The following is a 55,485-nucleotide window of genomic DNA, read 5'->3' as shown; positions in this document are numbered from 1 at the left end:
TTGCATTTAAAAAAACGACTTCTATATTTGCATCACCAAATCACATTATGGTCCGTTCGTCTAGGGGTTAGGACGCCAGGTTTTCATCCTGGTAACAGGGGTTCGATTCCCCTACGGACTACAAAGGGGTAAATTAGGGAAATCTAATTTACCCCTTTTTTTGTACCGCCTGGAGATTATGTTTGGCAGATGTTTTATTCACTTGTGGGAGAGGAGCTTTGTTTTAAACAATAGACTTCATCCTAAATCCCCTTCTTCAATATAAGAAATTAGCAGCTCGTAACCTTCCTGCAGGCAGAGGTGATCGTAGCCAATTGCACAATAAAACATAATGTTTTCTGCCTCCATTAAAAAGTCTGCCTTTCTTTAATCTTCAGCTGAAAGGTGTTAAAGCTGGACGGTCATCTTCTCCATATTTTTTAAATTTAAAAATTATTGACATCTTATACTTTATATCCACCCCGGTCAGAAAAAGTAAACAGGTAAACAAAACAAAACTTGAAGAAAGAAGTGATATTCGGCTATAATTTCAAGAAGTACCGAAAAAGTAAGGGTATTTCTCAGAAAGAATTTGCCGCTCTTCTCTACGAGGCGACCGGGAAAAAACTCACGCTTACAAGTGTCTCCAATTATGAGACCGGTCTGCACATGCCCCCTCCCCAGGTACTACCTGCTATAGCCGATATCCTTGAGGTTTCTATTGATGCCCTTTTTGGGGTTGAGGAAAAAGCAGTGGTCGAAGCGGAATCACTGGACCCTCAGGTAATTGACGAGTGGAAGAGGGAGTTGGAACGCCTTGAAAAAGAATTTATCCTGTGGGGGGCAGCGCAGGAGGAAGGCTTTATTGATATGACTACTCAATCTTTTGCCACCTGCTGTGAAGATTTAATTGTTTTAGCTAAGAAACAACAGCATGAATTGTTAGTGTTACAGGCAGAGCTTAGGGCAATCAGGAAGATGATTGCCGCGCTGAAAGGTGGGTTTGGTCGTTAAAGGAGGGAAATAAACAGGCTTTGTGTTCTATGGCAGCTTATATTTATTTTTCCTCACAATCCTTTTTCATGGAATGTTTTACCGGAAGACCAAGAAGAGTAGGGGCTATGTAGAAATAAAAAAGCCTGCTTCTGAATAAAATATTTTCAAAAGCAGGCAGTTCGGTTCGAATAAAGGCAGCTTTACTTTTTCTTTTGCTGGCGAGCCTGGGCTTCCTCTTCTTTTTTAATGTGCTCGATAAACTTTTCGCACAGCTTGTTCATTTCTCCGGCCATAAAGTCGTCGCCTGTTGCGGTAAGGATACTTTGGGCGAGGCCTCCGATGCAATCAACATAAAAGCGTTTTTGTTCATCAATGGGCATATCCTTTGTCCAGAGGTCGATGCGCATGGTGTTTTTATTGAAGTGGTCCCAAAGGGCCAGGCTGATAGACTTGGTTTGGTCCAGGCCATCATCTTCTTTATCAGTCGCCTGCCAGTATATATTTTCCGGAATATTCTGGTCGTCAAGTTCTACTTCAAAATGTATTCTGGATTTTTTCATGGATGGTATTTTTACGTAAGGCTGCAAAAATACAGATTCTGCCGGATAAAGAAAAGGATGTTCCGACAATGGATATGAAGCTGCAGGGGAAAGTAGGATCAGGGGAGGCTATTCTGAAATTCCTGGTAGGCTCCAGAACTGGTAGAAGTGGTGTCGCAGCCAAGCTGCTGGCTATGAGCCAGAATTTCCTTTACACGGTTCTCCGGGCTCGGGTGGGTGCTCAGGAAGGTGGGAGTACGGCCCTGTTTTTCTTCCTGCTGAAGCTTTTGAAAAAAAGAAGCCGCAGCACTACAGGGGTAGGAAGTTTGAGCAAGATATTCCACTGAGCGGGCATCCGCTTCCTGCTCGTATTCCCGGCTAAACTGCAAACCCGCCAGATGGCCGGCCAGTTGTGCGGCAATTTCGCCTAAGGCATTATTATTCTCACCCAATATAAGGCTCAGGACAAAGTTAAGTCCCTGGGCCTTCTGTATTTGTCGGCTGGCATGGCGTAGGTCGGCATGGGCAATTTCATGGCCTATAACACCAGCCAAATCGCTTTCTTTTTCCAGAAACTTAATCAGCCCTGTGTATACAAAAATATATCCTCCCGGCGTAGCAAATGCATTAAGGGTTTGGTCATCTTTTACAATATAAACCTTCCATGGAAATTCTTCTTTATACACCACTTCTCCACTTTCCAGAATTGTTTGGACGATATTCCTGAGGTAGGCGTAACTCTCCGGATATTCATCAGGATCCAATACCTGGTATTGCTCTGGCTGGCTTAAAATCTGTTCGCTTAGCTGTTTGCCAAGGGCGGCATCTTCTTCCGGAGCCATCATTACAAAATTATTATTCCGGTCGCAGGAAGAGAGTGTGATGGCCAGGGGAATAAACAGACTAAGCAAGAAATGTCGCATAGGAGGTGCTCAAAATTAAAAATTGGTAACAGTATTCTGCAGTCTTCGCTTTAGTTCGGCAGACTGTTTTGTAATTTTTGTAAAATATCTGATCCGGAAGGGGTGGTATCGCAGGCCATTTCTTCGGCTGCCTGCCGAATGTTTTCGATTCTGTTATCAGGGTTTGGGTGGGTACTTAAAAAAGTGGGTACCCCACTGCCGGAGGCTTCTTCTTCTAATTTCTCGAAAAAGCCGGCGGCCCCTGTGCATGCATAGGGGGTGCTGCTGAGGTAGGCGACAGAGAAGGCATCGGATTCTGTTTCGGCACTTCGGCTAAACTTCAGGCTCCCGAGTTGCTGGAGTACCTGCGTTACCGCCCCCTGGTTTTGCCCTAGGGCAATGTCGAGCAGCAACTGAATACCCATTTGTCTTTGAAGCATTTTGCTGGTATGCCGCTGGTCGGCATGGGCAATTTCGTGGCCTATAACGCCGGCTAAATGGTCAGGAGAATCGAGGTATTTTATTAAACCTGTATATACATAGATGTAACCTCCCGGAGTGGCAAAGGCGTTTAAAATGCTGTCATTCTGAATAATTTTGATCGAGTCGTAGGCGAAGATATCCTTGTACTGTACCTCTTCGGAAGATAACACTTCCTCTGTAATGGCCCGCAGGTATTTGTATGCTTCAGGGTATTCTTCCTCAGAAAGAACAGGATACTCGTCCGGATTATTGAGAATTTCCTGGTTGACCTGGGCACCAAGTGCCACATCTTCCTTTGGGGAGAAAATAACTATATCGCCATTCCGGTCGCAGCTGGAAATTAGCAGGGGAGCAAACAGGAGCAGATACAGGTAAAGAGCGCTATATTTCATAAAGGATTTTTAGATTTGTACCTCTTTTACGTCCCCCTCCACAATAAGTTTTCCTTCAGTTGCTTCCATAATTTCTTCCACGCTTACTCCCGGAGCACGTTCCAGTAGTTTAAATCCACCTTCAGGAACTACTTCCAGTACAGCGAGGTCGGTAACTATTTTTTTTATGCAGTTTAAGCCTGTTATGGGTAAGGAACACTCTTTCAGTAGCTTGGATTGTCCGTTGCGGCTACGGTGCTGCATGGCTACAATAATATTCTCGGCAGATGCAACAAGGTCCATTGCGCCTCCCATGCCTTTTACCATTTTGCCGGGAATTTTCCAGCTGGCAATATCGCCCGTTTCAGACACCTCCATGGCGCCAAGAATGGTAAGATGCACATGTCCGCCGCGAATCATGGCAAAGCTTTCTGCAGAGCTAAATAAGGCAGAACCGGGCCGCATGGTTACGGTTTGCTTGCCGGCATTGATTAAATCGGCGTCCACCTCTTCTTCTGTAGGAAAAGGGCCAATACCCAGCAGCCCGTTTTCCGACTGCAGTACCACTTCAATTCCATCCGGAATGTAATTGGCCACCAGCGTTGGAATACCAATGCCCAGGTTGATGTACATTCCATTTTTTATTTCCTGCGCAATGCGCTTTGCAATTCCTGTTTTATCAAGAGCCATAGTCCAGTTTGAAAGTTTAAAAATTTGAGAATTTAAAAATTGCCATTCATCTGTTCTTGCAGGATAAGCTGGTTTTGTTGTTTACAATTCCTGCATATTTTCAAATGCCTGACTTTTAGGAACGGATGGTTCGCTGCTCGATCCGCTTTTCGTATCCCTTTCCTTCAAAAATACGCTGTACATATATGCCGGGGGTATGAATTTCGTTCGGGTCGAGTTCACCGGCAGGAATCAGTTCTTCAACTTCTGCAATGGTTATTTTACCGGCAGCAGCCATCATGGGGTTGAAGTTACGGGCGGTTCCCTTGTAAATTAAATTACCAGCCGTATCGCCTTTCCATGCTTTAACCAGTGCAAAATCCGCTTTGAGCCAGCTTTCCATCAGGTACTGCTTACCTTCAAACTCCCGAACTTCTTTTCCTTCGGCTACTTCGGTTCCTACACCTGTGGGGGTGAAAAATGCAGGAATGCCTGCGCCACCAGCACGAATACGTTCGGCCAGGGTTCCCTGCGGAACCAGATCCACCTCCAGCTCTCCGCTAAGGAGCTGTCGTTCAAATTCGGCATTTTCTCCAACATAAGAAGAAATCATTTTTTTAACCTGACGTGTCTGGAGCAGGAGGCCAATGCCAAAATCATCTACCCCGGCATTATTTGAAATGCAGGTAAGTCCTTTTACTCCCTTTCGCAGGAGGGCCTGAATGCTGTTTTCCGGAATACCACAGAGGCCAAAGCCGCCAAGCATTATTACCGCATTATCCTGGATATCCTGCAGGGCTTCGTCGGCCCCCTTAACAGTTTTGTCGATCATAAAAAATAGGTTAAGGTTAATTCAAAATTGCGATGGCTGCTTCTTTGTCCTGGTGAAGCTGTGCCCTGAGGGCATCTAAGGAATCGAACTTCAGCTCTGTCCTTATTTGCCTGATTAAAAATACGCTTAGTTCTTTAGTATACAAATTTTCATCCAGATCAAAAATGTGGACCTCTACACGCCGCTGATGTCCACCTACAGTGGGCCGCTGGCCAATATTCAGCATCCCCTGGTACTGCTTTCCCTCATATTCCACCTTTACTGCATAAACGCCATCGGCCGGAATGAGTTTATAACTGGCGGCTATGGAAACGTTAGCGGTAGGGAATCCGATTTTTCGGCCTATCTTATCGCCTTCCACCACCGTGCCGTTAAAGCTGTAGGGGCGCCCCAGGTATTCCGAGGCTATTTCGACCTGCCCGGCGGCCAGTGCATTACGAATGCGGGTGGAGCTGACTCCTACATTATCGACATCCTGCCGGCTTATTTCCTTCACTTCAAAGCCATACTTTTCTTTGTTTGCGACCAGATGGTCAAAGCTGCCTTCGCGATTTTTGCCAAAGCGGTGGTCGTATCCAATTACCAGGTGAGTGGTTCCTATGGCATCGATAAGAATTTGCTGAATAAACTCTGAGGAGCTGAGTTGTGAAAATGCAGGAGTAAAAGCAATTTTAATGAGGTGATCGACCCCGAAGCGGGCGAGGAGGGTGGCCTTTTCTTCGAAGGTGGAGAGGAGCTTGAGGTCTTTGCTGTCGGGGTGGAGGACCAGGCGGGGGTGGGGCCAGAAGGTGATAACTACTGTTTCGCCGCCTTCCTTTTTTGCCAGGGCGCTAAGCTTGGCCAGTATTTGCTGATGACCGATATGTACGCCGTCGAAAGTACCACTGGTAACGATAGCCTTAGGCAGTCGCTTAAAGCTTTCTAAGCCCTCATATATTTTCATGCTCGTTCAGCTTTTTTACTTTTTCCAGAAATTCAAGAGGACCGGTAGTACCATCGACTGTAAACTGGCCGATACGGGTTCGTCTGAGGGCCGAAAGATAAGCCCCGGTTTGTAATGCTTCTCCCAAATCCCTTACCAGGCTCCTGATATAAGTACCCTTGGAACAGACAATTCTAAAATCAACTTCCGGAAGTTCTATCCGGGTAATTTCAAAAACCGGCACCTGAACATCGCGGGCTTTCAGCTCTACACTCTCGCCTGCTCTGGCATGTTCATATACCCTTTTCCCCTTTACCTTAATGGCCGAATGCATAGGCGGAATTTGCTTTATATGGCCCTGGAACTGGAGTGCTGCTTCTTTTATTTGTTCCGGTTCCAGGTGGCTAAACTCTTTTTCGCTGTCGAAAGCTGTTTCCAGGTCGATGGAGGGGGTGGTCTTTCCAAGTACCAGGGTTCCGGTATATTCTTTTTCCTGCGCCTGGTACTGTTCTATTTCTTTTGTCTTTTTGCCGGTACAGAGCACGAGTAAGCCGGTGGCTAGTGGATCTAAGGTGCCGGCATGGCCTATTTTCTTTACTTTCAGTCCCCAGCGTAATTTATTCACTACATCAAAAGAGGTCCACTGATAAGGTTTGTCAATCAGCAGCACCTCGCCTGCTGCAAAATCAAAAGAATCTTTTTCTGTCATATCAATATTATCCAGCACATTAGCAGGCGGGATTTACATTAAATGAAAGCCTGATTAGGTGCTTACATTTTCCTTATAAAAAGTAGGTACAGTAAAGCCTGCCGGTGAAATTTTTAGTTGCAGATGCCCCTACCGGGAGGCAGTCCCGAATTTGCAGGCATTATTCCTGCTGCTTACTTTTTCCCTTATAAAGGATGGCGAAGATTTCAATCAGGAAACCAATGGCAATAATAATCGGGCCGAGGGTAAGTCCCAGCACTCCAAAACCATGAGGTTCATTGTCCATTGCCATTAGGGTAAGCCCCACGATGAGGCACAGTAAGCCTGCCAGAAGGAGGAGATAATTTCCTTTATCGAAAGCTAATTTTTCTTTGCTGTTATCCATATTAATAAAGTTCGTCTAAAGACATTTTCAGGTATTTGTTGATGGCTCGCCGGGTGCTGAAATAGCTGATGATAATACCTGCCACTATCAGTGATCCAAAAAGGATGAGCATCTTTTCTTCATCGGCCAGCAGCCTTAGGTCTTCCAGCTTGGTATAGGTCCAGCTGAGTACAAGGTATAAAAAGGCCGAAGCCAGTAAGCCGGATAATAAGCCCTGCCACACCGACCGGAACAGGAAGGGCTGCCGGATAAAACGGCTGGTAGCCCCCACGAGCTGCATACTCCTTATCAGGAACCGCTGGGAAAATAACGCCAGCTTTATGGTATTATTGATTAAAATGATGACTACGAGTAAAAGAATGATGACAAAGCCTAAAAGGACGAGCCCGATTTTAGTAATATTCTCATTAATGGATTCTATCAGGCTCCTGACATAGGTTACTTCAAACACTCCGCTGATTTCTTCAATCTCTGCCTGAACCTGCTGCAGACTGTCGGTCTGGTAGTATGCAGGCTTGAGCTTTAAAATAAAAGCATCGCGCAGCGGGTTTTCTCCTAAAAAGCCGACAGCATCTTCCCCGCTTTCTTCAAAAAATTCTTTAGCCGCCTGTTCTTTACTAATAAAGTTTATTTGTGGAACCTGGTCTTTATTAGCCGTAAAAGCTTTACTGGCCAGTATTTTATTGATCTTTATACGGTTGGCTTCTGTCATGTCCTTTTCCAGATACACCTGGAGCTCCAGGTTTTCCTGTATAAGGGTGGTGAGCTGATGGGCATGCAGCACCAGTAAACCAAACAAACCTATTACTAACAAGGCCAGCGTATTACTGAATACGGCACTTGCAATAGGGTAGCTACCCAGCTTTTTCTTCTTCCTGTATTTTTTTTCTTCTTCCACGGCGCTGAATTAGGGACAAAGTAAGGGCTTTTGCCTGACAATTTAAAGTGGCTCCTACGGAAAAGCAAAAAAGGCAGCCTGTAAAAACAGAGGCTGCCTTTTTTTATGAGTAGGGGTGTTTACTTATTGAGCTTTTCTGTGCGCGTTATCTCAAGCTCTTTAATGGTTTTCTTATCTATCAGCTCCTGCAGGCGGGTAACCTTCTCCTGGTTTGGCTTCAGTTCATAATATCTCTCCTTGTGGTACAGGAAATAACTGGTAGAGAGGCCTGTATTTACTTCCAGTACTTCATAGGGTACCTTACTGAAGTCGCCAAATATTTGTAGCTGGTTATCGAAGAAGCGATAGTGGAAGTTATAACGCGTACCGGATTTAGTACTAACCGAAATGGTACTTTTGTCGAAAGAATGTACTTTGGTCAGCTGGTCTTCCGGCACCTCCACCTCGGGAGTGTGGGCCGTGATATCCTTTTCTTCGAAATCAGTCACTATATCCGGCTTAATCACTTCTGCATTGGCTGCTGCTGGTGCAGTTGCCGGGGCAGGCTCAGTTATTCCTTTTTCTACTTCCTTATTAATGGAAGTAACAGCCGTAGGCTCTGTGGTAGTAGTTGTAAAGGCAGATGGGGTATTTGCTGAAGGGGTGTTTTCTGTGTCTGCTTTTGCTGTTGTTAACTCCTCAGTCGCCATTAGCTCATCTGCTTTTTGCGGTTCTGGTTTTGCAGGAATCTCTTCTTCCGGTACAGAAGGAGTAGCAGGCTTCTCTCCTTCGGAAATGTTTATCGCCTGTTCGACCGGAGCCGCATCCTTCCATTCGGTAAAGCCAAAGTAGGCTGCGGTACCAAGCAGGGCTACGAGCGCAGTGCCAGCTACCATTTTAAAGCCTGCTGAGGAAGTAAATGAATAGCCGCTACCGACTTCTATGGCATCGAGGCGGGCTTTTAATGCCTTTCGCCTGTGTTCCTGGAGAGCTTTAACGGTGCTTTGCTGCAGTAAAAACTCTTCTTTCAGGGCAGGGTCCTGTTCAAGGCTTTGCATCAGCCGGGCAGAATCTTCCGGGCTTAACTGGCCTGTCAGGTAGGCATCAATCATTTCTATATGATGTGGGTCAATACTCATTTTAATCCAAAAAGTCGCTCTTTGTATATTTTGATTTTACCAGCTCATCGAGCTTTTTCTTGCACTTGTACTTTTTTGTTTTGGCGGTATCGGTGTTGGCAAAACCCATTTTTTCTGCAATCAATTCCATCGATAAACCGTCGAAGTAATAAAAGGTTAAAACCTTCTGGCAGGTCTCTCCCAAATTGGCAATACACTGCCTGATAATTAGCCCTCTTTCCTCGCTGTCTTCGTCGATATACTGTTCCCCATCCTTAGCTTCATGAACCAGCCTGCTTTTACGCTCCAATTCTTTTCTCCAAAGGTTTTGGCAAATGCTGTAAAGGAAAGTACTAATTTTAGAGGTTAGAACCAGCTTACCACTCACGCCTTTTTGCCAGAAAACAATGAGAGCATCCTGGAAAATATCTTTAGCCTCCTGTTCAGAGCCATTGTTGGATATTACCAGGCGGGTCATCATACGGTAGTATTTCCTGTAGAGATAATCCAAGGCTTTCTCATCTCCCCGGCTCATCCGCTCCAATACCTCATTGTCTTTCATTAAAAAGCAGCGCTTTGAACGTTAATACCTGTTTAACTGATTAAGTAACCTGGTGGAGGAGTTAATTTTTCAAAGAAAACATACATCCTGCCCTGGGTTGCTTGAGTGTTAGCCTTATAGATGGAGTACCCGGTCTTCTGCAATTGCAAATATGATATCTTCCTTCTTAGGTTTAATTTGATAAAATCCTGTAAATTTTCCAAAAGCGGGGAGCAATGCATAATGTAAGCCAAAGTAGAAGCAAGGAAGCCTCAGCTGCTGAAAAGCCCCTCCCCGAAGCTTAATGGCGGGATGGATATGCCCGCAGATGTTATACAAACCCTTTTTTGATTTTTTACTATTTAAAGGCTCATGTGTAAGAATAAAAGGCGAAAGTATTAATTCCTCCTCTGCTATTTTCAGCCGGCTTTGCTGGTAAATGGCCGGGGGCAGGATATCATGGTTGCCTTTGATAAGCACAAACTGAACTTCCTGGTGAGTATGGAGCCATTCTTCGAAGAACCACCACTCCTTGTTTAGTTCGCTATGGAACAAATCTCCTAAAAAAAGTACACGCTCCGCTCCGGTCTGATGAATTAAATTACTAATCCTTTCCAGGTCGTGCCGGTGAATAGTGCCAGGTACGGCAATGCCTGCCTTCCTAAAATGTGCTGCTTTTCCCAAATGAACGTCGGAAAGCAGCAGGCTTTTTTGTTCCTTCCAGAAAATGGCTTTGTCGGGAAAGAGCTGAAGCTGCTGCCCCATAAAGGGGAAAGTGATGGCTGCGCTGCCTGTAAGGGTATTAAGTTTCAATTATTTTCAGGATATAAATGCCTAATGAACTACCTCTTAAACAGCAGTATAAGGGAAGGAGTTCAGACCGAAATTTATGGCCCTTCATTTGCTACAGTATTGAAAAAGAAAATTCAGGACTTGCTGAATAGAATAAAAGTATTATTTTTAATTTACGTCTTTAAAATTGTCATCTATCATGAAAAAAACATTAATGAAAAGCGGCCTGCTGATGGCCTTTGTAGTGCTGTTAAGTTTTTCTGCCAGGGCCCAGAGCCCCGATGATATTACCGGCCTGTGGTGGAATGCAGAAAAAACGGCTAAAATTGAGGTGTATAAGGAGAAGGGTAAATATTTCGGCAAAATTGTTCACCTGGTGGAGCCAAATGAAAACGGTAAACCAAAGGTGGATAAGGAAAATCCGGATGCCAAGCTAAAGAACAGGAAGCTGGATGGGCTTGTAATTCTGGAAGACCTGGAATATGATGAGGACAATGAGTATGAAGATGGAAAGATTTATGACCCTAAAAGTGGTAAAACTTATTCAGCCAATGCGGAGCTAAACGGCGATAAGCTGGACCTGCGTGGGTACATTGGTATATCGCTTATTGGGCGTACCTCTACCTGGGAAAGGGTAAAATAGTATAGCATCCAAAAAGCAAGGGGAGCTGTTATTCTTAAACGAGTAACAGCTTTTTTTATGGCTCTTATTTCAGGAATCCTTCTTTACTGGCATATTCTTCAAGACTTAGCTGCATGCGGCTGATGCGGTCGAGGAGCTTTTCCGAAGTAAGCCTTTCCCTTAGCCGGTCAACCATAATAGGAAAAGCAAAAGGAGTAGGGCGGGGGGGGAGCTCCAGTCGAAGCCGTTGGCGATTAATACGATTAATCGTTTCGGTAAAGCGGTCCTGCTCCTGCAGTTGGCTCATGGCCTCCTGCCTGGCCTGGAGCATTAATAGATTATTCGGTTCATATTCCCCGAATACATCAAAAATTATTTGCGAAGAAGCGTGAAGATGCTTGCTGGTAATCGGCTTACCTGGGTACCCCTGGAAGACCAGACCTGCAATGGCAGCAATTTCCCTGAACCGCCTTTTAGCCATTTCCGTGCTGTTGACACTCTGCTGAACATCTTCCATTAAATTTTTCGTGCTGAAAAGGTCCTGCTCTAGGGCTTCCTGGTAAGGGATGGGTGTATCTGACAGTAACTCAAAGCCATAGTCGTTCATGGCCATGGAGAAGGTGATAGGAATTAACCTGCTTATCCGGTAAGCAACCAGTGCAGCCAGCAACTCATGAACAAAGCGACCTTCGAAGGGATAGAACAGCAGGTGGTAACCTTCGCGACTTAGAAAATGCTCTACCAGCAAAGTATTACTATCAGGAATGGCGGACCATCTGCTCTGGAGCTGTAAAATAGGTTCAACTCGTTTCATTTCCGGCTCATTATTTTTACCTTCAGCTGCCTCCTCCAGTGTTTGGCGGATAAGTTTGCTAAGCTGAGTGGAAAGAGGGAGACGACCTCCCGCCCATCGCGGAACCACTCCTTTATTGCTTTTGCTTTTCCGGACCAAAACCGTAAGGTCTTTTATGCGCTCTAACTGAAGACTCCTGCCGGCAAACCAGAATACATCGCCCATTTTTAGCCGCGAAACAAAGCTTTCTTCCACGGTGCCTATAAATCCTCCGCCTATATACTTTATTTTCAGCACCGGCTCACTTACAATGGTGCCCATCGATAGGCGGTGGCGCATAGCTATCCGCCTGTTTTGTACTTTATAGATCCCATCGACCAGATCCACTTTGTTAAACTCTTCATACTCCTGAAGGCTTCCTCCGCCGGTGGTAATAAAGTCCAGTGCCCATTCCCACTCTTCCCGGCTCAGGTGGCGGTAGCAGTAGGTGTTTTTAACGGCTTCGAATAAGGACTTTTCATCAAAACCTTCTCCAATGGCAAGGGTAACCATGTACTGCAGGAGCACATCGATGCATTTTTCGAGTGGGGGGCGGCTTTCATATACTTCCTCTTTAAGTGCTTTTTTAAGGGCCGCCGCTTCCACTAATTCCAGCGAATGGGTAGGAAGAAAATAGATGCGGCTTATGGCCCCAGGTTGATGGCCGCTACGGCCGGCACGCTGCATAAAGCGCGCAACTCCTTTGGGACTTCCTACTTGTATAACCGTTTCTACCGGTTTAAAATCTACCCCCAGGTCAAGGCTGGAGGTGCAGATGACCAGTTTTAGCTTTCCTTCGTGCAGGCCATTCTCTACCCAGTCGCGTACCTCCCGGTCGAGAGAACCATGGTGCATCGCTACCAGTCCGGCCAGTTCAGGTGCCTGGGCCATCAGCTGCTGATACCAGATTTCCGTTTGGCTGCGCGTATTGGTAAAAAGAAGGGTAGACTGACTGTTTTCGACAATAGGGAGAATTTTGGGAAGAAGCTTGATGCCTAAATAACCGGCCCAGGGAAACTTCTCTACCTCTTCGGGAAGGATGGAGGCAATTTCTATTTTTTTATCTATGGCTGCTTTAATAATGGCAGCCTCACGCGCTCCCTTCTGCCCGAGCAGTACTTCTATGGCCTGTTCCAGGTTCCCAATAGTGGCCGATACGGCCCATATCTTTGGCTGCTGTTTATTAATTTGCTGAAGGCGGCTGATGGCCAGCTCTACCTGAACGCCTCTTTTGGTTCCCAACAGCTCGTGCCACTCATCAATAATTAAGGCCCTGAAATTCCTGAACAGGCGTGAGCTGTCTTTCTGACTCAGCAGTAGGTGCAGACTTTCCGGAGTGGTAATAATGCATTCAGGTGTTTTTTTGAGTTGTCGCTGCCGCTCAGCCGAAGAGGTGTCACCGGTACGGAGGGCAACTGTCCAGGGGAGGCCAATATCATCGCACACCTGTTGCATGGCCTGCTGCAGGTCGCGCGCCAATGCCCGTAAAGGAGTAATCCAGAGCACCTGCAGGCTGCCGGGGCGCTTTCCTTGCCAGTCATCCGGGTTGTTTCGAATCCACTCCAGCAGGCAGGGGAACCAAAGTGCATAGGTTTTTCCGCTGCCCGTTGGAGCATTCAGCAGGCCGTTTTTCTCTTCCAGGTAAGCCCGCCATACGTCTTCTTGAAATGGAAATGGCGCCCATCCTTTATCGCTGAACCACTGCCTTGCTACGGAAAAATCCTGCTGCAACTCATTTACTTTTCTTTTAGCCATAGATGTGGAGCATTTCCTGCAGTTCTTCTAAAGTGTTGGCATCTGCTGCTTTTTTATCGTGACGCCAGCGTAGCATACGGGGGAAGCGTAGGGCGACACCCGATTTGTGCCGCTTGCTTTCCTGAATTCCTTCAAACGCTATTTCAAAAACCAGCTCCGGCTTTACCGTTCGCACCGGCCCAAAGCGCTCTCTGGTATTTTGCTTAACGAACTGGTCGACCTGCCGAATCTCCTGGTCGGTAAGACCAGAATAAGCCTTAGTGAAAGGCACCAGTTGTCCTTCCTTATCCCACACCGCAAAGGTGTAATCGGTATAAAGATCGGCACGGCGCCCTTTTCCTTTCTGAGCATAAATAAGAACTCCATCGATGGTAAGCGGATCAATTTTCCATTTCCACCAGTCGCCTCTTTTTCGCCCCACCTGGTAGCTGGAAGAGAGCCGTTTTAGCATTAAACCTTCTGCCAGTATATCCCGCGACTGTTCCCGTGCTTCAGTCAGCTGCTGCCATTCGGTAAAATCCACGACAGGCGATAGCCGGAGTAAAGTGGGTTGCTTAGCTTCTTCAATAATTGTTTCCAGCAGTTTTCTTCGCTCCTTTAGCGGCTGGTTACGGATGTCTTTGCCTTTAAATTCAAGCAGATCATAAGCAAAAATGATGACAGGAGCCTCCTCCATCACCTTTTTTGTAACATTCTTTCTGCCAATTCTGGTTTGGAGGGCATTGAATGATAAAACGTTTCCCTCTTTAAAGGGGAGTAGTTCTCCGTCAATGACTGTTCCATCCGGGAGCGCCTTTGCCAGCTCCTGTAGCTCCGGAAATTTATCGGTCATCAGGTCTTCTCCTCTAGACCAGATGAAGCATACTCCTTCGCGAAGAATGAACTGGGAGCGGATGCCATCCCATTTCCACTCTGCCTGCCATTCTTCGGGAGCACCCAGTTTTTCGGGGAGACCATCGAGGGCATGGGCCAGGAAGAAAGGATAGGGTCGTGAAAGATCGGCCGATTCGTCTTCTTTATCGAAAAGCTCGTGAAATGTGGTGCTATCGGGGTGCCAGTTTCCCATCAGCTGATGGGCGATGGTGGTCGCCTCTATGTCCAACAGTTCAGAGACTGCCCGTACCATCAGGCTCTGGGAAATTCCTACCCTAAACGCTCCCGACATCAGCTTATTAAAAACGAAGCGCTCCTGTGGCTCCATTTGTCTCCAGGCCTTCAGGATCAGGGCTTTCTTTTCCGGTTCAGGCAACTGGTCCATCTCTCGTATATAGTCTACCCACCAGGCTAATGGCTGGTCCTGTTCTTCCTGTGGGGGAGGTAAAAGCAGGGCGATGGTTTCGGAAAGGTCGCCTACCACCTGGTACGATTCTTCGAACAACCAGTCGGTGAGGCGGGCATCTTCCGCAGCCCAGGTGCGGAGTTGGGTGCTGTTAACAGGTTTTTTAGGTCGTTTATGGGTGAAAAGTGCCAGTGCCCATAACTTATCTTTATCCGGCGCTTCCTCCAGATATTCTTTCAGGATTTGTACCTTATCATTGGTTTTATTGGTCGTGTCGAGCCGGGAAAAAAGAGAGGCAAACTGTTTCAAAGGGTTTTTCTAAGGAAAACGGTAGGGGAAGTTGAATGTTTTGGCAGGGAGGGTACCCTCATTATTTATCACTAGGTTCTTTTTCTGGCTTTATTTAAAGTTTTAACCATTCATTATGTAAAACCCAGGACGTTCTATAACTTCAGATGCTTAATTGTGAGGTGCTAATAACTTATGAGTAATTCAAAAAATGATCTTGCCTGGGAGCAGCTGTTCCGCGGCCATAATATAGAGGAGGAGGTTGAAAAGAATGGGTTCTATAGAATAGAGTCGACAGAAATAAACCGGTACAGGGAGACTCGCCTGATGACGAAATTCGACTATAGGTCGCAGTTGCCTAAAGTTTTTAAAGAAACTGGCTTTTCAATTTTACCAGTTTCCAGGGGAGGGTATATCATTTCCAGTATCGAGACATTTAAAGATTTTGAAAATAATGAAGTTGAAGTGGTGAAGGCAGGTTTTCCGATACACCTGGAAAGCATTGACTTCAATAACATCACCAGCGAATCAACCGCCTTACATTGTGCATATTTGTCAGGGATAATTGAGCATTTTACCGGGGAAGAAAAGCTTCAGCCAACAGTGAGCGGCCGTATGGGTTCATCTGCTTTTGAATTTAATATTGATTCCGGGAAAGGTTTGCTACAAGTGGAGGTTGAAAATTCCCAGATTGAAATAGATGGTGGCTATGAAGGGCTTCATTCTTTAAGCTTAATTGAAGCTAAAAGTTCCATTTCAAAGGATTTTTTAATCAGGCAGCTTTTTTACCCTTACCGGCTTTGGGAAGCAAAGGTTACTAAAAAAGTGCGCCCCTTATTTCTTACCTACACGAATGGAGTGTTTCATTTCAGAGAGTATACTTTCGAAGATCCTTTTTACTACAACTCTCTGCGGCTTTTGCGGGAAAAGAAATATGTTCTTAGGGACGGAGCCATCAGCTTTGAGCTGATTGAAAAAGCCTTGAACAGCACCCAAATTATAGCAGAACCGCCTATTCCCTTTCCGCAGGCGGATTCCTTTGAGAGGATAATTAATTTGCTGGAGATTTTGAAAGCGGAAATCCAGCTGAGCAAGGAAGATCTTCTGCAAAACTATGATTTTACACTTAGAGATTCATTTGACCCCAGGCAGGTGGATTATTATATGAATGCAGGAAGGTACCTTGGCTTAATTGAGAAGGAAAAGGATAATGGAGAAACAGTTTATTCTTTAACAGGGGAGGGTGAAAGTTTATTCCGCCTATCCATTACCAACAGGCAGGTAAAGTTTATCGAATTAATTCTTTCTCATTTGGTATTTAAGCGGGTTTTAGAACACTGTTTTAGAAATGGAAGGAAACCGGAGAGGCAGGAGGTGGTAGCGATAATGAAGGAATCGAATGTGTATAAGGTGGAGTCAGAATCTACCTTCTTTAGAAGAGCATCTACGGTTATAAAGTGGGTGGACTGGATTCTAAATCAGGTTGAGGGTTAGCATATATACCTGGAGGTTACCCTCTGCTGTTTTAGAGGACTTTCTGAATATGTTGCTTATGGAAAGTCATTTTCCCGCATCCATAAACAAAAAGTCCCCATCTGCCTGAGTACAAATGGGGACTTTTTGAAACAAGTAAATTTTTATAAAGCTTCTGCTTTTTCCTTTTTTAGTTCTGCTAGTTCAGGAGTTAACTCAGCTGCTTTTTCTTCTACTTTTATCTCCTTTATTTCTGTTTGCTCAGGGATAGGCTGGTGAGGTTCGATGACAGAAATATGAGGGGCAATTACCAGGGCTACAATAGACATTAACTTAATTAGAATGTTCATGGAAGGGCCGGAAGTATCTTTAAAAGGGTCGCCCACCGTATCGCCGGTAACTGAAGCTTTGTGGGGTTCGGAACCTTTGTATTCCATTACGCCATTGATCATTACCCCTTGCTCGAACGATTTTTTTGCGTTATCCCATGCACCGCCTGCATTACTCTGGAAGATTCCCATCAGTACACCACTTACCGTAACACCGGCCAGTAAGCCACCTAAAATTTCTGCTGAGCTTGTTTCAGGGAAAACATCTTTAAATCCGAAGCCAACAATAATAGGAACTAGTAGTGCAATGGCTCCTGGCAAAATCATTTCGCGGATAGAGGCTTTGGTAGAAATTTCCACACACTTCTCATATTCCGGCTTTGCCTTGTACTCCATAATGCCTGGAATTTCGCGGAACTGGCGGCGAACTTCGTTCACCATATCCATGGCGGCACGGCCCACCGCGGCGATACAGAGAGAGGAAAATATAAACGGAATCATTGCACCAACGAAAAGAGCTGCCAGCACAGGGGCTTTGTAGAGGTCGATGGTATTAATACCTGCGATACCTACAAAAGCCGCAAAAAGAGCCAGGGCGGTAAGGGCTGCAGAAGCAATGGCAAAACCTTTACCTGTGGCTGCGGTGGTATTACCAACAGCATCGAGTATATCGGTACGGCCACGGACATCTTCGGGTAAGCCGCTCATCTCTGCGATACCGCCTGCATTATCTGCAATAGGACCGAAGGCATCAATCGCCAGCTGCATGGCTGTAGTCGCCATCATTCCGGCTGCAGCGATAGCAACACCATATAAGCCTGCAAAGAAGTAGGAGAGGATGATACCTGCTGCCAAAACAAGAATAGGAAGCACAGTAGACTCCATGCCCACGGAAAGGCCGCCGATAATGTTGGTGGCATGGCCTGTAGAGGATTGCTGCACAATGGAGTTAACCGGGCGCTTGCCCATTGCCGTATAATATTCAGTAATAATGCTCATGAGCGCCCCAACGACCAAACCAACAATTATGGCCCAGAAGACATCTATGGCATCGAACACAAAGCCACGAATTTCCATGGTATCCGGCATCATCCAGCCTACCAGGAAGTAAGAGGCAATAGCTGTTAAAATGATAGATGACCAGTTGCCAAGATTTAATGCCTGCTGTACATTTCCTTTTTCTGTAGAAATCCGAACAAAGGAAGCTCCGATAATTGAGAATACAAGTCCAAGACCGGCAATAACCATTGGGAGTAAAATGGGCGCAATTCCACCAAACTCATCGATGGAAACTATTTCGCGACCCAGTACCATAGTGGCCAGGATAGTGGCTACATAGGAGCCAAAAAGGTCAGCACCCATACCGGCAACGTCGCCTACGTTATCGCCCACGTTGTCGGCAATAGTTGCAGGGTTACGCACATCATCTTCAGGAATACCTGCTTCCACTTTTCCAACAAGGTCTGCGCCCACATCGGCTGCCTTTGTATAGATACCACCACCTACACGGGCAAAAAGGGCAATACTTTCAGCACCGAGCGAAAAGCCAGCCAATACTTCCAGGGCCCTTTCCATTTCAATGCCATTGACACTGGCACCTGTGCTTACAACATATGTATAATAAAAGACAATGAAGAGAGAGCCAAGACCTAAAACGGCTAAGCCTGCTACACCTAGTCCCATAACAGTGCCGCCTGTAAAAGACACTTTTAGTGCTTTGGAAAGGCTGGTTCGGGCAGCCTGTGTGGTGCGGACATTCGATTTTGTGGCGATATTCATGCCAATGTATCCGGCAAAGGCCGAGAGAAATGCGCCGATAAGAAATGAAACGGCAATCCAGGGGCTGGAGGTTTCGACAAGGGTTCCAGACCATGCCAGCAGTATGGCTGCTATGATGGCGAAATAAGTTAAAATTTTCCACTCCGCCTTTAAAAAGGCCATTGCACCGTCGGCTATATAGCGGGCAAGTTCCTGCATTTTAGCATCCCCGGCATCTTGCTTCGATACCCAGGCCGATTTCACACCCATCACAATGAGCCCAATAATTCCGAGAGCCGGAACTACATAAAGAATACTACTCATAATATCAGCTTAAAAGGTTTTGGTTGAACTGAACAAATTTATAATTCTGCCCTAATATTAAAAATTAAATCCTGTATTCCTTCTGTTCAGGCATAGTTTATTGTAAAGTAGCTTTGGTATATAAACTATTGTGGTGTATTTGACTGTAAGGCCTTGAAAAAATTCGGTGGAAATTACAGGTGTTCAGACTGTGCATATGAGGCTGAAGTGGTTGAGTTTTAAGGAAGAGGAGCGAATGTGAGGCCGAAGAGAAAAAGGCTTATGCTTCTTTTTCTTCCAGCTCTTCATTGTAGAGTGTATGGACTTCCTCGGCCTGGTAGCCCTGCTCCCGCAGCCATTTGCTGAAAACCGCCGTGTAGCCATGGGTTACCAGCACCCTTTCGCAATGGGTGGCTTTTATGGCTTGGTTTAACCCTTCCCAGTCGGCATGGTCGGAGAGGGTAAAACCTCGGTCGACGGCACGGCGGCGGCGGTTGCCACGGATGTTCATCCAGCCCGAAGCCAGGGCAGTGCTCAACGGTCGTAGCTTTCGCATCCAGGGGGTGTTGAGTGCAGAGGGAGGGGCAATTACTAGGCTTCCCGCGAAATCAGTTTTAGGGGTATCGGGGGTGATGCGTTTGCATGGTGGAAGTTGCAAACCATTTTGCTGAACGGCCTGGTTTACATTGTCGACAGCTCCATGAAGCAGGATTTTACCAATCGTTGAGTCTACATTGGCAAGGAGCCTTTGGGCTTTCCCAAGCGCATAGCCACATAAGAGGCTGTTTTTGCCTTCAGAAGCATTTTGCTTCCACCAGCTATTTATTTCCTCAAACACCTCTTCCTGGGGTTGCCAGTTAAAAACAGGTAAGCCAAAGGTAGATTCAGTGATAAAAGTATGACATCGAATTGGTTCAAAAGGAGCACAGGTTGAATCGGCTTCTGTTTTATAGTCGCCTGAGACTACCCAAACTTCTCCTTTAAACTCAAGCCGAATCTGGGCAGATCCTGTTATGTGGCCCGCGGGATGAAAGCTTATCCGTACACCATTGATTTCATGCACCTCTCCGTAGGAGGTGGTTTCAAGGCTAATGTCGGCTCCTAACCGGAGTTTAAGAATACCTTCCGAGGCTTTATGAGCCAGGTAATGTTTATTTCCCCACCGGGCGTGGTCGCTGTGGGCATGGGTAATAAGGGCTTTATTTACCGGCTTCCAGGGATCAATATATACATCTGCCTGCGGACAGTAAATGCCATATTCGTTAATTTCGAGGAGATTCTGACGAGCCATATGCCTCTCTAACCCCTGAAAGGCAAAAAGGTTGAGAAGAGGAGCAGGTCTGGAAAAAAGCAACAAATAAAATGGCAGCTCCTAAAAGGGGCTGCCACTGAAATCGCTTTCAATTGAAAGCAGGAAATTTGCTGCTAAAATTCTTTACTTGTCCAGCTCCAGGTACCTGAAAAATTCCTGGCGGACTGCATCTTCTTTAAATTTTCCGAAAAACTGGGAGGTAACTGTTTTGCTGTTTACATCCTGTATACCACGGGAAGAAACACAAAGGTGGCTCGCATCCATTACCACAGCTACATCTTCGGTTTCTAACAATTCTCTAAGTTCATTGGCTATTTGTACGGTAAGCCTTTCCTGCACCTGAGGGCGCTTGGCATAGTACTGTACAATGCGGTTAATTTTTGAAAGGCCAATTACTTTGCCACTAGAAATATAGGCAACATGAGCCTTGCCGATAATCGGCACAAAATGATGTTCGCAATTGGAGTAAAAGGTAATATTTTTTTCGACCAGCATCTGGTCGTAGTTATAGGTGTTATTAAACAGCTTAACAACAGGCTTATTAGCCGGGTTAAGGCCGCTAAAGATTTCCTTTACATACATTTTAGCCACCCGCTGAGGAGTGCCGGCCAGGCTGTCGTCGTTCAGGTCCAGCCCCATAATGGTCATTATTTCGCGGAAATGCTTTTCAATCAGTTCCACCTTCAGGTCATCGTCCAGCTCAAAAGCATCGGGGCGTAGGGGAGTGTCGTGAGAGGTTCCTATATGCTCATCGCCCACTTCCTCAATGGAAAGGCCGTTAATCTGCGGGGTATTCAACAATGTTTCTTTCTGTTTCATAAAGTGTAATCTTTAGATCGTATTGAGGATCGATTTTTTCCCTTAAAATATTCCAAACAACCACTGCAATGTTTTCTGCGGTGGGGTTGAGGTTTTTAAATTCATGGGTGTCGAGGTTTAAATTCTTATGATCAAATCTATCTAAAATAAACTCTTTTATCAGGTCGCTGAGCTTTTTCATGTCATACACATAGCCAGTTGAAGGATCAACTTCTCCTGTTAACCCCACTTTAAGGTTGTAATTATGGCCATGGAAGTGGGGATTATTGCACTTGCCGAAAACAGCGGAGTTTTTTTCGTCGGACCAATCCGGATTATGCAGGCGATGGGCAGCATTAAAATGTTCCTGTCTGATTACGGCTACTCTCATAGAAAAATGCGGAGTTTGGTTTGCTCTGTTTAAAGTTTAAATTAAGTAATTAAACAAAAATAGCTTCAATATTAATTATTAAGCAACGAAAATCAAAATTTAGTTCAAAGTTTTAAGGCCATAGCTGCATTGTTTTACCGGAAAAAGCGGTTTTATGTAGTGGCAGGGAATAGAGCAGTAAATTATTTTCTCCTTCCCTCATTACAACCGCTCCCTCAACTTTATTACCGTATATCAAAATATCAGGAAATTCTGGCTTTATGGCTGTATCAATTCGCTGTTTTGGGCGTCCTATACTTACAACAGGATATTTACTTTAGCTTCTTAATAGAAGAAGTTTAAAAATGAAAATCCAGGTTGTGCGAGCCCGGACACCAATGTTCGAAAACGGACACTTTTAGAAAAGGTAAAATGGATTTAAATGCACTCAGGGCCTATTTTTATTTTGGCACACAATTAGAACACACTATAATCAAACATCATCATTTAATTACAAAGATTATGAAAACCCTTCGCAACACCCTCGGACTTGGTCTTATTTTTTCAGCCCTCCTTCTTTTTGGAGGTGTGCCTTCCGCCCAGGCTGGCGCTTTAGACCACATTGATGCTGACACCAGCTCTCATAAAGCCAAAGTAACAGAGCCGGTGAACGATGGCGAATTTGATTTTGATTTTTCTTCGCCATTTATGTTTAACGACCGTATTGTCATCAACATCTACAATCATTCAGATGAACTGCTCTTTAGTGGCAGTTATACTAAAGAAGAAATGCAGCAGAGCGAAGAACTTAAGGCCTGGTTAAAGAAAAGCGAATTTTTACTGAGTATCGATAATCAGCATTACTACTATTCAAAAAAATAAAGCCCATAAAGGCTAAAAATCCTCTTTATAAATTACAGATAATTGAAGCTGCCCCGGAGAAATCCTGGGGCAGCCTCTTTTTTTGTAAGGGGTCCTGTATGAGAACCTTAACATCCACTTGGTAGCCTGTTAATGCTTTTCTTGTCTCAGTTGTGAAGCTATTAGAGGAGTTTTTGGCGCCAGAAAAAAGCCACTTAAACTAGCGAACATGATTGGAATGGTACCGTGGAATCCAGTCATGGTGGTGAGCAGAATAATGGTGCTGATGGGGGTTCTGGTAACACAGGCATTTACGGCTGCCATGCAGCTAATCATTATAAGGCCGGCATTTAGTTCAGGGAAAATATTTACCACCAGCTGGCCCAGGGTGGCGCCAATAAAGAAGAGCGGAATAATAAATCCTCCTCGCCATCCTGCTGTGGCCGAAACCGCTGTTACCACAATTTTAAGGAGGAAAATGAGCACCAGCATTCCAATGGTAAATTCGGTATTGATGAGCTCATTTATACTATAATGGCCAAAAAAACGGGTAATAGGTAAAAAAGTAAATACCACTCCCATAATAAGCCCCCCAAGAGTAGTTTTAATATAGATTTTTTTAACCCTTGAAAACTGGCTTTTAGAGAAGCGGAAAAAGATGATAAACAGCCAACCTGCCGCCGCGCCAATCACGCCGGCACCGGCTGCCCAAAGAAAGTCTGAAGGGCCTGTATAAATATATTCCTGGAACAGCCAGGTGGGTTCATAGCCGATTTGCGTTAGTAACACAAATATCAGGTAAGCCGCACAGCTTGAAACAAAGGCCGGAATTAGAGCCTGGTAAAACTCTACCATATGGCGATGATGCAGAATTTCAAGCGCAAAAAAGCCCGAGCCTAGTGGGGCGCCAAACAGAGCGGTAAAGCCGGACGCCATGCCGGCAATGGTGAGGGAGCGTAGGTCTTCTCCTTTTAACCGCAGTTTACGGGCTAGCCAGGTGCCGGTAGAGCCTGTCACCTGTACCAGGGGTGCCTCCGGGCCAATACTACTCCCGGCTGCAATCCCAACAAAGGAAGAGAGCAGCATGGATGGGTTATTCTTTGGATCTAACCGCCCGCCTTTGAACCGGATGTTGTTTACAATCAGGTCCATCTCGCCCGGGTCGCCAATCCAGTGGATAATTAGCCCTACCAGGAGGCCGGCTCCTGTCATCAGGGGGATTAAAACCCAGCCAGACAGAAGCATACTAAAATGCAGAACATATTCAAGAGCTATCCAGTAAACAGCCGCAATTGCACCGCCAATAAGTCCGATGATTACCCAGAACAGAAACTGCCGGCTTAAAACAAACGGATTGAGCTCCAGTTTTTCGTACACCCTGTTTCTAATCTCGAGGTACTGTCTTTTTTGCTTATATTCCTTCATGAAATTTTTTTTCGAAGCCGCAAAGATAAGGGGAATTATAGGAGAGGCAAAGAGAAAGAGGTTTTGATGCCTAAAGGAAGTCACGGATTAATCTTTACAAACAAAAAGGAGAGGCTGCTGCTTTTATAAAATGAAAGAAACAGGGATAAGAAAAATAAAAAATGATTAGCAATCAGGATACTGAACAATTGCACAGGGAGCATTTAGTGGAACTGTTAAGAGGTGGTTTTGCGCCGGTAGTAATTTTACTGAGGGAATTTCATTTCGATAAAACTGGTATTGTGCTCGATGGGCTGCCTTTTTCTGCCTGGAGCCTGCTGGAGCATATGCGCCATCGGCAAAGGGTGCTTCTTCGGTTTATGGAAGATCCGGAAAATGAGCAGGAGGTATGGCCCGGTGCTTACTGGCCCGATAATCCTGTGCCCGAAAGTGAGCAGCAATGGAAAGAGGGCATTGCCCGTTTCGAGAAAGATGTGTCAAGAATGATTGCGATAGTGGAAGATCGGGAAACTGATTTGCACAAAGTGTATGGGAATGGTAAAACCCTCTCATGGGCAGCTATGACGACTTTTCACCATAATGCCTACACCATAGGCCAGGTAAAAGCCATCGGTCGTCAATTGGGAGTGTGGTAAACTTCTACTCCTGGTACAGCAACTGCTGAGATTGGATAATCTCCTGCCTGAGCTTTTCAAAATCCTCCTTTTGCGATGGGTATGAAAAACCCATTGGCTGGTTTCGATCTTCAGGATAATGAAGGTAACGGAGCAGAGGGCCGGCGATAATATTGGCTTTTTCCAGTTGCTCGTCGCTTAATTGTTCCATCCAATAACCTGAGCTGCCCTTTCTAAGGTGTTTCGGGTTCTTTTTCTGGAGGGTTTTAAAGCTTACAGCTTCTTCCAGTTCTTTCTTTTGTGCTTCACTTAATTCTATGCAAAGGTAGTTTAGCAGCCTTTCCAGCTCCTGGGGGAAATCCATTTTAAAGCCTTCGAAAAAGGTAATGTGTATATTGTGCCCCTTTGCCAGGCGAAGATGGTCCCACACGTGCCATACCCATTCCTGCATGAGCTTATCGAAGTTCTTTTCTAAAAAACGCTGTGGCTCAGTTTCTTCCTGCGGAAAGTACTTCAGCATATAAGGAGAGCAGTAGTATTTAGCTGCTGAAAGAGCCCTGTCCCGCGGGTCACGGATTATATAAACCTTCTTATCGAATAAACTAAAAACCTCACCACTCCTTTTGCATACCGGTGAATGTGTCCAAACGTGCCTTGTTTTTGCCACATAGTCTTCAATGCTATCAATAGGCATATTAAAGACGCTGCTGATACGATATCGATCCTGCAAGTCTGTAATTTCAAGGACATCTATCCGTGCCTGTTCAGGAAAATTTAAATCCCACTCTTTTGCTAAAGAAAAGATTGGCTGCTTTTCTATAAAGCTTGGAGCATCGCGACCACTCCTTTTTAAAACCTGCTGAATAATCTGGTAAAGCCAAAAGTTTCCGCACTTAGGAACACCGCCCTGCAGAATTTTCATGTCTATAATTTTATTGGTGAAAAAAGAGGAAATCCTCTTGCGCTACTCTTTAAAGACTAAATAAGCAGGAAAAGTTATGGCAGGAGGGGAATTTGTGAAGAACAGGTTCTGTGTGGCTCCTTTTGACTTTTCTACTCAAAGCTTGATGGCTGCTGCTTTTTTTATCCGCAGGGGGTGCCGGAAATTTGTCTGTGTAACTTGTATTCCCTACGTGAGAGAAAAAAAATGTTAAAAAAATCAGAGGGGAAAATTTTTGGCAGGATGTTCTTTAAGCTTTGAAAAAGACCTGTTTTTAGATGATTTCAGCGCTTTTACAAGTCATTTTTATTCTTTTCGGTAAAGAAAGAAGGAAACATTAGCTTCTGTTATTACATGTCCTGACCGTTGAAAGATTTCTGAAAGGAATTTTATGGAACAGCTTCCTGTTACTGAAGAAACGGGGCAAAAATATTATATGGTTAAACGTTGATTATACGGATTTTAACAATCTATTTAGTAGATTTAAATAAGTGTAAATATGGTATTTAGTCATAAAAACAAAATTAAGTAGTTGAAGTGTAGTTCCTCTTTTCGTGCAGAAATAAAGAATCACCTGACCATAAGGAGGGCTAAATCAAAACAAAAAATAGCTTATGAGCATCCTTGACAAAATTAAAACGAATTACAGTGCTTCCACCAATGAAATGACGGTTTCGGAATACCTGGAGGAATGCAAAAAAAACCAGCAGGCTTATGCCAAACCTGCGGAACGGATACTGCAGGCAATAGGGGAACCGAATTTTATTGACACCAGGGAAGATCCTGTTCTAAGCAGAATCTTTTCCAATAAAAAGATAAAAGTATACCCTGCCTTTAAAGACTTCTATGGCATGGAAAGTACAATTGAGCAGATTGTTTCTTACTTCAGACATTCTGCCCAGGGGCTGGAGGAGAAAAAACAAATCCTTTACCTGATGGGACCTGTAGGTGGAGGCAAAAGCTCCTTAGCTGAAAAAATCAAGCACCTCATTCAGCAAAATCCTATTTATGTGCTTAAAGCAGGAGACCAGATTAGTCCGGTTTATGAAAGCCCGCTGGGCTTATTTGCTGATTATAAAAAGGAGCTGGAGGAAGAGTATAACATCCCTGTTCGCTATATACCTATTTGCATGAGCCCCTGGGCTTCTAAGCGCTTACGAGAGTTCGACGGAGATGTTAACCGATTTAAAGTGGTGAAACTATTCCCTTCCATACAGGACCAGATTGCGGTTGCCAAAACGGAGCCGGGCGATGAGAATAACCAGGATATTTCTACCCTTGTGGGAAAGGTCGATATTCGAAAACTGGCCGAGTTCCAGCAGAGCGACCCCGATGCTTACTCCTATACAGGGGGCTTGTGCCTCGCAAACCAGGGCGTGCTGGAATTTGTAGAGATGTTTAAAGCGCCCATAAAGGTGCTGAACCCGCTGCTCACGGCTACCCAGGAAAAGAACTACAAAGGAACAGAGCCGATTGGTGCGATCCCTTTCGATGGAATAATTCTGGCGCACTCCAATGAGTCGGAATGGGCCAAATTTACAAACGACAAAAAGAATGAAGCTTTCCTTGACCGTATTTATAAAGTACAGGTGCCTTATTGCCTGCGGGTAAGCGAAGAGATTAAAATTTACGAGAAGCTAATTGAAGAAAGCTCCCTGAGCGAAGCCCCCTGCGCTCCTAAAACGCTGGAGCTGCTGGCAGAATTTTCGGTGATGTCACGCCTGAAGGAGCCGGAGAACTCCAGCATCTACTCCAAAATGCGGGTATACAATGGAGAGACCTTGAAAGAAACTGACCCCAATGCCAAGTCTATACAGGAGTACCGCGACGAGGCCGGTATTAATGAAGGGATGCAGGGAATTTCCACCCGCTTTGCATTTAAAATTCTGTCCAAAGTTTTCAACTTCGATAGCGAAGAAATTGCTGCTAACCCGGTGCACCTGCTTTATGTACTGGAACAGGAGGTGATTAAAATGATGCTGCCGCCAGAAACAGAAAATAAATACCTAAACCTGATTAAGTCTTTGCTGGTGAATAAGTATGCAGAGTTTATCTCGGACGAGATACAAAAGGCTTATATCGAATCATACGGCTCCTATGGGCAGAATATCTTTGAAAAATATGTGATTTATGCCGACCACTGGATGCAGAATAATGATTACCGCGACCCGGACTCAGGGGAGGTTTTAGATCGGGCTATCCTGAATGAAGAGCTGGAGAAAATTGAAAAGCCTGCGGGTATTGCCAATCCAAAAGATTTCCGGGCAGAGGTCACCAATTTTACCCTCAGGTATAAAGCCAATAACGGAGGTAAAAATCCGCGTTGGGATTCATATGAGAAGATTAAAAATGTGATCGAAAAGAAAATCTTCACCAATACGGAAGACCTCCTTCCGGTTGTTTCCTTCAATGTCAAATCCAATGAAGAAGACGAGAAAAAGCATCAGGATTTTACCAAACGAATGAAGCAGCGAGGCTATACCGATAAGCAAATCAGGATACTGGTCGACTGGTTTATGCGGGTGCGAAAAACACTGGCGTAAAAAAGAAATGAATGAATGATAGAATGAGTGAATGATGGAATAAGACAGGAACCTGTCCAGATGAATTTCAGATTTCACTATTCTATCATTCACTCAATCAACCATTCAAAATTCTTTGTATGAGCAATATTATAGACAGAAGAAAGAATAGTAAAGGAAAGTCAACCAATAACCGGCAAAAGTTTCTTCGTAGAGTCGAGGACCAGATAAAAAAAGCCATTCCCGATATTATCAGCCAGGAAAGTATTACCGATAGCCAGTCGGGGGGGAAGGTAAAGGTGCCGGTAAAAGGTATCGATGAGCCTAGCTTCCGGCACGACGGACAATCAGGGAAAAAGCAGATTGTGAAGCCCGGGAATGATCGCTTTAATGAAGGAGATAAGATTCCTAAGCCTGAAGGTGGCGGGGGAGGTGGTGGTCGTGGAAAAGGCTCGAACAGCCCCGAAGTTACAGAAGATGAATTTACCGTTGTGCTTTCGCGGGAGGAGTTTCTGAAATATTTCTTCGATGACCTGGCCCTGCCGAATATGGTGAAGAAGTATATGGAAAGTACGGTTACTTACCAGATGAAACGGACCGGCTATACCAAAGACAGTGTTCCATCCCGTCTCAACATTAAAAGCAGTTTCCAGCAATCACTGGGGCGGCAGCTGGCCTTAAAAGGTGCTTTTGAGCAGAAGCTGAAGTTGCTGCAGGCAAAGCTTGTAGCCAGCAAAAATGATGAGGATAAAGTGGCGCTGGAAGCGGAAATTGAGAAGGTGGTGAAACAGTCGAAGACTATTCCTTTCTTCGAGGATGTTGACCTCCGCTACAACAATTTTGAAAGAGTACCTACGCCTGTTACTTCGGCTGTTATGTTTTGCATCATGGACGTATCGGCCTCTATGGGCCAGCACGAAAAAGATATTGCCAAGCGTTTCTTTACCCTACTCTATATTTTCCTCACCAAGCAGTATAAGGAGGTGGAGCTGGTATTTATCAGGCACCACACCCAGGCCAAAGAAGTAAATGAAGAGGAGTTCTTTCACTCCCGCGAAAGTGGGGGTACGGTGGTGGCTCCTTCGCTGGAGCTAATGCAGAAGATTATGCGGGAGCGGTACGATGAGCGCTGGAATATCTACTGCTGTCAGGCTTCAGATGGTGATGTGTGGTCGCGGGAAGATGCATTAAACTGTCGTCGTCTCCTGCAGGGAGAAATTTTGTCGGCAGTACAGTACATGGCCTATATCGAAATTAACAGCGGGGGAGAAGGTGACCTGTGGCAGGCTTATAAAGAGCTGAGAAGTGAGTCGAATTTCTCCATGCGGAATATTCATGAAGTACATCAAATCTGGCCGGTATTCCGGGAATTGTTCAGAAAAAAGAGTGAGATGAGCGAAGTGTAAAGAGGAGAAAACTATGCAGCAAAAAGATAAATATAAGGCCCTGTTTTGCAACCCTAACTGGGATTATCAGACCCTGGAGGCAGCCGATGAAATTACCTCCAGGATTGGTAAGGAATACCTGAAGCTAAAAACCTATCCGAACCAGATAGAAATTGTTACTTCCGAGCAGATGCTGGATGCCTATTCTTTAATAGGCCTTCCGACCTCTTATCCGCACTGGAAATTCGGGAAGGACTTTGTGATGAACCAGCACAATTATACCAAGGGCCGAATGGGACTTTCGTATGAAATGGTCATTAATTCTAATCCCTGCATCAGCTATAACATGGAGAATAACTCCACCTGTATGATGGTGCTTGTAATTGCCCATGCCTGCCAGGGGCATAATGCCTTTTTCGCCAATAATTATATGTTCCTTGACTGGACCTCTGCCGACTCCATTGTAGACTACATGGGTTTTGCCAGGGATTACATCCTTAAATGTGAAGAGGAGTACGGTTGGGAAGAGGTAGAGAGGGTGCTCGATGCAGCGCATGCCCTTATGAATTATGGAGTGGATAAATACAAAAAACCATCGAAACTTTCGCCCCGCGAAGAGAATGAAAGGCTCCGGAAACTAACCAGTATTAAGCGGGAGAATTACAATGAGCTTTTAAGGACTCTTCCTGCTGCAGCTAATGCACAGGATAATGGTGGTAAGCAGCAGCGGGCAAAGAAAATGCTGCAGGAACCCGAAGAAAACATCCTTTATTTTATTGAAAAGAACGCACCGGCTCTGGCTGACTGGAAGCGGGAAATTGTAAGAATTGTCCGGAAGGTAAGTCAGTACTTTTACCCGCAGGGTGCAACCAAGGTTATGAACGAAGGCTTTGCCACCTTTACCCATTACCATATCATCAATAAAATGTACGACGAAGGCTATGTTAATGATGGCTTTATGCTGGAGTTTATCAAGAGTCATAGCGGAGTGCTGTACCAGCCTGAGTACAACAGCAAGTACTTCTCCGGCCTTAACCCTTACACTCTTGGTTTCAACATCTTTATGGATATAAAGCGAATTTGCGAAGAGCCAACCGCTGAAGATAAGGAATGGTTTCCCGCTTTGATTGGGAAAGACTGGCTTGAACAGCTACATTTTGTGATGGAGAACTTCAGGGACGATAGTTTTATCCTACAGTATCTTTCTCCTAAGGTAATGCGCGACATGAAGCTGTTTTCCATTGCTGATGAGGAACGAAAAAAAGAGTATGAAATCAGCGCTATCCATAATGAGCGGGGCTACCGGAGACTGCGGGAGCAGCTCAGCCAGCAGTACGACCGCTCCAACCTTATTCCTAACATTCAGGTAACAGGGGTTGACAGACATGCTACCAATACCCTTTACCTTACCCATTATATCCAGAATGAGCGAAAACTAGAATCTGAAAACACCAAAAAAACGCTGGAGCAAATTCGGTACCTGTGGGGATTTCCGGTAGCACTGCACTCCAAAAATAAATTAGGAGTTAATGAGCAGTCGTTTGAGTGTGCCTGAAGGAATACCCGAAGATAAAGCATAGGATAAGCCAATAGGATCCGTAGATAAAAGGTCTCATTTCTGAGGCCTTTTTTATTGGGGCTGCCTTTTCTTTTCAGGGATATAAATTGTTCTCCTGTAGTTCCAGGCCTATCAAATAGGTACCTGAATCCGCTTACAAATCAGAATAATGATGTAATTTTACTTTCCTAAAAAAGGAATGAACTATCTGTTCCGAACAGTTTTTATAAGAGAATGAAATATCTTCTTCAAATAGCATGGCTTGTGCTTTTAAGTGCCGGCCTTTCTTCCTGTGGGCAGGAGGTGTCGCGCGATGAAATTCATGAGCTCCCGCACCTCAACGCAGGCTTTTACCAGCAGGCATTGGTAGCCCTGGATGAGGAAATTGAAAACTACCCCCGAAATGCAGATGCCTTCTTTAAAAAAGCGGTGGTGCTGGAGCAGCTGGGGCAGCCGGATAATGCTATTCTTCAGTACAAAAACGCCATTAAATTCGATTCATTAAATGCCAGCTACTTTAAAGGGCTGGCGCGTGTGTTTGCCAAACAGGATAAGCTCGGTCGGGCAGAAGAAAATGCCCTGAAGGCAGTGCAGTTAGGAGACCAGACTGCCGAGCTACATCAACTGCTGGCGCTTATTTACAATAAAAAAGGAGAACATACCGTAGCCTTAAGTTATTTGAACAAGGCGCTGGAGAGCTCTCCGAGTAATAGCAATTATGTATTCAGGAAAGGCCGGCTTTATTTGCAGCTGTCCGATACTGCAAGAGCAAGGGAATTTATACTTGCCAACCTGCCTAAAATAGAAGCAGGGCCGGAGGTGTATGAAGCCCTTGCCGATATTTCGGTAGCCGACAAGAAATATGGAGAAGCCGTTGCTTACCTTGACAGCAGCCTGCACCTGTTGAAGAAGCCTGAAGTATCTCTGCTGGCGAAAAAGGCCGATGTGCTCCTGCGGGCAGGAAAGGAAGATCAGGCAAAAAATATGCTGAATAGCTATTTACAGCAAGATTCTGTTAACTTTGCGCTCAACTACAAACTGGCGGAGCTTCATTACAAGAGTTACACCTACGATTCGGCTCTTTATTTTCTGAACAGGGCGCTAAAGATAGAGGCGCAGAGTAAGGAAGCATTTTTGCTGATGGGGCAGGTGTATGATAGAAAAAGGATGTATTATACCGCCCGCGACCAGTTTAAAAATGCCTTACTCATAGATACCAGTTATCAGGAAGCTCAGAAGGCGTTAGGAGAGTTGGAGCAAAAGCTGGCTTATATTTACCGGAAGCAGCAGGAGGCAAAGGAAGAGAGCCTGCCACAGCCGGTAATGATTGAGCCTAAATTAAGAAATCAGAAGTTTTAAATTAGTAACCGTATTTTTTTCATGGACCAGATGAAAATTACTTTGCCCGACGGGAGTGTAAGAGAATATCCAAAGGGAACAACTGGCTTTCAGATTGCCCAGAGCATTAGCGAGGGGCTTGCCAGAAATGTATTAGCAGCAAAAGTCGGTAATGAGGTGTGGGATGCTACCCGGCCTATTAACCAGGATACCTCCATACAGCTGCTCACCTGGAATGATACGGAAGGAAAGGCTACTTTCTGGCACTCTTCAGCCCACCTGTTGGCCGAGGCCCTGGAAGCTTTGTATCCCGGTGTTAAATTTGGTATAGGGCCTTCCATTGAAAGCGGCTTTTACTACGATGTGGACTTTGGCGACCGGGAATTTGGTGCTGAAGAACTGGAAAAGATCGAGCAGAAAATGCTGGAGCTGGCCAGGCAAAAGAATGAATACAGTCGTCGCGAAATCAGTAAAAAAGATGCCCTCCAATACTTTGAGGAGAAAGGCGACGAATATAAAATAGAATTGCTGCAGGACTTGGAGGATGGAAACATCACCTTCTATGAGCAGGGTGCTTTTACAGATCTTTGCCGTGGCCCCCATATCCCTCATACTGGTTTTATTAAATCGGTTAAGCTGTTGAATGTGGCAGGTGCCTACTGGAGAGGGAATGAAAAGAACAAGCAGCTAACCCGTATCTATGGTATTACTTTTCCTAAGCAAAAGGAGCTGACTGAATATCTGGAGATGTTGGAGGAGGCAAAAAAACGCGACCACCGGAAGCTGGGTAAGGAGCTTGAGCTCTTTACTTTTTCCGAAAAAGTGGGAATGGGCCTTCCTTTGTGGCTGCCAAAAGGTACCATGCTTCGGGAGCGGCTGGAGCAGTTCCTCAGGAAAGCACAGGCTAAAGCTGGGTACGATCCGGTGGTGACACCACATATTGGCCATAAAAACCTGTACATAACCAGCGGCCACTACGAAAAATATGGCGCAGATTCTTTTCAGCCGATAAAAACGCCGAACGAAGGAGAGGAGTTCTTTCTGAAGCCGATGAACTGTCCGCACCATTGCGAAATTTACAAGGCTAAGCCCCGTAGCTATAAAGAATTGCCGGTTCGCCTGGCAGAGTTTGGTACGGTATATCGCTACGAGCAGAGTGGAGAGTTACACGGTCTTACCCGCGTTAGAGGATTTACGCAGGACGATGCCCATATTTTTTGCCGCCCCGACCAGGTGAAGGAAGAGTTTATAAAAGTGATTGACCTGGTGCTGCATGTGTTTAACGCCCTGGGCTTCGATGACTATACCGCCCAGATTTCACTGCGCGATCCGGAGAACAAACAAAAATATATTGGCGGAGATGAGGCCTGGGAGCGTGCCGAAACAGCTATTATTGAAGCAGCCTCCGAAAAGGGTTTAAGAACAGTAACCGAACTGGGCGAAGCGGCCTTTTATGGTCCCAAGCTGGACTTTATGGTTAAGGATGCCCTCGGCCGGAAGTGGCAGTTGGGTACTATTCAGGTCGATTACCAGCTCCCGAATCGTTTTGAGCTGGAGTATACCGGGTCCGATAACCAGAAGCATCGCCCGGTAATGATTCACCGTGCGCCATTTGGTTCGCTGGAGCGCTTTGTGGCAGTGCTTATTGAGCACTGTGCCGGGAACTTCCCGCTGTGGCTTTCGCCGGAACAAATAGCCGTGCTGCCTATTTCGGAGAAATATGCTGATTATGCAAACCAGGTTTATCAGCAACTGCAGCAACAGGATATCCGCGGCTTTGTCGATAACCGTGATGAGAAAATTGGCCGGAAGATTCGCGATGCGGAAGTACGGAAGGTGCCTTATATGCTTATTGTAGGAGAGAAAGAGCAGGAAGAAGGAAAGGTGTCGGTCCGTAAACATGGCGAAGGGGACCAGGGAAGCCTTTCCGTGACTGATTTTGCTGCAGATTTTAAGCAAAAAGTGGAGGAAATGATGGGCTGATAGCCAGTATTTACTAAATTAGCAAAGCATATAGTTTAGAAAAAAATTATCTTTATATTTGCAACATTATTTGGGCTCAGCCATTTTATAACTTTAATAACATTGGTTTAACTTAAAAAGGAGGTAAAAATTAGAAGACCCAGCAGAAGTAACTTTAGAGGGCGCGTAGAAGAACCCTATAGAGTCAACGATAGAATACGAGTACCTGAGGTTAGAGTGGTTGGTGAGAATGTGGAAGTAGGAGTGTACCCTACCCGTAAAGCTTTGGAAATGGCCGAAGCACAGGGACTGGATTTGGTAGAAATTTCTCCCAAGGCCGATCCGCCTGTGTGTAAAATTATCGACTATTCGAAATTTAAGTACGAGCAAAAGAAGAAGCAAAAAGAGATTAAAGCCAAAGCTCAGAAAACTGTTATTAAAGAAATTCGTTTCGGCCCAAATACCGACGACCATGACTTTGAGTTTAAGCTAAATCACGCCAAGGGCTTCCTGAAAGATGGAGCAAAAGTGAAAGCTTACGTGCATTTTGTTGGGCGCACGATTGTCTTTAAAGAACGTGGCGAAATTCTGCTTCTGAAGTTTGCCCAGGCCCTCGAAGACCTGGCAAAGGTAGATCAGCTTCCAAAACTGGAAGGAAAGCGGATGACGGTGATGCTGTCACCTAAAAACGGCCCTAAAAAGTAGCAATTATTATTTTTCATAAACCCTGTAATAATGCCTAAAGTAAAAACCAAATCTGGAGCAAAGAAAAGGTTCAAGCTGACTGGTACCGGCAAAATTAAGCGTAAGCACGCTTTTAAGAGCCACATCCTTACAAAAAAGGAAACCAAGCAGAAGCGTAACCTTACTCACATGGGCCTTGTGCACAAGTCTGATGAAGGCCGTGTAAAAGACATGCTCAACATTTAATTCATTTAAGGTAATTTAAATTCACCGGATTTTTGGTTGCTTAAACGCACGCAAGATCTCATGGAGATGCCGAACGTCAAAAAGAAAAAACAATGCCAAGATCAGTAAACCATGTTGCCTCAAGGGCAAGAAGAAAAAAGGTTCTGAAAGCCGCCAAAGGATATTGGGGCCGTCGTAAGAACGTTTGGACCGTAGCGAAAAACGCTGTGGAGCGCGGTATGCAGTATGCTTATCGTGACCGTAAACAAAAGAAACGTGAGTACCGTAAATTGTGGATCCAGCGTATTAATGCAGGTGCACGCCTCAACGGAATGTCTTACTCCCAGTTTATGGGTAAAGTTAAGGATGCCAATATTACGCTTAACAGAAAAGTACTGGCCGACCTTGCCATGAACCACCCGGAAGCTTTTGCTGCGATTGCCGGCAAGCTTAAATAAATAAGAGATTATTTCGATGATCATATAGAAGCCTCGTCTGTTGCAGACGAGGCTTTTTTTATGCCGCATTTGTTACTTCTTCTATTTTTCATGATATTCAGCCTAATAATTTTTCTTTTGCCGAGATTTAATGCTCTTACACAGGCTGGTAAGTTTACATGACTTTTTCAGATTAACCACTATTCACTTCTATGTATGCTCAGGAAGATGTTTTTATTGTAGTAGGCTTATGTGGAGTGCTGGTGGTGCTTACCATTTTGATTCTTCTAAAGGTGAGAGGCATGTTCGCCCACTTTCTGCCTAATCCTCCCGTAGCCACTGGTGAGGAGTTGAAGCAGGCTTTTTCAATGGGTTTACCAGATGGCGAGACGGCAATTTCGTCTGAACTTGAAAAGCTCAATCAGCTGGTAGCGGAGCTAAAACAAACCCGTAAGGAGCTGGAGCAGCAAAAGGAAAAGCTGGAAGAAGCCTTACTTCTGGTAGAGAAAGATAATTTCCGAAAGACAGAAGAGCTCTGGGAGGCTCAGCAGTTACAATTATCTATGCTTCCCCGGCAAACTCCTTTTTACCCCGGCTATGAAATTGCCCTTTTCTCCAGGCCTGCCACGGAAGTAGGAGGTGATTATTACGACTACAGCTTTGAGGAGGCTGGAAAGAACCTCCATATAGTGCTGGGAGATGCTACCGGGCATGGTTATAAGCCCGGGATACTTGTTGCTACGGCCAAAAGCTATTTCCAGACACTCAGCGGAAAAAGTAAGGCCGAGGATATCCTGCAGAAAATATCGGAGGCAATTTTGAGCCTGAATGCCAGAGGACTTTATATGGGCTTGTCCCTATTAAAAATTGATGGAGACTTGATTGAGATGGTAAGTTCTGGTATGCCGCCGGTACTCTACTACCAATCAGAAGCACAGGGGGGAAAAGTACAGCAGCACAGTTTGAAAGGCATGTTTTTAAGCGTGGCAAAGAATCAAAAAGGAAACAGAAAGTATTTCAGGATGCACAGTGGAGATGTGCTGTTATTAATGACAGACGGACTTGCCGAAGCACAGAATAAAGAAGGAGAACTATATGGATTTGAGGCAGTAAAAAACACATTTGAGCTCCTGGCCCCCCTGGGAGCCGGTAAAATAATCCGTGGCTTGATGGAAGCAGGAGAAGGCTGGAGAGGGGAAAAAGGTTTTAGAGATGATGTAAGCCTGATCGTAATCAGGCGGAAGTAGGGGAGTGGGGGGAGCAGGATTCGAACCTGCGAAGTCGTAAGACAACGGATTTACAGTCCGTCCCAGTTGGCCGCTTTGGTATCCCCCCAAAGCTTGCTTCTTTGTCTTAAAGCGATTGCAAAACTATGCTTTTTCAATAAAGGAGCAAACCCATCATGCGAAAATTTAAGAATAAATTCTTAATGATTTAGGAGTCAGTTGTTTGTGTTTCCAGGGTCAGGAGCTGCGAATACCTTCTCCCCTCCAATCACTGTAAAGCGGACTTTTATATCCCGTAATTCCTCTTCGGGTGCCTCCATTATATCCTTTTCAAGCACTACAAAGTCTGCCAGCTTACCTGCTTCAATGCTGCCTTTTATATCTTCCTCAAAATTTGAATAAGCGGCCCAAATCGTCATTCCTCTAAGGGCATCTTCACGGCTTATTTTATTTTCGGGCTGGAAGCCACCTTCAGGAAAACCTTCGGCATCTTTACGGGCTACCGCGGAATGGAACCCATAAAGAGGGTTGATATGCTCCACCGGGAAGTCGCTCCCCAATGCAAGCATGCCTGTTGCCTCTAATAAATCCTGGTAGGTGTAGGCAGTCTTTACGCGCTCATCACCTAACCTATCTGCCGCCCAGTACATGTCCGAAGTGGCATGGGTAGGCTGTACGGATGGAATAATGTTGTACTCACCGAAGATATCCAAATCAACCGGAGCTACGACCTGGGCATGTTCAATGCGCCAGCGGCGGTCATTATCCTTTTCAAGCACCTTGCTGTAAATGTTCAGGAGTGTTCTGTTGGCCGAATCGCCGATGGCATGGGTATTCATCTGAAAATCGTTGGCATGAATCTCTTCTGCCAGCGCAGCATAGGCCTCAGGGGTACGAAGCAGGAATCCATAATTTTTCGGATCGTCGTGGTACGGCTCCAGCAGGTTGGCTCCGCGACTGCCAAGGGCACCATCACCATATACCTTAAAAGAAGTAACACTAAGATGGTCTGTTACATAGGGACCATTTTCAAAATAATATGCTTTGTTGGTTTCGCTTGGGTTGAGCATGGCATACACACGCATTTTAAGCGCTCCAGCCTTCTGCAGGGAGTCTATCAGGTCGACGGTGGCTTTCTCCAGTCCTGCATCGTCTACGGTAGTGAGGCCTACGGCAAAGGTGTTTTCCTGCGCCTGCAGGAGAGTCTGTATTTGCTGTTTTCGGTTAGGTTCAGGAATATGGTGGCTCACCAGGTCAATAGCGTTATCAACCAAAACACCGGTAGGCTTTCCGGCTTCCACTATTACTTTGCCGCCTAAAATGCTGGTGCCTGCATCAATACCAGCTAACTCCAGTGCCCTCTGGTTAACCAGTGCTGCATGCCCGTCGACCCGTGTCAGGAGAACAGGAGTTTCAGGATACAGCTCGTCCAGTTCTTTCCTGGTGGGGAAAGCTTTGTTGTCCCAGTCGTTCTGGTCCCAGCCCCGGCCAATGATCCAGGGTGACTCAGGATATTCTTCGCGATGGGCCTTCAGTCGTTCCAGCACCTCTGCAAAGGAGGTAGTGCCGGTAAGGTCGGCTTCCGTAAGGCCAAGGCCATAACGGTAAAAATGTGCATGTGCATCGATAAGGCCAGGGTAAACCGCAGCACCCTCCAGGTCGACAAGACTATCTGTCTCATAAAGTTCCAGTAGGGTATTAGCCTGTCCTACTTCCACAAAGCGGCCATCTTTTACAGCCAGTGCCTCTGCCCTGCTAAAGAGGCTGTCTACCGTATAGATTTTTGCATTGGTAATAATATAATCGACGGTTTCTTTATCGCTTCCGCAGCCACTAAGAATGCTGCTGCCAAGGAGAGTTCCTGCTAAAAGGCCGGAGAGAACATTTCTTTTCATTTTCAATTTTTACTTTTGATCAGGCTCCAAATTACAAAGGAATCATGAAAAAGACTGCATAAAGAAAAGGCTCTCTGGCTTGAACAGCGAACGGGAGCAGACGAACTTCATACTTACCACAGAAAGGTGAGCCTGCACTGCTAACACCTTAAACCTCAGTGCAGCCGCATGCGGAAAGCTAAGCTGCTGGTGCAGTTGCTGAACTGTAGTTAGCTGAAAAGTAAAAGTACGAAAAGGTGAGGTGGGGTAAGAGTTAGGAAGGAACGATTAGTTCTAATTGTGGATTCTGCTTGAAATTGGAAAACATTTCTTTCATCTTTCAAATCTTTTTTTCCATTCCAAAAAAAAAGCTGCCCATTTCTGGACAGCTTCAAGCTTCTGTAAAGGCCTTTACAGGCTCCTTTATCTCAGGAATGAATGATTAACAATACTCCTGGAAAACCTGTACAAGGTGGTTGGCAATCATATCTGCAGAGCGGCCTTCTATATGATGGCGTTCTACAAAATGCACCAGTTCACCATTTTTGAACAGGGCAATAGATGGAGAAGAAGGAGGATAAGGCATGGTATATTCCCTTGCCTTGGCAACGGCTTCTTTATCTACACCGGCAAATACGGTGGCGAGTTTACCAGGCTTCTTGGCACTGTTATTAACCGCCATTTTTACGCCAGGGCGTGCAGAGCCTGCTGCACAGCCACAAACAGAGTTAATTACTAAAAGAGTAGTACCCTGCTCTTCATTTAAGATATTTTCTACTTCCTCGGCAGACCTTAGTTCCTGAAAACCTACTGAGGTCAGATCGGTGCGCATAGGCGCTACTAATTCTTCTGGATACATATTTTTAAAGTACTAAATTGAAAATTTAATTTATTTAACCAGGAATCCAGAGCCAGAGATTGGGGTGAAATTACTCCGGAGCTCATGACTAAAGACTCATAATTATCTTATAAAAAGCCTAGCTCAAGCTTGGCGGCTTCGGACATCATATCCTGCGTATAAGGTGGATCAAAGGTCAGCTCGACTTTTACATCATTTACGCCTTCAATTTCCTTGATATTTCTTTCTACCTCTCCGGGAATTTGTTCTGCACTGGGGCAGGCCGGCGAAGTGAGCGTCATTAGTACATAAACATTATTAACAGGATACACGCTGATTTCATAGATCAGTCCCAGTTCATATACATCTACCGGAATCTCAGGATCATATACCCTTTTTATGGCGTTCAGCACCTTATCGCGAAGAGAATCCCCAGACTGTTCCTTATTTTCTTCTTCTGCCATAGTTGTATTGTTTTTTTAATAGGGTTTATTACTTATTTTTAAGTAATTACTTGGCAAGCCAGGCAATCCCTGATTTTATTATTTAATTTTGCAACTCTTTATAGGCCACGGCTGCATCGAGCTTCATTTTACTTACCATATTGGCAAAGCCATTGGACCGCTGAGAGCCAATAAACTGGCTCATACCAATTTCCGGGATAAAGTAAAGATCTGCCCTGGCAATATCTTCCATCTTCTGGCCCGATAATACCCTAATGAGCAAAGAAATAAGCCCTTTGGTAATGGCAGTATTGCTATCGGCCTTGTAAAAAAGAATATCACCTTCTCGTTCTGAAATGAGCCACACTTTACTTTGGCAGCCTTTTATCAGGTTTTCTTCCTTTTTATGCTCTTCAGGCAAATCGGGCAGCTGCTTGCTGAGGTCGAAAATATATTCGAGCTTGGCATGTTGATCCCCTTCAAAAAGGCTGAACTCTTCTATTATTTCGTCCTGTATTTCGTTTATGGAAGCCTTATTCATGCACTATCTCATCATTTTTACAATACCCTTCAAACCTTCGGCTAAGCGGTCAATTTCAGCCGTCGTGTTATAAACAGAGAAGGAAGCCCGAACTGTTCCTTCAATACCTAACATCCGCATCAGAGGCTGGGTACAGTGGTGGCCGGTTCTTACCGCAATACCTTTGGCATCGAGCATCATGCCTACATCAAAATGATGTACACCTTCTATCGCAAAGGAAACAACACTTACTTTCCTTTTGGCAGTACCAATAAAGCGTAGCCCGGGCACTTCTGAAAGCTTTTCTTTTGCATAGGAGAGGAGCTGCTCCTCATATTCGGCAATTTTTTTCCTGCCTAACATTTCAATAAATTCCACCCCATGTCGAAAAGCCACAATATCGGCAATATTTGGGGTGCCGGCTTCGAATTTATAGGGAATTACATTGTAGGTCGTTTTTTCGAAAGTAACCTCTTTAATCATTTCCCCACCGCCCTGGTAAGGTGGCATTGCTTCGAGCAAACTGCGTTTGCCATACACTATGCCCGTGCCGGTTGGCGCATACATTTTATGGCCGGAGAATACATAAAAGTCGCAATCCAACGCCTGTACATCCAGAGTGATGTGGGCACTGGCCTGGGCCCCGTCAATTACCACTACGGCACCTGCCTCATGACCTTTTTTAATTACTGCTTCAATAGGATTGATGGTGCCCAAAGCATTGGACGCATGGACAATAGAAATTAACTTTGTTTTATTCGTCAGGAGCTTTTCGAATTCCTCCAACCGAATATCTCCATTCCCATCTATCGGAATAACCTTTAGGGTAGCACCTTTTTCCTGGCAAAGCATTTGCCATGGAACAATATTGCTGTGATGCTCCAGTGCTGAAATTATAATTTCATCGCCCTGCTGAATGTTAGCCCGGCCCCAGGTTGCAGCAATTAGGTTAAGACCATCAGTAGTCCCCTTGGTAAAGATAATTTCTTCTTTTTCCGCAGCATTAATAAAGCGACGAATGCTTTCGCGTGTGGCTTCAAAGGCAGCCGTTGCCCGGTCGGCCAGCGTATGTACGCCCCGGTGTATATTCGCATTCATGCTGGTATAATAGTCATGAAGGGCGTCTAATACAGGCTTTGGCTTTTGCGTAGTGGCTGCATTATCGAAGTAAACCAGCGACTGCCCGTTTACCTCCTGATGCAACACAGGGAAGAGCTCCCTGATTTTGTCAATGTCCAGAGCCGGAGAGCCGGCTGTTCCTGAACTGGTGATGGTATGTTCGCTGGTATTATTATTCATTTTATATCTGGGTTTGAAGCTTATCTGAAAGGAATTTCAGGAAACGCGCCTTCAGAGGCTCAATACTTATCTGGTCAATAATATCGGCCGCAAAGGCATATAGTAACATGGCCCGGGCGCTTTCTTCGCTAATGCCTCGGGCACGAAGATAAAACACCTGCTCCTCATCAATCTGGCCTGTAGTGGCTCCGTGTGAACACTTTACATCATCGGCCCAAATCTCCAGCTGAGGCTTGGTATTGATAGTGGCATTGTCGGAAAGCAGAATGTTTTTGTTAGACTGGAAGGCATTGGTCTTCTGGGCTTCCTGCCTTACGAATATTTTACCATTGAAAACACCGGTGGAGGCATCATCCATAATGCCTTTATATAATTCGTTGCTCTGGCAGTGAGGTTTGCGGTGGTCAACGACCGTATGGTTATCTACATGCTGCTTTCCGTGCAGGAAGTAAAGCCCAAACATATTTGACTCAATATTCGAAGCATTCTGGGCAATGTTAAGGTTGTTTCGCACCAGTCCACCGCCAAGGGTAATGGTAGTGGCGGTAAAGCGGCTGTTTGCCTCTTGCTGTACCTGGGTAGTATTTACCTGCAGGCTATTATCCTGTTCAGTCTGTAGTTTGAAATAATCGACCTGTGCGTTTTCTTTAACATCAATGGTGGTTACAATATTGGTAAAGCTGCTTTGCTCCCCTACAGAATGGAATGCCTCTACAACGCTGATTTGAGCGCTTTTGCCAATCAGGAAAAGGTTTCGTGGCTGGCTGGTGGTCGTTCCCCTGCTGCTGTCGGAAATAAAATGAAGCACAATAGGCTGAGAAACCACTGCTTTGTCTGGCACATGTAAAAAGATGCCATGCTGCACAAAGGCCGTATTAAGGGCAAGGAAAGCATCGGTCGCCGGATTAGCCTCTTTACTGAGGGCGTTTGCCACCAGCTCTGGCTGCTCCTGATATGCCTCACTTAGCTCTTTAATAACCACTTCGGAATTATTGCTGATAAGGCTGCTCAGCTCCGGACGATACTGCCCGTTGATGAAAACCAGTTGATTGGCTTCAAGCTCATCAAAAAGGAACGGCTGAACACCGGCAGCATCCAGCGAAGAGGCCTGGGTGATAGCCTGCCCTGCAAGCTGCTTCTCCAATGCTTTGCCAATATTGCTATATTTATACTCTTCGTTTTTGGCATGCGGAAAACCAGTTTCCTCGAAAATACCCATGGCTTCTTTCCGCAACTGGTGCAGAGGGCCTTTTGCGCTGCCATTCAGGCTTTTTTCAAACTCCCTGTATTGGCTGATAAAACTGCTTTTAATATCGGTAGTAGTACTCATGGTACAATAGTCGTTGGCTGTAGTGAAAAAAATGGAAAAAGTTTATTAGGCCTTTATGTTATCGGCCTCTTCCTTAATCCAGTCATAGCCTCTTTCTTCCAGCTCAAGGGCCAGCTCTTTGGTGCCTGATTTAACGATGCGCCCTTTGTACAGTACGTGTACAAAATCCGGCACAATATAGTCGAGCAGACGCTGGTAGTGCGTAACCACAATGGTAGCATTATCTGGTCTTTTTAGCTTATTTACGCCATTGGCGACGATGCGAAGGGCATCAATATCCAGTCCGGAGTCGGTTTCATCCAGAATGGAAAGTGTTGGCTCCAGCATCGCCATCTGGAAAATTTCATTACGCTTCTTTTCACCGCCGGAAAAGCCTTCGTTCAGTGAACGGTTCAGGAGGGACTGGTCAATTTCCACCAGCTTCATCTTCTCTTTAACAATTTTAAGGAAAGAAACGGCATCGAGCGGAGCCTGTCCGCGGTATTCCCGCACCTGGTTAATGGCAGTTTTAAGGAAGTTGGTGGAGCTTACACCGGGAATTTCGATAGGATACTGGAAGGCGAGGAAAACGCCTTCACGGGCACGGTCTTCCGGTGCCAAATCCAGCAGGTCTTTTCCCTTAAAAGTGGCGGTTCCGCCAGTAACTTCATATTCTTCACGGCCGGCCAGAACAGAGGCAAGGGTACTTTTTCCGGAGCCGTTAGGACCCATAATGGCGTGCACTTCGCCAGCCTTTACTTCGAGGTTGATACCTTTCAGGATGGGTTCGCCGTTTATAGAAGCCTGTAAATTATTGATGCTTAACATATCGGGTGGTGCTTAAATAGCTTATGATAATTCTTATATAAATAATGGGGAAGCCCCTTTTACATGGCTGAACCATGCACTTTTAGATGGCATGGTTCAGCAATTAAAAATGATAATAAATGCTTAACCTACGCTTCCTTCAAGTGTCAATGCCAGTAACTTCTGGGCTTCTACCGCAAACTCCATCGGGAGCTGGTTTAAAACTTCCTTGCAGTAACCGTTTACAATCAGGGCTACGGCATCTTCTGTATTTATACCACGCTGGTTACAGTAGAAAATCTGGTCTTCGCCAATTTTAGAAGTGGTCGCTTCGTGCTCCACCTTACCCGTGCTGTTTTCAATTTCGATATAAGGGAATGTATGTGCGCCACATTTATCGCCCATAAGCAGGGAGTCACACTGAGAGAAGTTACGGGCACCTTCGGCACGTTTCATAATCTTCACCAGCCCACGATAGCTGTTCTGGCTCTTACCGGCAGATACACCCTTGGAAACAATCCGGCTGCGGGTGTTTTTTCCGATATGAATCATTTTGGTTCCGGTATCGGCCTGCTGGTAGTTGTTTGTTACCGCCACAGAGTAAAATTCACCAACAGAATTATCACCCTTCAGAATACAGCTGGGGTATTTCCAGGTAATGGCCGACCCTGTTTCTACCTGCGTCCAGCTGATTTTTGAATTATCGCCGGCGCAAATACCACGCTTGGTTACAAAGTTATAGATACCACCTCGGCCCTGCTTATCGCCAGGATACCAGTTTTGTACAGTAGAGTATTTTACTTCTGCATTCTTAGCGGCATAAATTTCTACTACCGCCGCGTGCATCTGGTTTTCGGCCCGCATTGGTGCGGTACAACCTTCCAGGTAGCTCACATAGGAACCTTCGTCGGCAATAATTAGCGTCCGCTCGAACTGCCCGGTGTTAGCGGCATTGATACGGAAGTAGGTCGACAATTCCATTGGGCAACGTACACCCTTAGGAATATAGCAGAATGAGCCGTCGCTGAAAACGGCTGAATTCAGGGTTGCATAAAAGTTATCGGTAATCGGCACAACCGAACCGAGGTATTTCTTTACCAGCTCAGGGTGTTCCTGTACCGCCTCGCTGAAGGAACAGAATATGATGCCAAGCTCGCCCAGCTTTTCTTTAAAGGTAGTGGCTACCGATACAGAGTCAATTACGGCATCGACGGCTACCCCTGTCAGGCGCTTTTGCTCTTCCAGCGAAATACCCAGCTTTTTAAAAGTATCGCGTAGCTCCGGATCTACCTCATCCAGGCTTTTTGGTTTTGCTTTTTGTTTTGGGGCCGAGTAATAGATGGCATCCTGGAAGTCAACTTCAGGATACTTTACATTGGGCCATTTTGGTTCAGTGAGCGTGAGCCAGTGGCGGTAGGCCTTCAGGCGCCACTCCAGTAACCACTCCGGCTCATTTTTCTTAGCAGAAATAAACCGAACTGTATCCTCATTCAGCCCCTTAGGAGCCGACTCCGCTTCGAACTTGCTTTCCCAACCATACTTGTATTCCGAGCTGGTTAGTTCATCAAGAATTTCGGTGTCTTTGCTCATATATATCTTGTTTGGATTAATTCTAAATAACCTTTCAAAGGTATAACATAATTTAAAAATATATGTTCCCTTTAAGTAATAAAATGATAATTACGCCTTTGGCAACTATTTGTGTAGTTTTAAAAGTGGGTTATCTCCCTGATTTACAATGCTTTCGTTTAATTTAGTAGATGTAAATATTCCACAAAAATAGCCCTTAAAGCCTTCCTTTCCAAACCCGGAGCAGCCTCGTTTTGGGCCAGCCTTCTTTTTTGCGCTTGTCGTGCTATAAATTACCGGGTGAAATTACTTTTATGTTTTTTAACAGCAGAGAACGGCCATCTTCTCTTAAGAGGCTGTTTAGGATCTGCTTGAAAGAGGAGTGCCCACAGGCTCTCAGTTATTTTAGTTTGCATGAGAAGGAAAGCAAACCTTTTAAGGAGGGCAAGCTTTTTTGTTAAAACAGAAGGGGGAAGAATTTTGTATTTGAAATATGGAGGCAAATAAAATTTTTATATTTTAAGGTCTGCAATCGGTAAAATTCATTTTTTCTCTTATTTTGCTACCTACTATTCATCTGCATGCATAATATTTAAATTCTGGATATGGAAAATTTTCCCTGGGTAAAAGAATACCCGCAAGGAGTCGCTTCTACGGTAGATTACAGCCAGTATTCTTCTCTGGTTGATATGCTCGATCAGGCCTTCAGGAAATATGCTGATCTGAAAGCCTTTGACAATATGGGTAAAACGTATACTTACAAAGAGATCGATGAAGCCTCCCGGGCTTTTGCCGCTTATCTCCAGAAAGGTATGGGATTGAAGAAAGGCGACCGAATTGCCATTCAAATGCCCAACTGCCTGCAGTACCCGGTAGCCATGTTTGGTGCTTTAAGAGCCGGATTAGTTGTTGTAAATACAAATCCGTTATATACACCCCGTGAAATGAAGCATCAGTTTAAAGATGCCGGGGTAAAGGCAGTGGTTATTATGAGTATGTTTGCTCACCACCTGGAAGAGGTGTTACCTGAAACTGATATTCAGCATGTGGTGGTGACTGATTTGGGCGATATGCTGGGTGGTTTAAAGGGCAGTCTGGTCAATTTTGTAGTGAAAAAAGTGAAGAAGATGGTGCCTGACTACAAGCTGCCAAAAGCCATTCCATTTAAAGAAGTACTCTCGAAAGGTAAAAAGTACATTTTCGATAAGCCTGAGATAAAACCGGAAGATTTGGCTTTTCTGCAATATACCGGCGGCACAACAGGGGTGGCCAAAGGGGCGATGCTGAGCCACAGGAATGTCGTTGCTCATACCCTCCAGATAACTGAATGGTTTAAACCATTGCTCGAAAAAGGAAAACAGGAAATTATGATTACGGCTATTCCGCTTTACCATATTTTCGCGCTTGCGGTAAATGGGATATTTATGACGCACATCGGTGCCCGTAATATACTGGTAACGAACCCGAGAGATATGAAGGCCTTCCTCAAGGATCTGAAGAAATTCCCCTTTACTCTTATAACCGGGGTAAATACCCTTTACAATGGGCTCCTCAACCAACCAGATTTTTCATCAGTAGATTTCAGTCATTTAAAAACGGCCATTGGTGGTGGCATGGCCGTACAAAAGGCTGTTGCTGAAAAATGGAAAAAAGTAACAGGTATTTCCCTGGTAGAAGGTTACGGGCTAAGCGAAACCTCCCCGGTGCTAAGTGTAAACCCGCTGGATGGGCGCGAAAACCAGGGAACGATTGGTTTGCCGGTGCCAAATACAGAAATGGCTATTTTCGATGAAGAGGGAAATAAGATGGGAGTAGGTGAGGTTGGCGAAATTTGCGCCCGTGGCCCACAGGTGATGCAGGGCTACTGGAATCGTCCCGAAGATTCTGAAAATGCATTCTTTCATAAAGAGTGGTTCCGGACCGGCGATATGGGCATTATGCAGGCCGACGGTTACTTTAAAATTGTGGACCGCAAGAAAGATATGATAAATGTTTCGGGCTTTAATGTGTACCCGAATGAGATTGAAGATATTATTGCCATGCACCCGAAAGTGCTTGAAATTGCTGCTATCGGAATACCTGACGAACGGTCAAGTGAGGTGGTGAAAGCATGTGTGGTAAAGAAAGATCCGAGCCTAACGAAGGATGAATTAATCGCCTACTGCCGCGAAAACATGACTGCCTACAAGGTACCGAAAGTGGTGGAATTTAGGGAAGAACTGCCGAAATCCAATGTTGGTAAAATTCTGCGCAGGCTCCTGCGTGAAGAAGGGGAACAAAAGACTATGTAAAAGAGCAAATAGTAGTTTTATTAGAGCCGGTTTCCGATGGGAATCCGGCTTTTTTTATTGCTAATGCCGGAAAGTTCCTTTCGCTGCAGGCTATTTTCACTGCTCCTTCACCCTAATGGGGCCACAGGTTAGTTTGTTTCCACTTCCCTGATGGAATGCATTGAAAGGAGTAATTATTGAAGCTTAAAAACAATTCGATGGACAGTAGGTTAAAAAGGTAAAACTAAAACCCCCAAACGCCCTATGAATGATACTAATTTAAGACTAATGTCTATAGAAAAGCTCAAGGAAAAAATCGAAGACATTGAAATATGTATGTTTTCTACTGTTGAGCCTGATGGCCGAATTCTTAGCCGCCCCATGTCTACCCGCAAGATGGATCCAGATGGTACTTTGTGGTTTTTTACCAATGAGCTTTCAGAAAAAGTGGATGAGCTGGAGATGTATGAGAATGTAAATTTGGCCTATGCCAATGTAAATAAGCAGTCGTATGTTTCAATTTCCGGAAGCGCCGAAATTGTAAAAGACCGAATGGTGATAGATAAGCTTTGGAGCCCTATTTTAAAAGCCTGGTTCCCGCGTGGGCTTGAAGATCCTAACCTGGCCCTGATAAAAGTAATTCCTCATTCTGCTGAATACTGGAATGCCTCTTCCAGTAAAATGGAGCAAATGCTGAATGTGGCAAAGGCAATCATGAAAGGAAAGCAGTATGAAACCGGAGAGCATGGGCAGATAAATTTGCGATAGGCACCCTCTTGAAGGAGCGCTTTTAAGAAGATTTATTAGTTGAACCTTTCTTTTATTAAAAGCAAAAAAATCAGGCGTAAAAGCCTTTGCAGAGCAACCCGTAAAAAGGGCTGCTCTTTTTTTATTCAACAAGGCAAATAAAAACCGGCTGAGGTCCGGCAAAAGGAAGGGTATCATTTTATGATATATCATGAACGGTAGGATAGGAAACAGGAAAAAATTAAAATGAATGGCCTTTGCTTTCCTCCTGATTTACAGCGGTTAATCATTGGTTTAGTTGGTTTAGTGGACATTATTGATAAAATATTAGGAACAATTTAGAAACTCGTTAATTATTAAAGTGAGCGATTATTTTTTAACCCAAAATTTATTTACAATGAAAAAGCTACACTTATTAGCAGGTGCTTTATTGCTGCCCTTTTTTGTATCTGCCCAAGCAGTGTCCACTATCGACCAGGATGGAGAAGGTCATGAAGGGCTTATCGAGCAAAATGGTGCCAGCGAGGCACTGATTGAACAAATTGGTTCGTCTTCCTATGCTGTTATCAGCCAGATTGGGGCTGATAGCTATGGTGAGATCAACCAAAATGGAACTGGCCATGAAGGCAACACCTACCAGGAAGGGGACGGTCACATTTCATTTACAAAGCAGTTTGGTGTGGAACAACTAGCTAATGTTGACCAGACAGGCTACAATCAGACGGCCTTTCAGTACCAGTTAGGTAAAGGAAACGATGCCTTTATCCGCCAGAGAGGCCACGATAACTTTGTGGACCAACAGCAGGATGGTACTTACAACAACGTACATGCCCGCCAGGATGGAAGAACCAACAATAGCAGTATTTTACAGGAGCAGTATGGTATGTATAATGGCATGACCGTTAACCAGTGGGGTAGTGGTTACCTGGCTGTTCAGTACCAGGATGGTACAGACAATGCCATGGTAATTAGCCAGGCCAGAGGTATGGACAACCAGGCCGAGCAAAGCCAGTGGGGCAATGATAACTATGCCAAAGCTGTACAGCACTATGATTACAATGAATCTTACCAGGTGCAGGATGGCGTTGCCCTTCTTTCAGATGTTTTCCAGAGTGGTGTAGGAAACTACTCCTGGACCGAGCAGTATGGAGAAGGTAATGAGGCCTGGGTAGAGCAGTATGGTACAGATAACGAAGCCTACATTTACCAGTATGGTACCAACGACCTTGCCTATATCTACCAGAATGGTTATGGCAATAAAGCTACGGTAATTCAGCATTAAAATTAATTAGGGCCGGAACAACTATTTATACGGCTTAGCACAAAAAAAAGCAGCGGCCTCTCATTGAGAAGTCGCTGCTTTTTTTGCATTTATCCTTACTATTTGTAATCGCCGAAAGAGCCGGCAGGCCCGGGGAAAACAACCGGGCTTTCATAGCCGTCTTTCGAAACACTGGATACACCAAAGAAGTAATTATCAATAATTACATTCTCCAGTGTGTGTTCGCTTACATCCCCGACATACACGCTATTGGTCCATACCGGAGAAGTGGTTAAGCGCCAGTAAATTTTATAGCCGGCAATATCCTTATTCTTTTCCGGTGATACTTTCTCCCATTTAAGGGTAGTACTGGGCGACACGGCTCCCTCTATGGTAACATTTTGCGGTGGGGCAGGGGCCTTGGCAATAGCGGCCATGGTTACTGCATTGAGTGCCGTCATTTTAGCGGCATAGGGGAAGTTTACCCCTTCAATTACATCGCCATATTCAATACCGTTTTCGGTCCTTAAATCCTGGTGCTGCCGGTTGTAGTTTTCATAAGCTTCCATTACTCTTACACCCGGGAAACCTGCTTCATTAAATGGCCGGTGATGCCCGCCACGGCCAAAGCGGTCCAGACGGTATATCATCATCACATCCAGACTAGGGAAGTACTGGTGGGCCATCACATCAATGTAGCGGGCAAGGTTCCGCGAAGGAGAATCAACCTCTCCGCCGGTATAGCGGCGAATTCTCGCCTCCCGTTCTGTTTCCACGGCGCGCGTACCTTCCGAAAAAACCCTGGCTACCGTATTGTTTATGACCCCGTTAATTCCTTCTATATTGCCAATCATATCATTATTGAGAACGCCTTCCACGCGCCAGTCATGAGCCTTCGCATACTTTGCCAGCTCTTCTCCTCCAAATAAACCTTGTTCTTCTCCGGAAAGGGCGGCATATACGATGCTCCCGTCGAACTGGTGTTTACTTAGAACACGGGCAGCCTCTAACGCACCGGCTACACCAGTGGCATTATCGTTTGCGCCGGGCGAATCTGAGGTATAGTCCATTACATCGGAAACCCTGGAATCAATATCGCCGGTCATCATGATTACCCGCTTTGGGTCAGTCTTGCCCCGTTGTACGGCCACTACGCTTACTACCTCCACAGGTTTTGGAATACGATTCTCTCCATCCACCATATGGCGAACATAAAACACCTCCAGGCAATCGCCGCATTCTTTAGAAATCTTCTCAAATTCCTGCTTAATCCAGCGGCGGGCTGCGCCAATCCCTCTGGTATCGGAAAGCGTGTCAGATAAAGTATGGCGGGTACCAAAACTTACCAGCTTCCGGATATCCTGTTCAATTCTTTCGGGGGAGGTGCTGTTTGCAATTTCCTGTAAAAATGGCTGCCAGTCCGGGGTGGCTGTATGATTTTGAGGTGTCTGAGCTGGTAGGGCCAGGGGAATGCTCAGCATACAGGCGAGCAGGGGAGAGAACAAATGTTTACTTTTCATCTTAAAAATTAAATTCTGATTAATGACTAATTTTAGACGGAATAAATGTCGGAACTTTAAATTTAAAGAATTTTACTGAAAGCGAAAGAAGAAAGGGTCGAAGTAGAATGAAAGCAGCCAGAGACCCGTGATTGCCGCTGGCTGCTTAGAAGGATGGAAAGCATGTGTTCAGCCGAAAAAAGGATATTGGACTGAACATTTAAAAGACACCACTTTTCCTGAAATGGTTGGAAATAAAAAAAGTCAGCCCATATGGACTGACTTTCCTGTTTAAAAGGTTGAGGATTTTTTCAGAAACGAAAACTACAATTCGCCATCTTCAGCTCTTTCCTTCAGTTCTTCATTGGCAAAAATGGCCACTTCTACCCGTCGGTTTTGAGCGCGTCCTGCTTCGCTTTCATTTTCAGCCACAGGTTGCTCCTCACCATAACCTCGGGTACGAATACGGTCAGGGTCTACGCCAAGACTGATTGCATATTCTGAAACAGCATTGGCTCTTTGTTCAGATAAGCGCTGGTTATAAGCATCTTTACCAACATTATCGGTATGGCCTTCCACCAGGATGTTGGTGTCTTCGTACTTCTTCAGTGTTTCTGCCATGTTGCGGATATTTTCTTTCGCTTCGGGAGTAAGGTTATAAGAGTCGAAACCAAAGAGGATACCGCTATCGAAAGTAACCTTAATACCTTCGCCTACTCTTTCTACCGTAGCGCCTTCAAGCTCTTCATCTAACTCCCGGGCCTGCTTGTCCATATACACCCCAATAGCTGTACCCGCTGCACCACCAATAACAGCACCCAATATGGCACCTTTAGCAGTGTTTCCGGCTAATGCACCAATGCCGGCACCTACCGCAGCGCCACCGGCACCACCTGCAGCGGCACCTTTGGCCGTATTGCTCCAGGATTTACATGATACCATTACACTGGCACATAATAATAGAATTATTGAAAATTTTAATGCTTTCATAAAATTAAAAGTTGGTTCTAAAAAGGGTTTTACAAAAACTTTACCAAAAATGAATGAGCTATTATACGGGCGGAAAAAAAATTGGTTTTTAACCTGTTTTGTCCCTAATGACTAAATGCTCTGCCTGCTTTTTTTACTTGGAAACGAAAAATAATTTATATAATGGGTTCATTAAAAATAAATTATAAGCTTTTAGTTTTTTGCCCTAACTATTAGAATACTGGTGGTTAATGGGTTATGGTGTTTTATGCCGAACATCGGAGTTTACCGGAAGGAAACGATAATTGGTACCGGGCAGGGATAGAGAACCATCGGCTCAGAAAAATGTTTTTCAGGAGAGTGTTTACCTGGCATATTGAAGCCTCCTAAGAAGCGGTCTTTTAATTAACATTGCCTGTCGTGAAGAAAAATTGTATTCTATGAGTAACCATAAACAAGCAATACAGACGGCCATTGTAGCATTTGGTCTTTCCGGTAAAGCCTTTCATGCCCCTTTTATTGCAGCAAATCCTACATTTAGGTTGAGGAAAGTGGTGGAACGCCATCGGGAAGATTCGGCCAGTATATACCCGGAGGTGGCTGTTTGCCGCTCGCTTAATGCTGTTTTAGAAGATGCCGCAATTGAGCTTGTGGTTATTACCACCCCTAACACGTTTCATTATTCCATGGCCAGGCAGGCATTGGAAGCCGGTAAGCATGTGGTGCTGGAAAAGCCTTTTACCGTAACGCTGGAGGAGGCCCAAGGGCTTATTCAACTTGCGAAGGAACAGCAGAAAATGCTCACTGTTTTTCATAACCGTCGCTGGGATGGTGATTTTTTAACAGTTAAACAACTGCTTGATAAAAAAATGATAGGTAAACCGGTAGAGTTTGAATCGAATTTCCACAGGTTTCGGCCCAGAATAAAGGACAACTGGAGAGAAGAAGAAGAGGCAGGTAGTGGTATTTTATATGATTTGGGTCCTCATCTTATCGACCAGGCGCTGTGCCTGTTTGGTACACCAAAAGCTGTTTTTGCGGATGTGCGACAGCAACGGCCGGAGGCAAAAACAGCCGATTCATTTGAGCTTCTGCTGGATTACGAACACCTGAAAGTAAAGCTGAATGCAGGCACACTTGTTCGGATCGCCTGGCCCAGATTTACGGTAAACGGAACGGCTGGCGGTTTTATTAAATGGGGACTGGATCCGCAGGAAGCTGCTCTGCGAGCTGGGCTAAAACCTGTTGGATCGGATTGGGGAAGGGAGGAAGAAAGGAATTGGGGCACTCTCCATACCCATTTGAATGGATTGGACTTTAAAGGAAAAATAGAAACCTTCGCAGGAAATTATGGGGCCTTCTACCAAAATGTGTATGAGCATATCCGCAAAGAGGAACCCCTGGTGGTAAAACCTGTACAGGCTCTGGAAGTAATGAAACTGCTGGAACTGGCTACTAGAAGCGCCGCCGAGGGCAAAAAACTTTCTGTAGAGGAGTAGGGAGCCAAAATCAATTTCTTTCTATACTTTATAGTAAAAAAGCCCGCCAGAAGCGGGCTTTAAACCAAAAGGAGGGGCAATTTTAATTGCCTTCCAGAATTTCAAATAATTCGTCCAGCTTAGGAGTAAGGATAATTTCTGTCCGGCGGTTTTTTGCCCTGCCCTCAGCTGTTTCGTTTGTGGTGAGGGGCAAATGTTCTCCTCTGCCTGCGGCTGTAACTCTGTCAGGAGCCACTCCTGCATCAGTGAGGATATCCACAATAGAGGTAGCGCGCAATACACTTAAATCCCAGTTATTTTTCATGTACTGGGAAGTACGGCCCAGGGGTACATTATCCGTATGGCCCTCTACTAAAATTTGGATCTCGGGGCTTTCCTTCAGAACACCAGCAAGTTGCTTGAGCGCATTTACTCCTTTAGGGTCAACGGCAATACTGCCAGATTTAAAAAGAAGTTGCTCCGCCAGCGATACATATACTTTACCATTTTTCACCTGTACAGTCAGGTCATTTTCCTTAAAGTTCAGAAGTGCATCGCTCACCCTCTTCTTAAGCTGCGCAACTGCTTTTTCTTTCTCCTCAAGAATTTGTTCCAGCTCCCGAACTCTTTTTTCCCTTTCCTGCAGGTTCAGACTTAATTCCTGGTTTTGCTGTCTGGCTAACTCCAGTTCTTCGCGGGCACTCAGCAGTCGTTGCTGCTGCTCTGCCAGGTCTTTGTTTAGTTTTCCGCTGCTGTTAACCAGGTTATTATAATATTCTTCCAGTTCTATATAAGCCTGGGTTTTGGCGTTTAAGTTCTCTGTACTGGCCCTAAGCTCCTGGCGGATAGAGTCTGCTTCGTCTTTTGTGTTTTTTAGAGCGGTTTCCAGTCGTTCAATGGTGCTTTCGGCTACTGCCAGTGCTTCTTCAGATTCGTGTTTCTGCGCTTCCAGCCTTACTTTTTCAGAAAGTAACTGGTCATATTTTTTTTGCGACACACAGGCACTGCCGGAGGCAAGTAAGAAAAGGCCGAGACTAAGCCCGGTGAAATTTTTTAAAGTCATAAAAGAGAAGGATTCTTTAATTTTCCTCTAAAATAGGAAAAATGTTGAGGCTTGTACAGGGTGTGTAAGGATTAGGAAAGAATTATTTTTATATTAGTTGCTCGGCATGCATAATAGTTTAAAGAACCTATATTTTTCAATTTATCATCATGACACACACAGAGGGAATGCTTCGCGAAGGAAGCTTTAAAGGCAAAAATATTATTGTTACCGGGGGTGGCACTGGTCTTGGTCGTTCCATGAGCAAATACCTCTTAGAGCTGGGTGCACAGGTAATTATTACCAGCCGTAAGCTCGATGTGCTGAAAGAAACGGCAAAAGAACTTGAGTCTGAAACCGGAGGAAAAGTTTTGCCACTTTCCTGCGATGTTCGTGAATATGACCAGATTGAGCAGGTAATAAAAGAGACCGAGAATACATTCGGGCCAGTTCATGGCCTATTGAATAATGCAGCAGGTAATTTTATCAGTCCTACTGAACGACTCTCGCACAGGGCTTTTAATATTGTGCTCGATATTGTACTGAAAGGAACCTCCCAGTTTACCCTGGCAATGGGTAAACGGTGGATTGAGCAAAAGCAGCCGGGTACTATTCTTAATATTGTTACCACCTATGCCTGGACCGGTTCGGGCTATGTTGTGCCGAGTGCCTGTGCCAAAGCAGGTGTTTTAGCCCTTACCCGCTCACTGGCGGTGGAGTGGGCAAAATATGGCATCAGAAGCAATGCCATTGCCCCGGGACCATTCCCGACAGAAGGAGCCTGGAGTCGGCTGCTGCCAGGTGAGCTGGCAGAGAAGTTCGACCTCGCTAAAAGAGTGCCGCTTAAAAGGGTAGGAGAGCACCAGGAGCTGGCGAACCTGGCAGCTTACTTACTATCAGATTTTTCAGCCTATGTTAATGGCGAAGTGGTTACCATTGATGGAGGGGAGTGGCTTAAAGGAGCAGGAGAGTTTAATATGCTCGAAATGGTGACGCCGGAAATGTGGGATATGTTTGAGAACATGCGGGGGAAATAATAGAGGTTTTTCCTAATGGAAGAAGCAGAAAGAGGCTAACTGTTAAGGCAGGAGTGGTCGGAAGATTTTTTCTTCCGACCTTTTTATTTTTAGTGGTAACAATTCATTCCAT

50 protein-coding genes and 2 tRNA genes are annotated in these 55,485 nt (G+C 45.1%); 20 read left to right on the top strand and 32 right to left on the bottom strand.

What is annotated here, in order from left to right; translation table 11 throughout:
* Window positions 1-49 precede the first annotated feature (49 nt).
* Together F752_RS0106040 and F752_RS23565 are read left to right on the top strand one after the other, a co-directional pair.
* Window positions 50-121 (top strand) — tRNA-Glu (locus F752_RS0106040).
* 377 nt (window positions 122-498) lie between these two features.
* Window positions 499-993 carry a helix-turn-helix domain-containing protein gene (locus F752_RS23565; RefSeq protein ID WP_017730835.1) on the top strand — a complete coding sequence of 165 codons (495 nt, stop codon included), beginning with the start codon at window positions 499-501 and terminating at the stop codon, window positions 991-993.
* Window positions 994-1,175: 182 nt separating this feature from the next.
* On the opposite strand, the gene gldC is transcribed toward F752_RS23565, so the two are convergent.
* The 12 genes from gldC to pdeM all read right to left on the bottom strand — a co-directional run bounded on the left by gldC (window position 1,176) and on the right by pdeM (window position 10,136).
* Window positions 1,176-1,535 (bottom strand): gliding motility protein GldC, encoded by a 360-nt coding sequence (gene gldC / locus F752_RS0106025; protein ID WP_017730834.1) that lies wholly within the window; start codon window positions 1,533-1,535, stop codon window positions 1,176-1,178.
* A gap of 98 nt (window positions 1,536-1,633) precedes the next feature.
* Entirely contained in the window at window positions 1,634-2,437 is an 804-nt protein-coding gene (locus F752_RS0106020) for a M48 family metalloprotease (protein WP_017730833.1), read from the bottom strand.
* 50 nt (window positions 2,438-2,487) lie between these two features.
* Entirely contained in the window at window positions 2,488-3,291 is an 804-nt protein-coding gene (locus F752_RS0106015; protein WP_017730832.1) for a M48 family metalloprotease, read from the bottom strand.
* Window positions 3,292-3,300: 9 nt separating this feature from the next.
* A complete protein-coding gene (locus F752_RS0106010) occupies window positions 3,301-3,960 on the bottom strand; it encodes a 3-oxoacid CoA-transferase subunit B (RefSeq protein ID WP_017730831.1) in 660 nt (219 codons plus the stop codon).
* A gap of 115 nt (window positions 3,961-4,075) precedes the next feature.
* Window positions 4,076-4,771 (bottom strand): CoA transferase subunit A, encoded by a 696-nt coding sequence (locus F752_RS0106005; RefSeq protein WP_017730830.1) that lies wholly within the window; start codon window positions 4,769-4,771, stop codon window positions 4,076-4,078.
* A gap of 16 nt (window positions 4,772-4,787) precedes the next feature.
* Window positions 4,788-5,714, bottom strand: a complete 927-nt coding sequence (locus tag F752_RS0106000; RefSeq protein ID WP_017730829.1) for a bifunctional riboflavin kinase/FAD synthetase — start codon at window positions 5,712-5,714, stop codon at window positions 4,788-4,790.
* Entirely contained in the window at window positions 5,701-6,402 is a 702-nt protein-coding gene (gene truB, locus F752_RS0105995; protein ID WP_040664396.1) for a tRNA pseudouridine(55) synthase TruB, read from the bottom strand. The genes F752_RS0106000 and truB overlap by 14 nt, the downstream gene beginning before the upstream one ends.
* A 160-nt stretch (window positions 6,403-6,562) precedes the next feature.
* Window positions 6,563-6,787 carry a DUF3098 domain-containing protein gene (locus F752_RS0105990; RefSeq protein WP_017730827.1) on the bottom strand — a complete coding sequence of 75 codons (225 nt, stop codon included), beginning with the start codon at window positions 6,785-6,787 and terminating at the stop codon, window positions 6,563-6,565.
* A gap of 1 nt (window position 6,788) precedes the next feature.
* Window positions 6,789-7,685 (bottom strand): cell division protein FtsX, encoded by an 897-nt coding sequence (locus tag F752_RS0105985; RefSeq protein ID WP_017730826.1) that lies wholly within the window; start codon window positions 7,683-7,685, stop codon window positions 6,789-6,791.
* A gap of 119 nt (window positions 7,686-7,804) precedes the next feature.
* Window positions 7,805-8,803 (bottom strand): anti-sigma factor family protein, encoded by a 999-nt coding sequence (locus F752_RS0105980; RefSeq protein ID WP_017730825.1) that lies wholly within the window; start codon window positions 8,801-8,803, stop codon window positions 7,805-7,807.
* A gap of 1 nt (window position 8,804) precedes the next feature.
* On the bottom strand, window positions 8,805-9,344 hold the full coding sequence (locus F752_RS0105975) for an RNA polymerase sigma factor (RefSeq protein WP_017730824.1): 540 nt from the start codon (window positions 9,342-9,344) through the stop codon (window positions 8,805-8,807).
* A 114-nt stretch (window positions 9,345-9,458) separates the two neighbouring features.
* Window positions 9,459-10,136 carry a ligase-associated DNA damage response endonuclease PdeM gene (pdeM, locus tag F752_RS0105970; RefSeq protein ID WP_017730823.1) on the bottom strand — a complete coding sequence of 226 codons (678 nt, stop codon included), beginning with the start codon at window positions 10,134-10,136 and terminating at the stop codon, window positions 9,459-9,461.
* 178 nt (window positions 10,137-10,314) lie between these two features.
* Between pdeM and F752_RS0105965 the strand changes: the two genes are divergently transcribed.
* Entirely contained in the window at window positions 10,315-10,758 is a 444-nt protein-coding gene (locus F752_RS0105965; protein ID WP_040664386.1) for a DUF2147 domain-containing protein, read from the top strand.
* 64 nt (window positions 10,759-10,822) lie between these two features.
* On the opposite strand, the gene F752_RS0105960 is transcribed toward F752_RS0105965, so the two are convergent.
* Together F752_RS0105960 and F752_RS0105955 are read right to left on the bottom strand one after the other, a co-directional pair.
* The gene (locus F752_RS0105960; RefSeq protein WP_017730821.1) at window positions 10,823-13,324 is read right to left on the bottom strand and encodes a ligase-associated DNA damage response DEXH box helicase; all 2,502 of its coding nucleotides are present in this window, start codon (window positions 13,322-13,324) and stop codon (window positions 10,823-10,825) included.
* Window positions 13,317-14,912: an ATP-dependent DNA ligase gene (locus F752_RS0105955; protein WP_017730820.1), complete on the bottom strand. Its 1,596-nt coding sequence runs from the start codon at window positions 14,910-14,912 to the stop codon at window positions 13,317-13,319. Before F752_RS0105955 ends, F752_RS0105960 begins: the two co-directional genes overlap by 8 nt.
* A 174-nt stretch (window positions 14,913-15,086) precedes the next feature.
* Between F752_RS0105955 and F752_RS0105950 the strand changes: the two genes are divergently transcribed.
* Complete coding sequence (locus tag F752_RS0105950) at window positions 15,087-16,385, top strand: type II restriction enzyme (protein ID WP_017730819.1); 1,299 nt, start codon at window positions 15,087-15,089, stop codon at window positions 16,383-16,385.
* A 143-nt stretch (window positions 16,386-16,528) separates the two neighbouring features.
* Here the strand turns inward: F752_RS0105950 and F752_RS23560 are convergent, their stop codons facing one another.
* The 4 genes from F752_RS23560 to F752_RS0105930 form a co-directional block, all read right to left on the bottom strand.
* Complete coding sequence (locus F752_RS23560) at window positions 16,529-18,775, bottom strand: sodium-translocating pyrophosphatase (protein ID WP_017730818.1); 2,247 nt, start codon at window positions 18,773-18,775, stop codon at window positions 16,529-16,531.
* Between the two features lie 259 nt (window positions 18,776-19,034).
* The gene (locus F752_RS0105940; protein ID WP_040664391.1) at window positions 19,035-20,045 is read right to left on the bottom strand and encodes a ligase-associated DNA damage response exonuclease; all 1,011 of its coding nucleotides are present in this window, start codon (window positions 20,043-20,045) and stop codon (window positions 19,035-19,037) included.
* A gap of 144 nt (window positions 20,046-20,189) precedes the next feature.
* A complete protein-coding gene (gene folE / locus F752_RS0105935; RefSeq protein WP_026135555.1) occupies window positions 20,190-20,885 on the bottom strand; it encodes a GTP cyclohydrolase I FolE in 696 nt (231 codons plus the stop codon).
* Window positions 20,845-21,255, bottom strand: coding sequence for a 6-pyruvoyl trahydropterin synthase family protein (locus F752_RS0105930; protein ID WP_017730815.1), 411 nt, complete (start codon window positions 21,253-21,255; stop codon window positions 20,845-20,847). Before F752_RS0105930 ends, folE begins: the two co-directional genes overlap by 41 nt.
* Before the next feature lie 501 nt (window positions 21,256-21,756).
* Here F752_RS0105930 and F752_RS0105920 point away from each other — a divergent pair.
* On the top strand, window positions 21,757-22,116 hold the full coding sequence (locus tag F752_RS0105920; protein WP_152425047.1) for a hypothetical protein: 360 nt from the start codon (window positions 21,757-21,759) through the stop codon (window positions 22,114-22,116).
* A gap of 129 nt (window positions 22,117-22,245) precedes the next feature.
* On the opposite strand, the gene F752_RS0105915 is transcribed toward F752_RS0105920, so the two are convergent.
* Window positions 22,246-23,520 carry a chloride channel protein gene (locus F752_RS0105915; RefSeq protein WP_026135554.1) on the bottom strand — a complete coding sequence of 425 codons (1,275 nt, stop codon included), beginning with the start codon at window positions 23,518-23,520 and terminating at the stop codon, window positions 22,246-22,248.
* Between the two features lie 161 nt (window positions 23,521-23,681).
* On the opposite strand from F752_RS0105915, the gene F752_RS0105910 reads away from it, so the two are divergent.
* A complete protein-coding gene (locus F752_RS0105910) occupies window positions 23,682-24,155 on the top strand; it encodes a hypothetical protein (RefSeq protein ID WP_017730812.1) in 474 nt (157 codons plus the stop codon).
* A gap of 4 nt (window positions 24,156-24,159) precedes the next feature.
* Here F752_RS0105910 and F752_RS0105905 read toward each other — a convergent pair whose 3' ends face one another.
* Window positions 24,160-25,056: a sulfotransferase domain-containing protein gene (locus F752_RS0105905; protein ID WP_017730811.1), complete on the bottom strand. Its 897-nt coding sequence runs from the start codon at window positions 25,054-25,056 to the stop codon at window positions 24,160-24,162.
* 632 nt (window positions 25,057-25,688) lie between these two features.
* Here F752_RS0105905 and F752_RS0105900 point away from each other — a divergent pair.
* From F752_RS0105900 to F752_RS0105860, 9 genes are all read left to right on the top strand, one after another.
* A complete protein-coding gene (locus F752_RS0105900) occupies window positions 25,689-27,617 on the top strand; it encodes a PrkA family serine protein kinase (RefSeq protein WP_017730810.1) in 1,929 nt (642 codons plus the stop codon).
* Window positions 27,618-27,736: 119 nt separating this feature from the next.
* Window positions 27,737-29,002 (top strand): YeaH/YhbH family protein, encoded by a 1,266-nt coding sequence (locus tag F752_RS0105895; RefSeq protein ID WP_017730809.1) that lies wholly within the window; start codon window positions 27,737-27,739, stop codon window positions 29,000-29,002.
* A 13-nt stretch (window positions 29,003-29,015) separates the two neighbouring features.
* Window positions 29,016-30,536 carry a SpoVR family protein gene (locus F752_RS0105890; RefSeq protein WP_017730808.1) on the top strand — a complete coding sequence of 507 codons (1,521 nt, stop codon included), beginning with the start codon at window positions 29,016-29,018 and terminating at the stop codon, window positions 30,534-30,536.
* A 237-nt stretch (window positions 30,537-30,773) separates the two neighbouring features.
* On the top strand, window positions 30,774-31,898 hold the full coding sequence (locus tag F752_RS0105885; RefSeq protein WP_017730807.1) for a tetratricopeptide repeat protein: 1,125 nt from the start codon (window positions 30,774-30,776) through the stop codon (window positions 31,896-31,898).
* Between the two features lie 21 nt (window positions 31,899-31,919).
* Entirely contained in the window at window positions 31,920-33,860 is a 1,941-nt protein-coding gene (gene thrS, locus F752_RS0105880) for a threonine--tRNA ligase (RefSeq protein ID WP_017730806.1), read from the top strand.
* A gap of 129 nt (window positions 33,861-33,989) precedes the next feature.
* Window positions 33,990-34,544 (top strand): translation initiation factor IF-3, encoded by a 555-nt coding sequence (infC, locus tag F752_RS0105875; protein WP_081604520.1) that lies wholly within the window; start codon window positions 33,990-33,992, stop codon window positions 34,542-34,544.
* A gap of 30 nt (window positions 34,545-34,574) precedes the next feature.
* Window positions 34,575-34,769 carry a 50S ribosomal protein L35 gene (rpmI, locus tag F752_RS0105870; protein WP_017730804.1) on the top strand — a complete coding sequence of 65 codons (195 nt, stop codon included), beginning with the start codon at window positions 34,575-34,577 and terminating at the stop codon, window positions 34,767-34,769.
* Window positions 34,770-34,861: 92 nt separating this feature from the next.
* A complete protein-coding gene (gene rplT, locus F752_RS0105865) occupies window positions 34,862-35,206 on the top strand; it encodes a 50S ribosomal protein L20 (protein ID WP_017730803.1) in 345 nt (114 codons plus the stop codon).
* A 191-nt stretch (window positions 35,207-35,397) separates the two neighbouring features.
* On the top strand, window positions 35,398-36,432 hold the full coding sequence (locus F752_RS0105860) for a PP2C family protein-serine/threonine phosphatase (protein WP_017730802.1): 1,035 nt from the start codon (window positions 35,398-35,400) through the stop codon (window positions 36,430-36,432).
* A 5-nt stretch (window positions 36,433-36,437) separates the two neighbouring features.
* On the opposite strand, the gene F752_RS0105855 is transcribed toward F752_RS0105860, so the two are convergent.
* The 9 genes from F752_RS0105855 to sufB all read right to left on the bottom strand — a co-directional run bounded on the left by F752_RS0105855 (window position 36,438) and on the right by sufB (window position 45,091).
* Window positions 36,438-36,520: transfer RNA gene (locus F752_RS0105855), tRNA-Tyr, on the bottom strand.
* 106 nt (window positions 36,521-36,626) lie between these two features.
* Entirely contained in the window at window positions 36,627-38,306 is a 1,680-nt protein-coding gene (locus F752_RS0105850) for an amidohydrolase (protein WP_017730801.1), read from the bottom strand.
* Window positions 38,307-38,727: 421 nt separating this feature from the next.
* Window positions 38,728-39,144, bottom strand: coding sequence for a BrxA/BrxB family bacilliredoxin (locus tag F752_RS0105840; protein ID WP_017730799.1), 417 nt, complete (start codon window positions 39,142-39,144; stop codon window positions 38,728-38,730).
* Window positions 39,145-39,251: 107 nt separating this feature from the next.
* A complete protein-coding gene (locus F752_RS0105835; protein WP_017730798.1) occupies window positions 39,252-39,587 on the bottom strand; it encodes a DUF59 domain-containing protein in 336 nt (111 codons plus the stop codon).
* Between the two features lie 82 nt (window positions 39,588-39,669).
* Complete coding sequence (locus tag F752_RS0105830; RefSeq protein WP_017730797.1) at window positions 39,670-40,107, bottom strand: SufE family protein; 438 nt, start codon at window positions 40,105-40,107, stop codon at window positions 39,670-39,672.
* Between the two features lie 3 nt (window positions 40,108-40,110).
* A complete protein-coding gene (locus F752_RS0105825; protein WP_017730796.1) occupies window positions 40,111-41,385 on the bottom strand; it encodes a SufS family cysteine desulfurase in 1,275 nt (424 codons plus the stop codon).
* Window position 41,386: 1 nt separating this feature from the next.
* Window positions 41,387-42,715 carry a Fe-S cluster assembly protein SufD gene (sufD, locus tag F752_RS0105820; protein WP_017730795.1) on the bottom strand — a complete coding sequence of 443 codons (1,329 nt, stop codon included), beginning with the start codon at window positions 42,713-42,715 and terminating at the stop codon, window positions 41,387-41,389.
* A 45-nt stretch (window positions 42,716-42,760) separates the two neighbouring features.
* Window positions 42,761-43,522: a Fe-S cluster assembly ATPase SufC gene (gene sufC / locus F752_RS0105815; RefSeq protein WP_017730794.1), complete on the bottom strand. Its 762-nt coding sequence runs from the start codon at window positions 43,520-43,522 to the stop codon at window positions 42,761-42,763.
* A 123-nt stretch (window positions 43,523-43,645) separates the two neighbouring features.
* Window positions 43,646-45,091, bottom strand: a complete 1,446-nt coding sequence (gene sufB, locus F752_RS0105810; protein ID WP_017730793.1) for a Fe-S cluster assembly protein SufB — start codon at window positions 45,089-45,091, stop codon at window positions 43,646-43,648.
* Between the two features lie 584 nt (window positions 45,092-45,675).
* On the opposite strand from sufB, the gene F752_RS0105800 reads away from it, so the two are divergent.
* The 3 genes from F752_RS0105800 to F752_RS0105790 all read left to right on the top strand — a co-directional run bounded on the left by F752_RS0105800 (window position 45,676) and on the right by F752_RS0105790 (window position 49,369).
* Window positions 45,676-47,361 (top strand): long-chain-fatty-acid--CoA ligase, encoded by a 1,686-nt coding sequence (locus F752_RS0105800; protein ID WP_017730791.1) that lies wholly within the window; start codon window positions 45,676-45,678, stop codon window positions 47,359-47,361.
* A gap of 267 nt (window positions 47,362-47,628) precedes the next feature.
* The gene (locus F752_RS0105795; RefSeq protein WP_017730790.1) at window positions 47,629-48,108 is read left to right on the top strand and encodes a pyridoxamine 5'-phosphate oxidase family protein; all 480 of its coding nucleotides are present in this window, start codon (window positions 47,629-47,631) and stop codon (window positions 48,106-48,108) included.
* A 376-nt stretch (window positions 48,109-48,484) separates the two neighbouring features.
* Complete coding sequence (locus F752_RS0105790; protein ID WP_152425048.1) at window positions 48,485-49,369, top strand: hypothetical protein; 885 nt, start codon at window positions 48,485-48,487, stop codon at window positions 49,367-49,369.
* Between the two features lie 98 nt (window positions 49,370-49,467).
* Here F752_RS0105790 and F752_RS0105785 read toward each other — a convergent pair whose 3' ends face one another.
* Both F752_RS0105785 and F752_RS0105780 read right to left on the bottom strand, forming a co-directional pair.
* Entirely contained in the window at window positions 49,468-50,868 is a 1,401-nt protein-coding gene (locus tag F752_RS0105785) for a M28 family metallopeptidase (RefSeq protein ID WP_026135548.1), read from the bottom strand.
* Window positions 50,869-51,171: 303 nt separating this feature from the next.
* Window positions 51,172-51,837: an OmpA family protein gene (locus F752_RS0105780; RefSeq protein WP_017730787.1), complete on the bottom strand. Its 666-nt coding sequence runs from the start codon at window positions 51,835-51,837 to the stop codon at window positions 51,172-51,174.
* A 419-nt stretch (window positions 51,838-52,256) separates the two neighbouring features.
* Here F752_RS0105780 and F752_RS0105775 point away from each other — a divergent pair, with 419 nt between their 5' ends.
* Entirely contained in the window at window positions 52,257-53,315 is a 1,059-nt protein-coding gene (locus F752_RS0105775) for an oxidoreductase (protein WP_017730785.1), read from the top strand.
* Window positions 53,316-53,397: 82 nt separating this feature from the next.
* On the opposite strand, the gene F752_RS0105770 is transcribed toward F752_RS0105775, so the two are convergent.
* Entirely contained in the window at window positions 53,398-54,357 is a 960-nt protein-coding gene (locus F752_RS0105770; RefSeq protein WP_017730784.1) for an OmpA family protein, read from the bottom strand.
* Window positions 54,358-54,506: 149 nt separating this feature from the next.
* Here F752_RS0105770 and F752_RS0105765 point away from each other — a divergent pair, with 149 nt between their 5' ends.
* Entirely contained in the window at window positions 54,507-55,373 is an 867-nt protein-coding gene (locus F752_RS0105765) for an SDR family oxidoreductase (protein WP_017730783.1), read from the top strand.
* Window positions 55,374-55,485 lie beyond the last annotated feature (112 nt).

The organism is Nafulsella turpanensis ZLM-10, from assembly GCF_000346615.1.
Lineage (GTDB): Bacteria > Bacteroidota > Bacteroidia > Cytophagales > Cyclobacteriaceae > Nafulsella > Nafulsella turpanensis.
This window is presented reverse-complemented; position numbering and strand designations above follow the sequence as displayed.

Excerpts from the sequence above, each read along its gene's own strand:
- F752_RS0105825 (WP_017730796.1), bottom strand. The coding sequence starts at position 41,385 with ATGAATAATAATACCAGCGAACATACCATCACCAGTTCAGGAACAGCC.
- sufB (WP_017730793.1), bottom strand. The coding sequence starts at position 45,091 with ATGAGCAAAGACACCGAAATTCTTGATGAACTAACCAGCTCGGAATAC.
- F752_RS0105840 (WP_017730799.1), bottom strand. The coding sequence starts at position 39,144 with ATGTATCCAGAAGAATTAGTAGCGCCTATGCGCACCGATCTGACCTCA.
- F752_RS0105835 (WP_017730798.1), bottom strand. The coding sequence starts at position 39,587 with ATGGCAGAAGAAGAAAATAAGGAACAGTCTGGGGATTCTCTTCGCGAT.
- F752_RS0105850 (WP_017730801.1), bottom strand. The coding sequence starts at position 38,306 with ATGAAAAGAAATGTTCTCTCCGGCCTTTTAGCAGGAACTCTCCTTGGC.
- F752_RS0105950 (WP_017730819.1), top strand. The coding sequence starts at position 15,087 with ATGAGTAATTCAAAAAATGATCTTGCCTGGGAGCAGCTGTTCCGCGGC.
- sufC (WP_017730794.1), bottom strand. The coding sequence starts at position 43,522 with ATGTTAAGCATCAATAATTTACAGGCTTCTATAAACGGCGAACCCATC.
- F752_RS0105830 (WP_017730797.1), bottom strand. The coding sequence starts at position 40,107 with ATGAATAAGGCTTCCATAAACGAAATACAGGACGAAATAATAGAAGAG.
- F752_RS23560 (WP_017730818.1), bottom strand. The coding sequence starts at position 18,775 with ATGAGTAGTATTCTTTATGTAGTTCCGGCTCTCGGAATTATTGGGCTC.
- F752_RS0105780 (WP_017730787.1), bottom strand. The coding sequence starts at position 51,837 with ATGAAAGCATTAAAATTTTCAATAATTCTATTATTATGTGCCAGTGTA.
- F752_RS0105910 (WP_017730812.1), top strand. The coding sequence starts at position 23,682 with ATGATTAGCAATCAGGATACTGAACAATTGCACAGGGAGCATTTAGTG.
- F752_RS0105860 (WP_017730802.1), top strand. The coding sequence starts at position 35,398 with ATGTATGCTCAGGAAGATGTTTTTATTGTAGTAGGCTTATGTGGAGTG.
- F752_RS0105890 (WP_017730808.1), top strand. The coding sequence starts at position 29,016 with ATGCAGCAAAAAGATAAATATAAGGCCCTGTTTTGCAACCCTAACTGG.
- F752_RS0105920 (WP_152425047.1), top strand. The coding sequence starts at position 21,757 with ATGAAAACCCTTCGCAACACCCTCGGACTTGGTCTTATTTTTTCAGCC.
- F752_RS0105990 (WP_017730827.1), bottom strand. The coding sequence starts at position 6,787 with ATGGATAACAGCAAAGAAAAATTAGCTTTCGATAAAGGAAATTATCTC.
- F752_RS0106010 (WP_017730831.1), bottom strand. The coding sequence starts at position 3,960 with ATGGCTCTTGATAAAACAGGAATTGCAAAGCGCATTGCGCAGGAAATA.
- F752_RS0105765 (WP_017730783.1), top strand. The coding sequence starts at position 54,507 with ATGACACACACAGAGGGAATGCTTCGCGAAGGAAGCTTTAAAGGCAAA.
- truB (WP_040664396.1), bottom strand. The coding sequence starts at position 6,402 with ATGACAGAAAAAGATTCTTTTGATTTTGCAGCAGGCGAGGTGCTGCTG.
- thrS (WP_017730806.1), top strand. The coding sequence starts at position 31,920 with ATGGACCAGATGAAAATTACTTTGCCCGACGGGAGTGTAAGAGAATAT.
- F752_RS0105895 (WP_017730809.1), top strand. The coding sequence starts at position 27,737 with ATGAGCAATATTATAGACAGAAGAAAGAATAGTAAAGGAAAGTCAACC.
- F752_RS0106015 (WP_017730832.1), bottom strand. The coding sequence starts at position 3,291 with ATGAAATATAGCGCTCTTTACCTGTATCTGCTCCTGTTTGCTCCCCTG.
- F752_RS0105965 (WP_040664386.1), top strand. The coding sequence starts at position 10,315 with ATGAAAAAAACATTAATGAAAAGCGGCCTGCTGATGGCCTTTGTAGTG.
- gldC (WP_017730834.1), bottom strand. The coding sequence starts at position 1,535 with ATGAAAAAATCCAGAATACATTTTGAAGTAGAACTTGACGACCAGAAT.
- F752_RS0105790 (WP_152425048.1), top strand. The coding sequence starts at position 48,485 with ATGAAAAAGCTACACTTATTAGCAGGTGCTTTATTGCTGCCCTTTTTT.
- F752_RS0105795 (WP_017730790.1), top strand. The coding sequence starts at position 47,629 with ATGTCTATAGAAAAGCTCAAGGAAAAAATCGAAGACATTGAAATATGT.
- F752_RS0106020 (WP_017730833.1), bottom strand. The coding sequence starts at position 2,437 with ATGCGACATTTCTTGCTTAGTCTGTTTATTCCCCTGGCCATCACACTC.
- F752_RS0105785 (WP_026135548.1), bottom strand. The coding sequence starts at position 50,868 with ATGAAAAGTAAACATTTGTTCTCTCCCCTGCTCGCCTGTATGCTGAGC.
- F752_RS0105885 (WP_017730807.1), top strand. The coding sequence starts at position 30,774 with ATGAAATATCTTCTTCAAATAGCATGGCTTGTGCTTTTAAGTGCCGGC.
- F752_RS0105905 (WP_017730811.1), bottom strand. The coding sequence starts at position 25,056 with ATGAAAATTCTGCAGGGCGGTGTTCCTAAGTGCGGAAACTTTTGGCTT.
- F752_RS0105900 (WP_017730810.1), top strand. The coding sequence starts at position 25,689 with ATGAGCATCCTTGACAAAATTAAAACGAATTACAGTGCTTCCACCAAT.
- sufD (WP_017730795.1), bottom strand. The coding sequence starts at position 42,715 with ATGAGTACTACTACCGATATTAAAAGCAGTTTTATCAGCCAATACAGG.
- F752_RS0105975 (WP_017730824.1), bottom strand. The coding sequence starts at position 9,344 with ATGAAAGACAATGAGGTATTGGAGCGGATGAGCCGGGGAGATGAGAAA.
- F752_RS0105960 (WP_017730821.1), bottom strand. The coding sequence starts at position 13,324 with ATGGCTAAAAGAAAAGTAAATGAGTTGCAGCAGGATTTTTCCGTAGCA.
- F752_RS0106005 (WP_017730830.1), bottom strand. The coding sequence starts at position 4,771 with ATGATCGACAAAACTGTTAAGGGGGCCGACGAAGCCCTGCAGGATATC.
- rpmI (WP_017730804.1), top strand. The coding sequence starts at position 34,575 with ATGCCTAAAGTAAAAACCAAATCTGGAGCAAAGAAAAGGTTCAAGCTG.
- F752_RS0105930 (WP_017730815.1), bottom strand. The coding sequence starts at position 21,255 with ATGAGAGTAGCCGTAATCAGACAGGAACATTTTAATGCTGCCCATCGC.
- F752_RS0105800 (WP_017730791.1), top strand. The coding sequence starts at position 45,676 with ATGGAAAATTTTCCCTGGGTAAAAGAATACCCGCAAGGAGTCGCTTCT.
- F752_RS0105915 (WP_026135554.1), bottom strand. The coding sequence starts at position 23,520 with ATGAAGGAATATAAGCAAAAAAGACAGTACCTCGAGATTAGAAACAGG.
- F752_RS0105775 (WP_017730785.1), top strand. The coding sequence starts at position 52,257 with ATGAGTAACCATAAACAAGCAATACAGACGGCCATTGTAGCATTTGGT.
- F752_RS0106000 (WP_017730829.1), bottom strand. The coding sequence starts at position 5,714 with ATGAAAATATATGAGGGCTTAGAAAGCTTTAAGCGACTGCCTAAGGCT.
- F752_RS0105980 (WP_017730825.1), bottom strand. The coding sequence starts at position 8,803 with ATGAGTATTGACCCACATCATATAGAAATGATTGATGCCTACCTGACA.
- folE (WP_026135555.1), bottom strand. The coding sequence starts at position 20,885 with ATGAAACAGAAAGAAACATTGTTGAATACCCCGCAGATTAACGGCCTT.
- rplT (WP_017730803.1), top strand. The coding sequence starts at position 34,862 with ATGCCAAGATCAGTAAACCATGTTGCCTCAAGGGCAAGAAGAAAAAAG.
- F752_RS0105940 (WP_040664391.1), bottom strand. The coding sequence starts at position 20,045 with ATGGCTCGTCAGAATCTCCTCGAAATTAACGAATATGGCATTTACTGT.
- F752_RS0105770 (WP_017730784.1), bottom strand. The coding sequence starts at position 54,357 with ATGACTTTAAAAAATTTCACCGGGCTTAGTCTCGGCCTTTTCTTACTT.